This is a genomic window from Pantoea sp. JGM49 (assembly GCF_018257655.1).
Classification (GTDB): domain Bacteria; phylum Pseudomonadota; class Gammaproteobacteria; order Enterobacterales; family Enterobacteriaceae; genus Pantoea; species Pantoea communis.
In genome coordinates, this window is record NZ_JAERJM010000012.1 from 144,110 (window position 1) to 191,368 (window position 47,259).

The window sequence follows — 47,259 nt, forward strand, 5'->3', positions numbered from 1 at the left end:
CATCGGACGGCGGCGGTTGTTCACCAGACGCATACCGGAACCCAGCAGATAGCTGTTGCTGAAGACGCGAGTGTGATGCACCGACAGCCACACAGCAGGATCGGCGAGGCTAAAACCAAACAGGGAAGCCACCGCGCCGTCGCCCTGCGCCGTGATGCGCAGCAACTGGCCGCGCAGCACCTTAATCGACCCGACGCTGCCCGGTTCCACCGTGACCGACTGCGCCGGCGTGCGCTCAGCGGTCTCTTCATAACTTTCACGCATTAACAGCATGATTCATCTCCTCTGCGTGAAACACGTCACTCACCACGATATCAATCGGCGTGACCTGCAAACCGTTACCGGGAATGATGTCCTGCGGGCAGGACGATACCGAACAAATCAAATCGCACAGCGCTTCGAAGGTAATGCTGTCGCCCGCTTTGCTGTTGGGATCGGTCACTTCCATTCGGCCATCGGCGGTCACCGGACCGTTCTGGAACAGGTTGAACGGCTCAGGCAGCGAGAAGTACGTCACGCCAAAGGCTTTCATGCCCTCCAGCAGGTTGTCCACGCAGTTGCGATGGCCTTCAACGCCGAAATCGACGCTGAAGCGGGTACGATCGCAGGCTGGCACGTTGGCATCGTGGATGCCGATGCTGTCCGCCAGAATCCGCAGCATCGGACGGTTTTCACTCGACCACAGCGCATCGCCGGGCTTGAAAAACAGTGAGCGTAGATGCTGGCGGGTATGCACCGGCGACAGCTTTTCGTTTAAATCATTGGCGTTAACGGCGACGAAATCCGCCGCCTGCTGCCCTTCACTGTCAATCACGGTAATAAACTGGCCCTTACGCACGCGGAAGGTTTTGCCATGGCCCGCAGGCACCGTCAGGTTGCACTGGCACATAATTACTCCTGAGGAATGAAATCGCTGGCGGGCACGGTAAAGGTGGTGCCGAGATACTGCTGCTGCAGTTTGGTCAGCTCGCCATCTTTCTGCATTGCCAGAATGTGGTGGCTGATGGCTTTGTTCAGGCTGCCGTCTTCTTTACGTGTCGCCCAGCCCATCCATTGCGATGGACCGACTTCACCCACCTGCGCCACTTTTCCGGCGTATTTTTTCGCGATCGGGGCCAGCACGGAGATGTCGTCGTAAACGAAGTCAGCGCGTTTGGTCATCAAAGTGCTGACGGTCTGATCCAGCGAATCCACGTTGATGATGGTGATGGGTTTTTTACCCTCCTTTTTCAGCTGCTCGTTAAAGCCTTTCAGCAACTGCTCTGGCACGCTGGCGGTTTTTACCGCGCCACGCAGACCAGACAGGCTTTCCGGGCTGAGCGTTTTGCCGCTGAAGGTGCTGGCTTCACTTTCACGTACCAGCACGCCGTTTACGGTTTTGCTGTAAGGCACGGTGAACAGCACTTTCTTCGCGCGCTCGGCGGTGACGTTAAGAGAAGAACCTTCGGCGTTGAACGAGCCAGAGATCAGGCCCGGCAAAATGCCGCTGAAGGCGGTTTTCTGAAACTCCAGTTTCACACCGAGATCTTTGGCGAAGGATTGCATGATCGCCACGCTATAGCCGGTGATATCGCCTTTGTCGTCGGTGTATTCGTATGGAGGAAAGGTTGGATCGATACCAACGGTAATTTTGCCGCTGCTTTTGATGTCACTCAGGGTATCGGCTTGCGCCTGCGCCATGGTGCCAACGGTGAGAAGAGCGGCGATCAGCAGTGCTGTTTTTTTCATTGTGGTGTTTCCCTAGTGTTGGTGAAATGTCTTTTTCTACTGAGCATATTTTGTGCCAGTTTTTTCACCACCCAGCTAACACCTTTCGGGTAGAGAGGGTATTACTGAATAAAATCAGTGAGAAACATTTGTTTCTTTACTTTAATTTTAAGTTTCTGTGATTTCATTGGCGGGAAATCAGGCGGGGATAGCGGAGGAGTGAGTGCACTACTATGGGGCAATATCTGGCGCACTATGCGCCAGAACGGGGCGTTATTCCAGTTCGTCGAGGGATTGGTGCAAGGCTTCAACCTGCGCCAGATAATCATTGCTGGTTTTGCCCATTTGCCGGGCCACCAGTGAGCAGAGCAGATTGCATACGCCGGAGAGCGCGGCGGTGCTGTCGAACATCAGGCTGCTGTCGGTATGGCAGCGCACCACCCACTGCGCGTGACGCGCTGGTTTGCCGGAGAGCACATCGGCGATATACAACATCGGCACGTTGCGTTCTGCCAGCGCATTCATCGCCGCTTCCAGCGCAGGCATACGGCGACGCAATCCAACGCAGATCACCACATCCTGCTGATTCAGCGCCGCCAGATGCTCCGCAAGCGAATCGCCGGGACGCGGCAGCAAACGCACGTCAGGATGGATATGCACCAGATCGCGGTAAATCAGCTGGGCAATGGTCTGGCTGTGACGCCAGCCCATCACCACCACGCGGCGTGATTGGGCAATGGCGCTCACCGCCTGCTGCAGCTGTTCACTGTCGAGCGTGCGATAGCTGTTGACCAGATTAGCGATCTCTTTTTCCAGGTGCTGCTGCATGATGCTGGCCAGCGGTGATGCGGTTGGTACGGCCTGCAAATAGAGCGGTGAGCCGCTGCTCTGCATCTCACGCGCCTGCCGACGCGCGGCTTCATAGCTTTCGTAACCGAGATGACGGAAAAAACGCGTGGTGGTGGCTTTGGAAACGCCCGCGCTCTGTGCCAGTTCGGTGGCGGTATTCATCGCCAGCTGGCCGGGTGCCGCCAGCAGCACGTCAGCCAGTCTCTGCTCGTGGCTGGAGAGTTGATCCCAGTGCTGTTGAATCCGGCCCTCTAACGTTGCCGCTTTTGCACTCATGGTGATTCCCTGAAAATAAAAAAACTATCCTGCACAGAGCGTGCCGGGTTGTCATCAGGAATTTTGCCAGGGGAATAGAAATGAAAAAGGCCGCCATAATGGCGACCTCTAAGGCTTACGGCAAAGTGCGCGGATTTATGCGCACCGATTTGCCTTACTTGCTGGTTGGACGCAGTGCCGGGAACAGGATCACGTCGCGGATGGTATGGCTGTTGGTGAACAGCATTACCATACGGTCGATACCAATGCCGAGACCTGCTGTTGGCGGCAGGCCGTGCTCCAGTGCAGTGACGTAGTCTTCGTCATAGAACATCGCTTCGTCATCGCCTGCATCCTTAGCGTTAACCTGCTGCAGGAAACGCTCTGCCTGATCTTCTGCATCGTTCAGCTCGGAGAAGCCGTTACCGATTTCACGACCGCCGATGAAGAACTCAAAGCGGTCAGTGATTTCCGGGTTCTCGTCGTTACGACGTGCCAGCGGTGACACTTCAGCCGGGTATTCAGTGATGAAGGTTGGCTGAATCAGGTGTGCTTCTGCGGTCTCTTCGAAGATCTCAGTGACGACGCGGCCCAGACCCCAGCTCTTCTCTACTTTGATATGCAGCGATTTGGCAATCGCAACGGCTTTATCAAAGTCTTCCAGATCGTTCAGGTCGGTTTCCGGACGGTATTTCTTGATCGCTTCACGCATGGTGAGCTTCTCAAACGGTTTACCGAAATCGAAGGTGTGGTCACCATAAGGTACTTCAGTGGTGCCCAGCACATCCTGCGCCAGGGTGCGGAACAGGCTTTCGGTCAGCTCGATCAAATCTTTGTAATCCGCATACGCCATATAGAGTTCCATCATAGTGAACTCTGGATTATGACGTGGCGAAATACCTTCGTTACGGAAGTTACGGTTGATCTCGAACACGCGATCGAAGCCGCCTACCACCAGACGCTTCAGGTAAAGCTCTGGTGCAATACGCAGGTACATGTCGATGTCGAGCGCATTGTGATGGGTGATGAACGGACGGGCTGACGCGCCGCCAGGGATCACCTGCATCATTGGGGTTTCCACTTCCATAAAGTCGCGGTTAACCATGAACTGACGGATGCCGGCCATGATTTTAGAGCGCACTTTGAAAGTATTACGTGATTCATCGTTAGAGATCAGATCGAGATAACGCTGACGGTAACGGGTTTCCTGATCAGCCAGGCCGTGGAATTTATCCGGCAGTGGACGCAGCGCTTTGGTCAGCAGACGCAGTTCAGTGATGTGGATCGACAGCTCACCGGTTTTGGTCTTGAACAACTTACCGCGCGCGCCAAGGATATCGCCCAGATCCCATTTTTTGAACTGCTCGTTGTAGACGCCTTCTGGCAGATCGTCACGTGATACGTAGATCTGAATCTGGCCGCCAACGTCTTGCAGCGTAGCAAAAGAGGCTTTACCCATGATGCGGCGGGTCATCATACGACCAGCCACGCTCACTTCAACGCCGAGCGCTTCCAGCTCTTCGTTCTCTTTCGCGTCATAGCTGGCGTGCAGCACATCAGACGTGGTATCGCGACGGAAATCGTTAGGAAACGCGATGCCCTTTTCACGCAGCGCGCTGAGTTTTTCGCGACGCGCTTTCAGTTCGTTGTTTAACTCAAGGGCGGCATCAGCGCTCTGCGGTTGTTGTTCAGACATGTCGGTTCCTTATAACCCTGCTTTTAAACTTGCTTCAATGAAACGGTCGATGTCGCCATCCAGCACCGCTTGCGTGTTGCGCGTCTCTACGCCAGTGCGCAGATCTTTGATACGTGAATCGTCAAGTACGTATGAGCGAATCTGACTGCCCCAGCCAATGTCGGATTTGTTGTCTTCCGCGGCCTGCTTGTCAGCGTTTTTCTTCTGCATCTCATATTCGTACAGCTTCGCACGCAACTGCTTGAAAGCCTGATCTTTGTTTTTGTGCTGTGAACGGTCGTTCTGGCACTGCACCACAATGTTGGTCGGCAAGTGGGTAATACGCACCGCAGACTCGGTTTTGTTAACGTGCTGACCACCCGCACCCGAGGCGCGGTAAACGTCGATACGCAGATCGGCGGGATTGATGTCGATATCGATGTTGTCATCCACTTCCGGGTAGATAAACACCGAACTGAATGAGGTATGACGACGGCCGCCGGAGTCAAATGGACTCTTACGCACCAGGCGATGGACGCCAGTTTCGGTACGCAGCCAGCCAAACGCGTAGTCACCGATGATTTTAATGGTGGCGGATTTAGTACCGGCCACTTCACCGTCTGACTCTTCAATGATTTCGGTTTTATAACCTTTGGCTTCTGCCCAACGCAGGTACATGCGCAACAGCATACTGGCCCAGTCTTGCGCTTCAGTACCGCCAGAACCGGCCTGAATATCCATGTAGCAATCGGCGCTGTCATACTCGCCAGAGAACATGCGACGGAATTCGAGTTCGCCCAGCTTGGCTTCTAAACCATCCAGCTCGATAACGGCTTCGTTGAAGGTCTCTTCGTCGTCGGCTTCTACCGCCAGATCCAGCAAGCCCTGCACATCTTCCAGGCCCTGACGCATATGATCTAAGGTTTCTACCACCGCTTCCAGCGAAGCGCGTTCTTTACCCAGCGCCTGCGCGCGTTCAGGTTCGTTCCAGACGTCAGGCTGTTCCAGCTCGGCGTTTACTTCTTCGAGGCGTTCTTTCTTGGCATCATAGTCAAAGATACCCCCTAAGAACGTCGCTGCGCTCGGTGAGGTCTTGAATACGATTTTTGACCGGATTAATTTCAAACATGGCTTTTCAGTCTTTTTTGACGATTCGGTGAAAGGGGATAAAAAGTAACGCGCTAGTTTACCCGAAACTGCGCGTACTTTGTAGCATTGCAGGTATGCGAGATAGCGCAACAGTGCGCCCAAAGGGATTCGGTTACCCACCATGGCGAACCAGGGTCACTCGCTGCAGGTTACCGGGTGCGCTTTTAGACGCCCCCGAATGAATGATGCGGTTATAGCGGCCAGATATGGTCGATAATCAGTTGAACCGAGCGGTTGCCACGGTATTCGTTGATATCGAGTTTGTAGGCCAGTTTCACCTGGCGCACGCTGGTATCCGGCCACAAGGTCGTATCAACGTTAAACGCGATGCCATCCAATAGTGGGCCGCCGCCCAGAGGCTCAATCATCACCTTGAGGTGGCGCTCGCCCACCAGCTTTTGTTGCAGCAATTTGAACTGGCCGTCGAACACTGGCTCCGGAAAAGCCTGGCCCCAGGGACCGGCTTCACGCAGCATTTCAGCGGTGTGCAGCGTGAATTCCTGCGCATGCAGTTCGCCATCGGACCAAATCACACCCTGCAGCGCTTCACCATCTAACCACTCGTCGATCAGCGCGGCGAAGCGTTCGCGGAACAGATCATACTTCTCGGTTTCCAGCGACAGGCCCGCCGCCATGGCATGCCCACCAAACTTGATCATCAAGCCAGGATAGAGCGTATCAAGACGCTCCAGTGCATCACGTAAGTGCAGCCCCGCAATCGAGCGGCCCGAGCCTTTAAGCGTGCCGTCGCCCGCTGGCGCGAAGGCGATCACCGGGCGATGGAAACGCTCTTTCAGCCGTGAGGCCAGAATGCCGACCACGCCCTGATGCCATTCGGGATGATAGAAGGCCAGCCCCAGCGGCAAATCGGTGTGCTGGCGTTCCAGCTCATCACACAGCGCCAGCGCTTCGCTCTTCATGCCCTGCTCAATCTCTTTGCGCGTCTGGTTCAGCGCATCAAGCTCGTTGGCAAGCATGCGCGCCTGCGCAATGTCTTCGGTGAGCAGCAGTGCCACACCGACCGACATATCATCCAGTCGACCGGCTGCATTGAGGCGAGGCCCGACGGCAAAACCGAGATCGCTGGCCGCCAACTGACGCGCATCGCGGTTGGCGATCTCCAGCAGCGCGCGAATCCCCGCCCGGCATTTTCCAGCGCGGATGCGGCTCAAGCCCTGCCACACCAGAATGCGGTTATTGGCATCCAGCGGCACCACGTCAGCCACTGTACCTAGCGCCACCAGATCCAGCCACTCCGCCAGATTGGGCTCGTTTCGGCCATCACTAAACCAGTTCTGCAAACGCAGGTGTGCACGCAGCGCCAGCATCAGATAAAACGCCACGCCCACACCGGCCAACGACCGCGAAGGGAAGGCACTGTCATTGAGATTCGGGTTAACGATCGCTTCCGCTGCTGGCAACGTTTCGCCAGGCAAGTGGTGATCGGTGATCAGCACGGGAATACCGTGCTGATGGGCGGTTTCTACGCCTGCATGGGAAGAGATGCCGTTATCCACGGTGAGAATCATCTCCGCACCGCGCGCGCGCGCCTGCTCTACCACTTCAGGGCTCAGGCCGTAGCCATCTTCAAAGCGGTTCGGCACCAGATAATCGACATTGCCGCCCATGCTGCGCAGCGCTAAGACCGTTAACGCGGTGCTGGTTGCGCCATCGGCATCGAAATCACCGACCACCACAATACGGCGACCGGTTTCCAGCATCTGGTGCAACAACGCTACCGCTTGATCGATGCCACCCAGCGTTTGCCACGGCAGTAGGTTTTTGGCACCGCGCTCAAGTTCGGCGGCCTCTTTTACACCGCGTTGCAGGTACAGGCGGCGCAGTAGCGGCGGTAAGGTATCAGGTAAGCTGGCGTCGGCCTGAATTTCACGCCGACGCAGTTCGACAGAATGCATCACTGTGGATTAACCGCCTCGCTTCTGACCATCAAGAACCTGTTTCAGCTCCTGCGGGCCCTGATAGCCAGGGATCATCATGCCGGTATCGGTAAGAATGGCAGGCGTGCCCTGAATACCGTACAAGATGCCCAGCTGATAATGCTTATCCAGATTGATTTTGCAGGTTTCTGGCGCATCCATCTGCGGCGCATCGCCTTTCATCGCTGCATCAAAGGCTTTGTTGCGATCGGCGCTGCACCAGATGGCGCGCATGGCTTTTTCCACCTGACCGTGCAGACCTTCACGCGGGAAAGCGAGGTAACGCACGGTGATGCCCAGCGCGTTGTAGTCGGCCATCTGCTCATGCAGCTTACGGCAGTAGCCACAGGTGATGTCGGTAAACGCGGTAATCACGTGCTGCTCTTTTGGCGCTTTATAAACGATCATTTCCGGCGCCAGCGCGGTGATTTTTTTGTCCAGTAGCTGGTTGGTGACGTTTACCGGCTGCGCACCGCTAACATCGTATAGTGGGCCCTGAATCATGTGTTTGCCATCTTCAGAGACGTACAGCACGCCACTTTCGGTCAACACGGTTTTCATGCCTGGCAGCGGTGAAGACTGAATCTCTGTCTGCTGCAATCCGAGTTTTTTCAATGCTTGCTGAATGGCGCTGTCATCGGCATGAGCCAGACCGGCAAAGGCGCTGACCAGCAATGCCAGCATCGTTAACTGTTTTTTCATCTCAATTCCTTGTTGCCGCGGTTCAAGCACGCGGATGATGCTGTTGATGTAACTGACGCAGGCGCTCGGTAGCCACGTGCGTATAAATTTGGGTGGTGGAGAGGTCGCTGTGTCCCAACAACATCTGTACGACGCGCAAATCCGCACCGTGGTTCAGTAAATGTGTGGCAAATGCGTGACGTAGCACGTGTGGTGATAGCTTTTCGCTGTCGATACCGGCAAGGGTGGCATAGTGTTTGATGCGATGCCAGAAAGTCTGACGCGTCATTTGTTGCGCGCGGTTACTGGGGAACATCACATCCAGCGTTTGCCCATTCAGCAACCACGGCCGACCGTGCGCCATATAGTGCTCCAGCCAGTAAATCGCTTCTTCACCTAATGGCACAAGTCGCTCTTTGTTACCTTTGCCGATCACGCGCACCACGCCCTGACGCAAACTGATGTCGCTGAGGGTTAAACCCACCAGCTCCGACACACGTAAACCGGTGGCATACAGCAGTTCCAGCATCGCTTTGTCACGTAGCTCAAGCGGCACATCAATACTCGGTGCCTGCAGCAGACGTTCTACCTGGTTTTCACTCAGGTCTTTAGGCAATCGCTGCGGCAGTTTGGGCGCGGAGAGCAGTGCGCTGGGGTCGTCACTGCGCAGCTTTTCGCGATAGAGGTATTGAAACAGGCGACGCATCGCGCTGAGCGTGCGCGCAGAACTGGTGGCCTTGTAGCCGCCTTCGACGCGTTCGGCGAGAAACTGCTGAAGATCGAGCGCTTCCAGCGTCAGCAGCGTGCGTTCGTGGTGGTGTAGCCAGCCGGTGAGCGTTTGCAAATCCTGGCGATAAGACGCAAGGGTATTTTGCGCCAGGTTACGCTCAATCCAGAGCGCATCCAGAAATTGTTCAATCAGATCGCAATCCTGCACGGTTCCCCCCAAACACGTGTGAAATCGTGCTCATTATGCCTGAAAGTCACCTGCTTCTGGTACAATTGCGCCAAAGTGAGTTTCAGTCAGAGCATTAATTGCATGAATATCGGTCTGTTTTACGGTTCAAGTACCTGTTACACCGAGATGACGGCGGAGAAGATTCGCGATTTTATCGGTGATGAGTTAGTCACGCTGCACAACCTCAAAGATGAGGATCCCTCGCTGATGGAGCAGTACGATTTGCTGATCCTCGGCATTCCCACCTGGGATTTCGGTGAGTTGCAGGAGGACTGGGAAGCAGTGTGGCAGCAACTGCCTACGCTGAATTTGCAGGGTAAAATTGTCGCGCTGTACGGCATGGGCGATCAGGCCGAATATTCAGAATGGTTCCTGGATGCGCTGGGCATGCTGCATGAATTGCTGCAGCCGATGGGCGTGCAGTTTGTCGGTTACTGGCCGCTGGAAGGCTATGAGTTTGCCAGCAAAAAACCACTCACGGCTGACGGCACCCAGTTTGTCGGCCTGGCACTCGACGACGTGAATCAGTTCGAGCTGAGTGAAGATCGTGTCGAACAGTGGTGCGAACAGATTCTGACGGAAACGGCCGCACTGCTTTAACGCGACGCATCTCTGTCACGCAGAAAACAGCAGGCGCGCAGTGAGCGCCATGCATAGGGCGGCAGGTTATCCATCATCAACCACAGTCGCCAGCGCGTGCCCTGCTGGTTTTGCAACGTTAACAATACGCCGAAAGGCAACCAATCTGCCTGCCGCGCTAATTGCCAGCGCTTTCCATGCCAATGCCAGTCACCCTGTTCATCCAGCCCTAAGCGACCGGTGCGCTGCCTGAGCCGACGCTCATTGCGCCCGCACTCCAGCAGCATCAAAATCAGCAGCGGGGCTTTGCCCCACGCCCAGCCCTCGGGCCACTCAAGACTCAACAGCCAAACGGTGAACAGCACATACAGCGTCACGTTAAGCGCCCGAGCGCTGCGTGACTGCTGCACATCACATTGGAACCGGTCCGCGTTCACGGTTGCGTTGCTGAATCAGTTGCACCATGCGCTTGAACTCTGGATCAGCGGGCTCGCCGTGGTTCATCAACCAGTTAAACAGGTCAGGATCGTCACTCTTGAGCAGGGCGATAAACACCTGCTTATCGGTGTCAGTGAGCGAGTCATATTCGTATTTGAAGAACGGCATGATGGAGACATCCAGCTCCAGCATGCCGCGACGGCACGCCCACTGAACGCGAGCTTTATCATGAATTTCCATGTGTCTTTTTTCCATGGCTGAAAACAGTGGCGCTCAGTGTACCTGCTTTTTTCTCTGCCTGCAGGCGCAGCGCTGAATGCTGCGTGAAATTGCGCACAACAGTTCTACCCATTGCAGGGTTATCACGCGATTTGTGCGCCAGATGAGGTAAACAGGTTGCAAAGCAGCACTGCTCTTTTAACATTGGAAGCAATATTGTTATTAATCAGGACGCACCCATGCCGATTTTCACCCTTCCGCCACGCCAGCCTGCTGCGGCCTCACGCCTGCCATTAACCCTGATCTCCCTCGACGAGTGGGCGCTGGTGTCGGTGCAGGGCAAAGACAGTACGTCATATCTGCAAGGCCAGGTCACTTTAGATGTTGCTGCAATGGACGCCACCCAGCATCGTCCGGCAGCCCATTGTGATGCCAAAGGTAAAATGTGGAGTAATCTGCGTCTGTTTCATCGCGGTGAAGGTTACGCCTACATCGTCCGCCGCAATCTGCGTGAGCAGCAACTTAACGAACTGAAGAAATATGCGGTGTTCGCCAAAGTCACCATCGCTGCCGATGATGATGCAGTGCTGCTGGGTGTGGCCGGTTTTCAGGCACGCACGGCACTGGCTGATGTGTTTGCCACCCTGCCGGATGCAGAAACACCGGTGGTACAACAAGGCGAGAGCACGCTGCTGTGGTTTGAACACCCCGCCGAACGTTTCCTGCTGGTGACCACGCTGGCTCAGGCAGAAACGTTGAAAGAGAAGTTAGCCGGTGCTGCACGGTTCAATGACAGCACGCAGTGGCTGGCGCTGGATATTGAAGCGGGCATTCCGGTGATTGAAACCGCCACCAGCGCGCAGTTGATTCCGCAGGCAACCAACCTGCAGGCGCTGGATGCGATTAGCTTTAAGAAAGGCTGTTACACCGGTCAGGAGATGGTGGCGCGAGCTAAATTCCGCGGGGCCAACAAGCGTGCGCTTTACTGGCTGGCGGGCAGCGCCAGCAAAGTACCGCAGGCTGACGGATCGATGGAGCTGCAAATGGGCGACAAATGGCGTCGTACCGGCACCGTATTGAGCAGTGTGCAGCTGGATGACGGTAGCGTGTGGGTGCAGGTGGTGATGAACAACGACCTGGAGCCGGACAGTGTGCTGCGCGTGGAAGGTGATGAAGGCGGGAAACTGACGATTCAGCCACTGCCGTATTCATTGGTCGATTGATTTGCATTCCAGGTGCGCATGAATGCGCACCTTAAGTAACCCCGCATGTTTCCCCGTAAGGTCGCCATTTATGGCGACTTTGTCGAAAGTCACACCCGTGGTGGCACTTTTTATATCAACCGCTCAGTAAGCTCAGGCGACATAAAAATAGATCGCGCAGAAGTGCAACACGCTGCCACCCAGCACAAAGCCGTGCCAGATGGCGTGATTGTATGGAATACGCCGCGAGACATAGAAAATCACCCCTAGCGAGTAGACAATCCCGCCCGCAGCCAGCAACCACACACCTCCGGCTGACAGCCTGGTCGCCAACTGATAAATCACCACCAGCGACAGCCAACCCATACTGAGATAAGTGATCAGTGACAGTACTTTGAAACGGTGTGCAATCGTCAGTTTAAAGATGATGCCTGCCAGCGCCAGACTCCAGATCACCACCATCAACCCTTGCGCCAGCGGTGATTTCAGTCCCACCAGCAGGAAAGGCGTATAAGTGCCCGCGATCAGTAAATAGATCGCACAGTGGTCAAATTTCTTCAGCGAATATTTCGCCTTTTGGTGCGGAATGGCGTGATAGAGCGTTGAGGCGAGGAACAGTAAAATCATGCTGCCGCCATACAGACTGTAGCTGGTAATCGCAATGGTGTCGGCTCGCATTTCAACCGCTTGTGTTAGCAGCAACACCAATCCAACAATGCCGAATATGCAGCCAATTCCGTGGCTAATGCTGTTGGCGATCTCTTCGGCTACCGAGTAGCCCTGAGCAAGTATACGATTCTGTGCCATGCGCTAACATCCTGGAAAGAGGGTTAAGAACTGTGTTTTTTATCAACATCAGGGTAACCGGGAAAAATTTCAGAGTACACATGTACGCTAAAATAATTCTATGACAGGCGTGTGACAAATGGCCGATGGCCGCGCCGTTGATCACGCAGCCTCACTGTCGGATAGTCAATCAGAAGATTAGCGGCCACCTGCCGCATCAATAAAGGTGCCGGTGACGTAAGAAGCGGCATCACTTGCCAGCCAGATGATAGCTGCGGCGATCTCTTCGGCCTGACCGCCGCGCTGCATCGGTAGTGAGCTGGCAACACGATCAACTCTGCCTGGTTCCCCCCCATCCGCGTGCATCTCGGTATAGATTAAGCCCGGCCGCACGCTATTGACGCGAATGCCCTGCGCCGCCACTTCCAGTGATAAGCCTTTGGTCAGGGTATCCATAGCCCCTTTTGACGCCGCGTAATCAACATACTCGCCTGGTGCACCGAGACGCGCTGCCGCTGAGGAGACATTGATGATCGAACCGCCCTGCCCGCCGTGTGCGGTGCCCATGCGCTTGACCGCTTCACGACAGCAGATAAAGGTGCCCGTAACGTTGGTGGCGAACACGCGCTGAATACGTTCCGCATCGAGATCCTCTACGCGGCACTGCGTAAACAAAATCCCGGCATTATTGACCAGCACGCTTAGGTTGCCTGGCTGCTGATCAAGCTGTTGGAACATGCGCACGACCTGAGCTTCATCGGCGATATCCGCCTGCACGGCAAAGGCGCTGCCGCCCTGTGCTTCGATCTCAGTCACGACCTGCTGAGCTTCAGTGGCGCGCTTACGATAGTTAACTGCAACACGATAACCCGCCTGCGCCAGCATCAAGGCTGTTGCGCGTCCAATACCACGGCTACCGCCGGTGACTAATGCCAAATCCATGTTGCCTCCAAATAGAAAAAGGGCCGATTTCTCGGCCCTCAGAATAGGGATCAAAATGTGTTTAGCCAAAATAATTTGAGTTGCACAAGGCAGCAGGCCCCCCCTTCCCGCAAGCCCACATAAGTCCGTGAGCGGGGTGAATGAGTGCCGCCAATACAACGGCGGCCCTGAGCATAACGGCTAAATTATTGGTATTCGCTCATTGGAACACAGGAGCAGAACACGTTGCGGTCGCCAAACACATCATCCAGGCGCTTCACGGTTGGCCAGTACTTGTTGGCACTGCCAGCCGGGAACACCGCCAGTTCGCGGGTGTACGGATGCGCCCACTCGCCAACGATCTCCATCTGAGTATGAGGTGCATTTACCAGCGGGTTATCGTCAGCGGGCCATTCGCCATCGGCGACGCGGTCGATCTCCATGCGGATGGAGAGCATTGCATCGATAAAGCGATCCAGCTCGATTTTGCTTTCTGATTCCGTTGGCTCAACCATCAGTGTTCCGGCCACCGGGAAGGACATGGTTGGCGCGTGGAAGCCGTAATCGATCAGACGTTTGGCAATATCCAGCTCGCTGATACCGGTCTGTTCTTTCAGCGGACGGATATCGAGAATACATTCGTGCGCCACGCGACCATCGCGACCGGCATACAGGATTGGATAAGCCGATTGCAGACGGCTGGCAATGTAGTTGGCATTCAGAATGGCTACCGAACTCGCCTGCTTCAGACCTTCCGCGCCCATCATGCGGATGTACATCCAGCTGATTGGCAGAATCGAGGCACTACCGAATGGTGCGGCAGAGACTGCGCCTTGCTGCGTCAGCACACCATCAATTTGCACCACGCTGTGACCCGGTACAAACGGAGCCAGATGCGCTTTCACGCCGATTGGGCCCATGCCTGGACCGCCACCGCCGTGCGGAATGCAGAAGGTTTTATGCAGGTTAAGGTGCGAGACATCTGCGCCGATGTAACCTGGCGTGGTGATGCCCACCTGGGCGTTCATGTTGGCGCCATCCAGGTAAACCTGACCGCCATACTGATGCACGGTCTGGCACACTTCACGAATGGTTTCTTCGTACACGCCGTGGGTTGAAGGATAGGTCACCATGATGCAAGACAGCTCATCGCCAACCTGAGCGGCTTTCTCACGCAGATCGCCGAGATCGATGTTGCCTTGTTTATCACAGGCCACCACCACCACTGCCATGCCCGCCATCTGTGCGGAAGCCGGGTTAGTACCGTGCGCAGAACTTGGGATCAGGCAGACATTACGTCCACCTTCGTTGCGACTCTCGTGATAACGACGAATCGCCAGCAGACCAGCATATTCACCCTGCGCACCGGAGTTTGGCTGCATGCAGAGCGCATCGTAACCGGTGAGCTGTACCAGCCACTGTGACAGCTGGCCAATCATCTGCAGATAGCCTGAAGCCTGTTCTGCCGGGCAGAATGGATGCAGCTCGGCGAATTCTGGCCAGGTGATCGGGATCATTTCGGCTGCGGCGTTGAGTTTCATGGTGCACGAACCGAGCGGGATCATCGCCTGGTTCAGCGCCAGATCCTTTTTCTCCAGGCTGTGCATGTAACGCATCATCTCGGTTTCGCTGTGATGACGGTTAAACACTGGATGGGTCAGGAACTCGCTTTCACGCGACATGCCTGCCGGGATCGCGCTGTTTTCCGCGGCTACGCTGGTATCCAGAGCATCAATATCCTGACCGTGCGCATCACCCAGCAGAATGGCAAACAGCGTCTGCACATCTTCGCGTGAGGTGGTTTCATCCAGCGTGATACCCACGCCGTTGAGCACGTCACTGCGCAGGTTGACGCCAAAGCTCAGCGCGCGATTCAGCACATCGGCTTTATCGGCGACTTCAACCGTTAAGGTATCGAACCAGCTGTTATGACGCAGCTTCAGTCCACCGTTTTTCAGGCCAGCGGCCAGAATACTGGTCAGACGATGAATGCGCGAGGCGATGCGCTTCAGGCCCGCCGGACCATGATAAACCGCATACAGGCCGGCGATGTTCGCCAGCAGCACCTGTGACGTACAGATGTTGGAGTTGGCCTTCTCACGACGGATGTGCTGCTCACGGGTTTGCATCGCCATACGCAGTGCAGTGTTGCCAGCAGCATCACGTGAAACACCGATGATACGACCCGGCATTGAACGTTTGTGCTCATCGCGGCTGGCGAAGAACGCAGCGTGTGGACCGCCGTAACCCATCGGCACACCAAAGCGCTGAGCGGAACCAAAAACGATATCTGCGCCCTGCTTGCCCGGTGCTTCTAACTGCACCAGCGCCATGAAATCGGCGGCCACGCTCACCACCACTTTGCGGCTTTTCAGCTCGGCAATCAGTGAACGGTAGTCATGCACTTCACCGCTGGTGCCCACTTGCTGCAGCAGCACGCCAAACAGGTCGTCGTGATCCAGCGCTTTGCTGGCGCTGTCGATGATCAGTTCAAAACCAAAGGTTTCTGCACGCGTGCGCACCACATCCAGGGTTTGCGGATGGATGTCTTCGGCGATAAAGAATTTACCGGCATTTTTCAGTTTGCTGACGCGCTTCGCCATCGCCATCGCTTCGGCGGCGGCAGTGGCTTCATCAAGTAGTGAAGCAGAGGCGATATCCAGACCGGTTAAGTCCAGCGTCAGAGTCTGGAAGTTCAGCAGCGCTTCAAGGCGGCCCTGCGAAACTTCTGGCTGATATGGGGTGTACGCGGTGTACCAACCCGGGTTTTCCAGCATGTTTCGCAGGATAACCGGTGGGGTGATCACGGCACTGTAGCCCATGCCGATCCAGGATTTGTAGATTTGGTTCTGACTGGCAATGGCTTTCAGCTCTGCCAGCGCTTGCTGTTCGGTCGCGGCATCACCGACCGCAGGCGGGCCTGGCAATTGGATGTCGGCAGGCACGATGGCGCTGATCAGTGATTCCAGAGAGCTGGCACCAATCGCTTCCAGCATGGTGGCCTGCTGCGCGGGTGTAGGACCGATATGGCGCTCAATGAAGGCACCGTTGTGTTCAAGCTGGCTGAGAGTCTGGGTCATTTGCAGTAAATCCTGAATCGGGCTGGGTTACAAAAATGGCATTAAATCAGGCAGATAAAAAAGAAGGCGCTGCAATGCAGCACCTCCGATGACTACCGGTTACTCGTCGATAGCGCCTTTATAGGCATCGGCGTCGAGCATCGAATCAAGTTCTGAAACGTCGCTGGCTTTAATACGGAATAACCAGCCTGCGGCGTACGGTTCGCTGTTGACCAGCTCCGGTGCGTCGGCCAGCTCTTCGTTCACGGCAACGATTTCACCGCTCAGTGGGGCATAGATGTCTGAGGCGGCTTTCACCGACTCCGCGACGGCACAGTCATCACCGGCAGCGAAAGTGGCGCCCACATCAGGCAGATCCACAAACACCATATCGCCCAGCAGTTCCTGCGCGTGTTCGGTGATACCCACGGTGAAGGTGCCATCGGCTTCTTCACGCACCCACTCGTGACTATCGCGGTATTTCAATTCATTAGGCACATTGCTCATCGCCATTTCTCCTGAAAAATTACTGAGCGACCGGCTTGCCGGCGCGAACAAAAATCGGTTTGGTGACTTTCACCGGCATTTCACGATTGCGGATCTCTACAATCGCTTGCTCACCAATGCCCGCTGGCACACGTGCCAGCGCGATGCTGTAACCCAGCGTCGGGGAGAAGGAACCACTGGTAATAATACCCTGCTGTGGCTGACCTTGTTCATCGGTGAAACGCACCGGCAAGCCGTTTCGTAACACCCCTTTTTCGGTCATGATCAAACCCACCAGCTTTTCAGTGCCATGTTCACGTTGCGCTTCTAGCGCCTCGCGGCCGATGAAATCGCGATCGGCAGGTTCCCAGCTCACCGTCCAACCCATATTGGCCGCCAGCGGTGAAACGCCTTCATCCATTTCCTGACCGTAGAGATTCATCCCCGCTTCCAGACGCAGCGTGTCACGCGCCCCCAGGCCAGCCGGTTTGACGCCTGCCGCCAGCAGCTTCTGCCAGAAATCAGCCGCTTCACTGTTCGGCATCGCAATTTCATAGCCAGCTTCACCGGTGTAACCGGTGGTGGCGATGAACAGGTTTTCGCTTTGCACACCGAAGAACGGTTTCATGCCCGCTACAGCTTCACGCTGCGCCGCAGTAAACAACGTCTGTGCTTTCTGCTGCGCCTGCGGGCCTTGTACGGCAATCAGCGCCAGGTCGTCACGCTCGGTGAGTTCGACACCAAACGGCTGAGCGTGCTGTTTGATCCACGCCAAATCCTTCTCACGCGTCGCGGAGTTCACCACTAAGCGGAAAAAGTCTTCGGTCATAAAGTAAACAATCAAATCATCAATGACGCCAGCCGAGGCATTCAGCATGCCGGTGTAGAGGGCTTTGCCGGGTTGCGTCAGTTTGGCGACATCGTTGGCCAGCAGATAACGCAGGAATTCACGGGTGCGGACACCGTGCAGATCGACGATGGTCATGTGGGAAACATCAAACATACCGGCATCGTTGCGCACCACATGATGCTCATCCATTTGCGAGCCGTAATGCAGTGGCATCATCCAGCCATGGAAGTCCACCATGCGCGCACCGCATGCCTGATGCTGTTCGAATAGAGGCGTTTGCTGAGTCATAACCATCCTGTGAAAACAAGTGAGTGTGACGCGCCTGCGCCGCCTGTACAGGCTGACGCAAACGTTCTCTTTGTGCTGAAGTTACCACCGAATGCGGCGATTAACCATAAGGAAAACGAGGGCGAAACAGTATCACCCTTCAGCACGCACCAAACCCACCACAGCACAATTCACTGCATTTTTGTGATTAACCTCGCATAAAATACAATTAATAACGATAAACACAGCCTGATAATGGAACACACGCCTCAGTACGGGAAATAGGTCCGGCGAACCCGCGACACCTTCATTAGTTAAAGTAATGCGAATTGGCGAGTAAAATTAGAATAAATCAAACGAGGCGCAATTTGAGTGCAGAGGCGCACCAGAGCAGTGCAGAGGGGTTAAAAACAGTTTAAGTGCGGTTTTTTTACTGACCCGCAGTGTCCCAGCAATCACTACATGAGCAATATCAGGATGGGTTTCAGGTATGACGGCGCAGTGAATCAAGCAAAAAAATGGCGCCTGTATCGGCGCCATTTGAAGAGAGTTTAGCGAATCCAGCTGGGCATATCATTCAGCCCCATGGCCTGCTTCAGCATCATCGGTTTTACGCCCGGCAATGTGTCAGCCAGTTTCAATCCCACATCACGCAGTAGCTTTTTCGCCGGATGGGTGCCGGCAAACAGCTCACGGAATCCCTGCATACCCGCCAGCATCATTGCTGCACTGTGCTTGCGACTGCGCTCATAACGACGCAGATACAGGTGCTGTCCGATATCTTTGCCTTCCTGATGCAGGCGACGAATTTCACCGATCAGTTCTGCGGCATCCATGAAGCCAAGGTTAACGCCCTGTCCGGCCAGCGGATGAATGGTGTGCGCGGCATCGCCCACCAGTGCCAGGCGGTGCGCGGCAAAGTTACGGGCATAGCGCGCCATCAGTGGGAAGGTTTTGCGCTCGCTTTCAACATGGCACAAGCCGAGGCGCATATCGAAGGCGACCGACAAATGCTGGTTGAATAATGCTTCTGGCATCGACTGCACGCGGGCCGCTTCCTGCGGTGAGAGCGACCAGACGATAGAGCACAGGTGCGGGTCCTGCATAGGCAGGAACGCCAGAATGCCGTCGCCATGGAACACCTGACGCGCAATCGCATCGTGCGGCATATCGGTGCGGATATTGGCGACCAGCGCGTGATGATCGTAATCCCAGAAGGTAATCGGGATATCGGCTTTGTCGCGCAGCCACGAGTTTGCCCCATCCGCGGCAATCAGCAGGCGCGCACTCATCATGCTGCCGTCCTGCAAAGTGACGAACGCTTCGTTGTCGCCAAAGGCCACCTGCTGCAACTGCGCAGGGGCAAATAAGGTGATATCGCTGCACTGACTGGCGCGCTGCCACAGTGCGCTGTGAATCACTTCGTTTTCAATAATATGGCCGAGATGGGATAAGCCTTGCTGCTCATCATCAAAGCTGATGGAACCAAAGCTGTCTTGATCCCACACTTCCATGCCGTGATAGGCACTGGCGCGCAACGCCAGGATGCTGGACCAGACATCCAGCTTTTGCAGCAGACGTTCGCTGGCAGCATTGATCGCCGAGACGCGAATCGATGCGGCGCTCGATGGATCAAATTGTGGCTCAGGTGCTTTCTCCAGCACGGCAACACGCAGGCCGCTGCCCTGTAATCCGCAGGCGACGGCCAGACCTACCATACCGCCACCGGCAATAGCCACATCAAATGTTTGCATTGCTGCCCCTTAATTCATGCTCAACGCTTCACCCAGCCGAGCGTGCGCGCGGCAAGTGGGTTTCGCAGCCATGGCAGATGGTCCATTGCCACCAGCCCAAGATTTCTTCCCGCCACTAAGGGCGCATAACGATTGGCAAACAGCCGCACCAGGCCATCGGTCACGCCGATTGTCACGGCGCGATCCGGTTGACGGCGTGCAGCGAAGTGCTGCAAAACGCCATAGCCGCCAACATCCTGCTGCTGACGATGCGCGCCTGCCAGCGTTTCCGCCAGCGACATCACATCGCGCAAGCCCAGGTTAAAACCCTGGCCCGCAATAGGATGCAGCGTTTGCGCCGCGTTGCCTACCAACGCCAGGCGATGCGCCACCTGACGCTCTGCGGTTTGCAGCCCCAGCGGATACACTTCGCGCTGGCCGGCATGGGTGAAACGCCCTAAGCGCCAGCCAAACGCCAGCTGAAGCTCGCGCAGGAAAGTTGCATCATCCCACTGTTTCACCGTGGCTTCAGCCTCAACGGGGTGGCACCACACCAGCGACATGCGATTGCCAGACATCGGTAACAGCGCCAGCGGGCCGTACTCGGTAAAGCGTTCAAACGCGCGACCCTGATGCGGCTGCTGCGTGGTGACGTTGGCGATCACCGCCAGCTGCTGGTAATCGTCCCGCTGCCAGCTGATGCCACAGGACGCCGCAAGGGGCGAACGTGAGCCATCGGCTGCCACCAGCAACTCGCCCTGTAGCTGCTCGCCGCTGTTGAGTGTCACCGTGACAGATTCAGCTGATCGCACCACCGTCGTGACGTAATCCGGGCAGCGCAGCGTCACACCAGGTGCACTTTTCAGACGCTGGAACAGGCGCTGGCCCACATCAAACAGCTCAACCACCTGCCCCAGCGCTGGGACCTGATAATCATCCGCCTTGAGCTGCACAAAACCGGTGTGGCCACGGTCAGAGACGTGAATATCCGTGATCGGCGTGCCGCAATCTGCGAGCGAGCGCCATACATCGATATCCGCCAGCTGCTGACAGGTGCCCGCCGCTAACGCAATCGCCCGGCCATCAAAGCCCGGATGTTTGCGGCTATCCGGCAGACTGCGCTCAATGAGCGTGACGGGCAGTTGGCCTTGCGTCAGATGCGAAATCGCCAGCGCCAGGGTTGCCCCGGTCATGCCGCCGCCTGCAATCAAAATGCTCATGCGTGGCGTGCCGCTGCCATCAAGGCTTCAATTGCCTCGGCATCTTTTACTACGCTGTCGGTCAGGTTTTCGTTGCCGTCAGCGGTGATCACGATGTCATCTTCGATACGGATACCGATACCGCGATACTGCGGTGGGACTTTCGCATCCGGCGCAATGTACAGGCCAGGTTCAATGGTCAACACCATGCCCGGTTCGAGAATGCGGTCACGGCTTGGTGTACCGTAATGGCCGACGTCATGCACATCCAGCCCCAGCCAGTGACTCAAGCCGTGCATGAAGAACGGGCGGTGCGCCTGCTCTTCGAACAGCGTATCGATATTGCCTTCCAGAATGCCGAGATCGACCAGACCGGTGATCATGATGTGCACCACTTCGTCATTGACGTCGTGGATGCTGATGACAGGGCGGAACATCGACAGCGCTTTGTACAGCGAGGCCAGCACGATGTCGTAAATCTCGCGCTGAGGTTGCGTGAATTTGCCATTAACCGGGAAGGTGCGGGTGATGTCCCCGGCATAACCGTGGAATTCACAACCCGCATCAATCAGCACCAAATCACCATCGCGCATTTCACTTTCGTTTTCGGTGTAATGCAGGATGCAGCCGTTCTCACCCGATCCCACAATGGTGTTGTAAGAAGGGAAACGTGCGCCGTGGCGATTGAATTCATGGTGAATTTCGCCTTCGAGCTGATACTCAAACATCCCCGGACGGCAGGCTTGCATCGCACGAGTATGCGCTAGCGCACTGATTTTTCCCGCACGGCGCAGGATTTCAATCTCAGCTTCGCTTTTGAACAGGCGCATATCGTGCACCCACGGACGCCAGTCGGTGACAGTGGCAGGCGCGCTGAGATTCTGACGGAAGCCGCGCCGCAGTTTTTCCAACGCGCTGAACACCCGTTGGTCAGCTTCTGCGTACTCACCCTGAGCGTGATACACCACATCAAGCCCGTTGAGCAGCTGATGCAATTGCTCACCGATGTCATCCCACGGTAAAGCGCGGTCAACGCCAAGCTTAGCGGGTGCGGCATCTTGCCCGAGGCGGCGGCCAAACCAGATCTCAGCGGTAAGGTCGCGAACACGATTGAACAGCACGCTGTGGTTATGCTTGTCATCACTTTTGATCAGCACTAGCAGCGCCTGCGGTTCATTGAACCCGGTGAAATACCAGAAGTCGCTGTTTTGGCGGAAGTTGTATTCCGTGTCGTTGCTGCGGGTCACTTCAGGTGCAGCGAAAATCAAAGCGGCGCTGCCAGGTGCCATACGGGCAATCAGCGCCTGACGACGTTGCTGGAAAGTATCCAGTGTAATCATGTTTGCACTCCCTGTTGAAACGGGCACCACGCGCCCGTAATAACGCACTTAGTGTAACGTTGGCTTTTGCACTTCCGGCGCAGTTGGCGTGTGCTGACGAGTGAATGTGTCATGGCAAAGCAAAGCCGCCACGCGCACATACTCAATCACTTCTTCCAGCGACTGCTCCAGCTCTTCCTGATCTTCATCTTCGTCGTAACCGAGCTGCGCGATGGTGCGCAAATCATCAATCGCTTCGCCGGTTTCGCCAGTGACTTTATCCAGCTTCGGCTGCGTAACGCCTAAGCCGAGCAGGAAATGATTGACCCAGCCCGCGAGCGCATCCGCGCGATCGAAGACGGTGATGTCATCATCTTCCGGCAGCATCAGCTGGAACATGAAACCCTCGTCTTCCAGCGTATTGCTCAGATTTTCATGCAGCGCCTGCAGCGGCTGTGACAGGCTTTGTGAAAACGCCATGCCTTCGTTGGTGAGGTCATGGACCATGGTTTTCCAGCGGGTGTCTTTATTGCCACCACACAAAATGCCGGACAGCAATCCGTGCATTTCGGCTGGCGTCATGCCCACGCCCTGCTGAGAAAGGGCTGCGGCTAGCGCGTTGTAACCAGGAGTTTCGTTCTGTAAAGACATAGGCTTTGGTCGTCGTTGGCAGAATAAGTTCGTGTTATGCTACCACCAGGTGCCTCAGGGTTTCCAGAAAAGGGGTTGTAACTTATATCGCGGCTCTATATAGTTGCGCACCTCCCAACCCATTGACAGGTAAGGGAGATGCGAACAGAGTAATCAGTCAGGATGGTGGCATGTCTGCACAACCGGTAGATATTCAGATTTTTGGTCGTTCATTGAGAGTAAATTGTCCTCCCGAACAGCAAGATGCGCTGAATCTGGCTGCTGAGGATCTCAATCAACGGTTGCAAGATTTAAAAGTTCGCACTAGAGTCACCAATACAGAGCAACTGGTGTTCATCGCCGCCTTAAATATCTGCCACGAGCTGGCACAGGAAAAAGGCAAGACGCGCGACTATGCAGCAAACATGGAACAACGTATCCGCATGCTGCAGCAGACCATTGAACAAGCATTAGTTGAGCAAGGTCGCATAACTGATCGCCAGGGCCCTAAATTCGAATAACACTTCATGGTACTCGTGTTAGAGTGACGGTGAAGTCAATTTTCTCTGAGATGTTTGCAAGCGGGCCAGTCCCCTGAGCCGATATTTCATACCAACAGAATGTGACGCTCCGTAACCTGTGAGCATGCTCGGTCCGTCCGAGAAGCCTGATGGTTGCGACGGCATATTCACCTTGAACCAAGGGTTCAAGGGTTACAGCCTGCGGCGGCATCTCGGAGATCTCCTCTTTCGTCCCCTTCGCCAGAGACTCATGTTTCAGCAAGGCGGCAAGCAAATGAATCCCAATCAGCTTAACAAATTGAGTGATTGGGGTGCATGAGCGCAGTTAACCCCCTGTACCTGAAGTATGACGCGAATCTCCCGCTTCGCATGATATAGTTGGCCAAATAGCCGACTCTGCCGGGGGGCATCATGACCGCACCTTCCCTACTTGATCGCCAAAACATTCGTCAGCATGTGCGCCATCTGCGTCGCAACCTTACGCCTGAACAGCAGGAACAAGCTGCCGATCTGCTCGCCGAGCACGCTATCAACTTTGCGCCTATCGCTAATGCTCAACGCATCGCGCTGTTTTTATCTGTCGATGGCGAAATCAACACCCGCCCGCTGATTGCCAAGCTGTGGCAGCAGAAAAAGCAGGTTTATTTGCCGGTACTGCATCCTTTCGCTCCCGGCCATCTGCTGTTCCTGCGTTATACACCTGAGACCTCACTGACCCCGAACAAATTGCGCATCCCGGAACCGCCGCTGGATATCACGCAGATGGCCACACTCGATCAGTTGGATGTGATGCTGGTGCCGTTAGTGGCATTTGACCACCAGGGTCAGCGATTGGGCATGGGGGGAGGTTTTTACGATCGCACCCTGCAGCACTGGCAGCAGCATGGCTTTTTACCGATGGGCATTGCGCACGATTGCCAGCGTGTTGAGGCATTGCCAGTCGCGGCATGGGATGTCCCCTTGCCTGCTATTTTGACGCCGTCAAAGCTGTGGCAATGGGATAGCGCCGAACGATAAAACAAAGGGCGCCAAACGATGTGGCGCCCTGAGCAATCAGCAAGATGAACGGGCACACTCGGTGCCCTGAATCATCAGTACAGCAGACGGGCGCGAATGGTGCCCGGAATCGCTTTCATCAGCTGCAGCGCTTTTTCCGCCACATCTTCTTCTGCATCGATATCGATAACCACATAACCCATTACCGGCGAGGTCTGCAGATACTGAGCGGCGATGTTGATGCCCTGCTCGGCAAAGATCTGGTTAATCGCGGTCAGCACGCCAGGACGGTTCTCATGGATGTGCAGCAAGCGGCTGACGCTAGCAGCGTGCATCGGCAGAGACACTTCCGGGAAGTTAACCGCAGACAGCGTAGAACCGTTGTCAGAGTATTTCGCCAGCTTGCCCGACACTTCCAGGCCGATGTTTTCCTGCGCTTCCTGAGTCGAGCCCCCGATATGTGGCGTCAGGATCACGTTATCAAACTCGCACAGCGGTGAGTTGAACGGATCGCTATTGGTCGCTGGTTCAACCGGGAAGACGTCGATGGCCGCGCCGGACAGATGCTTATTCGCCAGGGCGTTGCACAGGGCTGGAATATCAATCACGGTGCCGCGTGCGGCGTTGATCAACAGTGCGCCCGGCTTCATCAGCGCCAGCTCTTCAGCGCCAATCATGTTTTGCGTTGAAGCATTTTCTGGTACGTGCAGGCTGACCACGTCGCTCATGTTCAGCAGATCGGACAGGTGGCGAACCTGAGTCGCATTACCCAGCGGCAGTTTGGTTTCGATATCGTAGAAGAACACGTGCATGCCCAGGCCTTCTGCCAGTACGCCCAGCTGCATGCCGATATGGCCGTAACCAATGATGCCCAGCTTCTTACCACGCGCTTCGAACGAGCCGTTAGCCACTTTGTTCCAGATACCACGGTGTGCTTTGGCGTTCGCTTCAGGAATCCCGCGCAGCATCAGCAGCATTTCACCAATTACCAGCTCAGCCACCGAACGGGTGTTAGAGAATGGCGCATTGAAGACCGGCACACCGCGTTTTGCGGCCGCATTCAGGTCAACCTGGTTGGTACCGATGCAGAAGCAGCCTACCGCGACCAGCTTCTCAGCCGCCGCAAAGATCTCTTCAGTCAGTTGGGTACGGGAACGGATACCAATGAAGTGCGCATCGCGGATGGAGGACTTCAGCGACTCCGCATCCAGTGCCCCTTTGTGGAATTCGATGTTGGTGTAACCTGCAGCACGCAGATTATCCAGTGCACTCTGGTGAACGCCTTCCACCAGCAGGAACTTAATCTTGTCTTTTTCCAGTGATACCTTTGCCATTTCCCGACCCTATTCAGAATTCAACGAGGACTACCATAAGGTAGCCTTCTGCCAAAATATCAAAAATTTCGAGCGCGGCAATACAAACGATTGCCTGACCGCCAGCACGCGCCCACGTTGAGGCAGCACAAAGCCGTACAAAATCGTGGGATGCGAGTGCGCCGAAGTACGAACCTGCTGTTGATGAATCTTTTGTGACATAAGTCACCAAATTTCACCCCAGCAAGAAAAGATGTTTTGCAGATGGAAATAAGCGGCGCAGCACTCGCGCCGGTGAATACGCTATCAGATCAATAAGTGATGGTTTTCACACCCTCTGCGGTGCCGATCAACGCCACATCAGCACCACGCGCAGCAAACAAGCCCACGGTAACCACGCCCGGCAGTGCATTGATGGTTTTTTCCAATGCAATCGGGTCGAGAATACGCAGATTATGCACGTCGAGAATAATGTTGCCGTTGTCGGTCACCACGTTCTGACGATACTCCGGCTGGCCCCCCAGCTTCACCAGTTCACGCGCGACAAATGCACGCGCCATCGGAATCACTTCCACCGGCAGCGGGAAGTTACCCAGGATATCCACCTCTTTGGAGGCATCCGCAATGCAGATGAACTTCTTCGCCACCGCTGCGACAATTTTCTCACGCGTCAGCGCTGCGCCGCCGCCTTTGATCATCTGCATCTGTGGATTGATTTCGTCGGCGCCATCAACGTACACCGACAGCTCATCCACATTATTCAAATCAAAAACCGGAATCCCCAGGGCTTTGAGTTTTTCCGTCGAGGCTTCCGAACTGGAGACCGCGCCTTCAATCTGATCTTTCATGGTGCCAAGCGCATCAATAAAATGCGCCGCTGTTGAACCGGTGCCAACGCCAACAATGGTGCCGGGTTGCACGTACTGCAGTGCTGCCCAACCAACCGCTTTTTTCAGTTCATCCTGGGTCATGGTATGTTTAAAACCTGTGCGACATCGAAGTGCGCGTAGTATAAAACAAGGCGTCGTGAAAATGCGCGGCTGTTAACGCATCGATTTAAGCCTTTGGAAGCCAGCCCGCAAAAAAGCGCCGCAGCACAATATGACAGTTTTGTGGCATAGTACTTTCCATCCTGAACGAGAGAGAACAACAATGAAACGCCCGGATTATCGAACGCTTCAGGCGCTGGATGCTGTGATTCGCGAGCGCGGTTTTGAGCGTGCGGCCCAAAAACTCTGCATCACGCAGTCTGCGGTGTCACAGCGCATTAAACAGCTGGAAAATTTATTTGGTCAGCCGCTGCTGGTGCGTACCGTGCCGCCGCGTCCGACCGAGCAAGGACAAAAACTGCTGGCACTGTTACATCAAGTCGAGTTGCTGGAAGAAGAGTGGCTGGGTGATGACAACGGCGGCACCACGCCATTGCTGCTGTCACTGGCGGTCAACGCCGACAGTCTGGCGACCTGGCTGCTGCCTGCGCTGAAAGATGTGCTGGCCGATTCACCGGTGCGCCTGAATCTGCAGGTCGAAGATGAAACCCGTACTCAGGAACGCCTGCGTCGTGGTGAAGTGGTTGGTGCTGTCAGTATTCAACCGCAGCCGCTGCCGAGCTGTCTGGTGGATCAATTGGGTGCACTGGATTATCTGTTCTGCGCCTCGCCGGATTTTGCTGCGCGCTACTTCCCGAATGGCGTCACGCGTTCGGCTTTGTTGAAAGCTCCCGCGGTGGCGTTTGACCATCTCGATGATATGCATCAGGCGTTTTTACAGCAGAACTTTGATCTGTCCCCGGGTAGCGTACCGTGCCACATTGTTAACTCGTCGGAAGCCTTCGTGCAGCTGGCGCGTCAGGGTTCGGTGTGCTGTATGATCCCGCACTTACAGATTGAGCGTGAACTGGCACAAGGGGATTTGGTGGATTTGACGCCGGGTCTTTATCAGCGTCGCATGCTTTACTGGCACCGCTTCGCGCCAGAGAGCCGCTTAATGCGCAGCGTGACGGATGCATTGATTGCACACGGTCATCGCGTATTGCGTCAGGATACGGCGACAGCCTAATCCCAATTACCGATGAGCATAGCGGCGCGGTATATCGCATGAATGAACAGCAGTATTGCTGCCGTTCAGCGCCATAAATCACGCCGCTATGATTCAACACATCAGATTACTGAGCTGTATTCGGCTTAATCTCGAACACCACATCCACCTGATCGTCAAAGTGAATGCTCTGCTGCTCATAGGTCTGCTGCGCGGTGGTATCCGCAGGGGCGGCAGCCGCTTTGTACATGCGCGCCATTGGCATTGGCTGATAGTTCGCCACGTGATAGCGGATGCTGTATACCGGGCCTAATTTCGCATTAAAGCCTTCTGCCAATGCGCCTGCCTGCTGAGTGGCGTTAGCAATCGCCGCTTTGCGTGCCTGATCTTTATAAGCATCGGCATTCGCCACGCCCAGCTCTACCGAACGGATTTCATTCAGGCCGGATTTCAGCGCGCCGTCCAGCAACTCATTCAGTTTATCCAGCTGACGTAAGGTCACCTGCACCTGACGCACCGCACGATAACCTTTCAGTACGGACTTCCCTTCTTTGGTGTAGTCATACTCGGGTTGCGTGCTCAGGTTTGCCGCATCAATATCTTTCTTTTCGATACCGCTCTTTTGCAGGAAATCGAAATATTGCGCCACGCGGTCATCAGCTTGTTTTTTCGCATCTGCCGCATCTTTCGAAGAAACATTCACCACGATGGAGAGTGTCGCGATATCCGGACGGGCATCAACGCTTGCCTGACCTGAGGTCACAACATGCGGGCCATTCGGGACTTCACCCGCTTGTACCATCGCTGACATTACGCCAGTGCTCATAACGGCGGCCAGCGCCAGTGCTTTCAGTTTCACGAAAGTCCTCCTTGAAGGTTCAATTTACAGGTCGCCACTATGGCTAAACCTAAAACACATTACTATGCGTGATGGTCTGAGTTTGAAATCACCAAAAAGTTCGGATAACGGCGTTTTTAACGTATCCGCGATCGCAAAACTATGCTGACAGATTCGCGGAAAGTTCGCCTTGATGTTTCTATTAAAGAAACAATTCTAACCTCCGGGAGAGTTGTATTATGACAGAGCAGCCCCTTAGCCACAGCGCCGATGCCGTACGCGCCGGACGGACCCGATTCCTGATGTTGGGACTGGTGTTTATCAACATCATCATCAACTACATGGATCGTACCAATCTCTCTGTGGCCGCCACGCAAATGGCCGGTGAACTGCGCTTTACGCCAATGGAGATGGGGTTGATCTTCTCAGCATTTGGCTGGATCTATGCGGCGCTGCAGATCCCCGGAGGCTTTCTTATCGATCGTCTCGGCGCGCGACTGGTGTATGGCGTAGGACTGTTTGCCTGGTCATTGATCACCGCTCTGCATGCGCTCGCCAACAGCTTCGGTGCGCTCTTCGGACTACGTCTGGGCGTTGGTGCTTTTGAAGCGCCGGTGATGCCTTCGAATAACCGCGTAATATCCAGCTGGTTCCCGGAACAGGAGCGTGCCAGCGCCATCGGCATTTACTCCTCGGCCCAGTTCGTTGGACTCGCCTGCATGACGCCACTTCTGTTTCACGTGCAGGATGCCTTTGGCTGGCGCGGACTGTTTCTGATCACCGGTGTGGCCGGGATGATCTGGGCGCTGGTGTGGTATCTGCTTTACCGTGAGCCACATGAGCATAAAGGCGTGTCAGAAGCCGAATTAAACTACCTGCGCAGCAACGGTGCCTTACTCGAGAGCCGTCAGCACACGCTGCAGCCGAAGGCCCGCTGGGCCGATCTGGCACAAATGTTCCGCAGCCGCAAACTGGTGGGTATCTATATCGGCCAGTTCACCATCTCCGCCACCTTTTGGTTCTTCCTCACCTGGTTCCCGACCTATCTGGTGGAGTATCGCCATATGGGCTTCATTAAAAGCGGCTATGTGGCTTCCGTGCCCTACTTCGCCGCTTTCTGTGGCGTACTGCTGGCAGGTTTCGCTTCGGATCGCATGATACGCCGAGGCGTGTCGCCCAGCGTGGCGCGTAAATTGCCGGTGATCCTTGGCCTGTTCCTGACGCTGTTTATTCTTGGCGCCAATTACACCGACGACGCCACGCTCATCGTGCTGTTTATGTCGCTGGCGTTTTTTGGCAACGGCCTCGCGACCATCACTTGGGTGTTTGTCACCGCACTGGCACCTCGCCATCTGATTGGCTTAGCGGGCGGCGTATTCAATTTCACCGGTGCGCTTTCCGCTATTGTGGTGCCGATTGCCATTGGCGCGTTGATCGATGGCGACAATTTCGCGCCAGCACTCGGCTTTATTGCCGTGCTGGCCGCGATAGGCATTTGCAGCTATCTGTTCGTGGTCGGGAAAATCGAGCATGTCAGCGCGCACTGATCAGCACTTTCGCCAGCGACTGCAACTGCGTCACCCGCTGCTGCAGATGCGCATCATCTGCCTGCCAGATTTTGGCAAACGCCAGCGCGGCGCGGTTATTATTGATTGGCTGCGCCATGCTGATTTCGCCGTCATTACGGTGCCAGATCAAGTGGTTTGCATCACGCTTGCGCGCCAGCAACGGCGCCATCTGCGCCCACTGTTCGTCGGTAAATCTTGGACGCAACTGCTCATCACTCTCTGTCGCCAGCAGCGACACACCAATCACCGACTGCCACGCCGGCAGCATGCGGAAACCGGCCAGCGCCTGGCTGGCACTGGTGCGCTCACCCGGTTCGGAGTGCCAGATGTAAATCACCTGGTCCTCCCACAACACGCCCAGCGCCACCACGATATCGCGTGGCGCGTGTGCTTCCAGTTGCGGCAGCGCCTGGGCAAACAGCGAGGAGCCGCGAATCGCCTGCGCCGCCAGAGCATGAATCCCCGGGCCGGGCAAATAGCGGCGATGTTCGTCCTGAATCGTCAGGCCAATCGAGGCCATGGTCATCAGCAGGCGGTTAACGCGTGTGCTGTTCATGTCCATCTGTCGCGCCAGTTCACGGCAGCCCACGGCTTTATCGCTGGAAACCAAATACTGCAAGCAGCGAATCCCATCAATCAGGCTTTGGTTGGGTTGAGAAGACATAGTTCACCCTGTGGCGCTCAAAACACCAATCTTAGCTTCAGCATGACAGGAAGCAAATGATGCAGACTTTCTCTTCGCAAAATGCGCGTCACTTCCCAGAGCAAAAATTACAGGCCGATTTGTTGGTGGCGGGCGGTGGGCTCGCGGGCGTGTGTGCCGCACTGGCCGCCGCGCGTGACGGATTACAGGTGGTGTTGGTTCAGGATCGCCCGGTGCTGGGTGGCAACGCATCGAGTGAAGTGCGCTTGTGGGCCAACGGGGCGACATCGCATATGGGCAACAACAACCGCTGGGCGCGCGAAGGCGGCATCATGGGCGAGATCATGGAGGAAAACCTGTGGCGCAACAAAGAGGGCAATCCGGTGCTGTTCGATATGGTGCTGCTGGATTTGGTGCAGTCGCAGCCCGGATTAACCCTGTTGCTCAATACCGTGGTCACCGATATCGAGAAATCAGACCGTCATTTGCAATCGGTGCAGGCCTTCAACGCCATCAATCAGACCCGCTATCACGTTAAGGCCAGCCAGTTTATTGATGCCAGCGGCGATGGCGTGCTGGGATATCTGGCGGGCGCAGCGCATCGCGTGGGTGCGGAAACCGTTGAAGAGTTTGGCGAAAAGATGGCGCCAGGCGAACATTTTGGCCACAAACTCGGCCACTCAATCTACTTCTACACCAAACGTACTTCGCAGCCGGTTCGCTTTGTCCCGCCCTCTTTTGCGCTTAAAGAGATTACCGCCATTCCGCGTTACAAACGCCTGACCTCCGATCTTAACGGCTGTGATTTGTGGTGGCTGGAATGGGGCGGACGGCTCGATACGGTGCACGAAAGCGAAACCATCAAATGGGAGCTGTGGAAAATCGTCTGGGGCGTTTGGGATTACATTAAAAACTCCGGCGAGTTCCCGGATGCCGATAACCTGACCATTGAGTGGGTAGGATTAATTCCCGGCAAACGCGAGAGTCGTCGCTTCCTTGGCGACACCCTGCTCTGCCAGCAGGACATCATCGAACAGCGCGATCACTACGACGCCGTCGCCTACGGCGGCTGGTCGATTGACCTGCATCCGGCCGATGGCGTCTACAGCGAACACGATGGCTGTCGCCAGTTTCACAGCAAAGGCACCTATACCATTCCATTCCGTGCGCTATACAGTCAGTCGCTGAATAATCTGCTGCTCACCGGTCGCTTAATTTCAGCCACCCACGTGGCCTTTGGCAGCGCGCGCGTGATGTGCACCTGCGGCGTACTGGGTGAAGTGGTGGGACGTGCGGCGGCAATCTGTCAGCAGCAGCAACTCACGCCAGCACAGTTAGCCCAGCCTGCTCACGTAACGCAGCTGCAGCAACGCCTGCTGCGCGAAGGGGCATACATCCCACGCCAGCAGCTTGCAAACCCGGTCAGCGATGCGCATATTGCGGTCAGCAGCACCCTGCAACTTAGCGCCCTGCCTGCCGATGCCGGTTGGCAGCCGCTGCACTCTCGCTGCGCTCTGCTACTGCCGTTAAAAGCCGGTGAACGTTTACCCGCGATAACCGTTCAACTGCGCGCTAAACAGACGCAGAAGCTGCAGGTTTCGCTGCTCACCAGTGACAATCCGGCCAACACCTGCGGCGATCAGCACATCGCCAACCAGACAATCACGGTTAACGACCAGGGCAGCTACCGCCTGAGTTTTGATTACCGTGCGGATGTCGATCGTTATTTGTTTATCGCCTTCGAAGAGCAGCCAGAGATTGAAGTGGCACTTACCCGCCAGCGCTTGCCAGGCGTGATGATGGTGTTCAACAGCCTCAATCCGCGCGTCGCCAAACGCACAAGGCAGCTCAATGACGGCGATTACGGCGTGGACGAGTTTGATTTCTGGCTGCCGCGCCGTGCGCCACATCAGGTGCTGCTGGCGTTCGCGCTGGAGACGCCGTTAAAACTCTGGCATCGCGATTATTTACTCAACGGCAAATTGCGCCCGGAACAGCACACCAACTGTTGGGTGCCAGCACTGGATGATGCCCAGCCAGCTGCCACCTGGCGATGGGAACAGCAGCAACACGCACGCCAAATCACCCTGCTGTTTGATAACGACTTTGACCACGCGATGGAGACGGTGCAGATGGGCCATGCTCAAGCGGTGACACCGCACTGCACCACGCATTATCGGTTATGGCTGGATGAGATGTTACTGGTAGAAGTGCGGGAGAATCATCACTCGCTGTGCCACCACGCTGTGCCGCAGGATGTCAGTTTCCGGCAGATACGCTTAGAGCTGATTGCCAGTGCGGGCGCGCTACCCGCACTGTACGGTTTACATCTGCATCAGAACGCGGCAATGCCCTGACGCGCTAACTGGATGGCGATAAACCACATCACGCCGCCCACCAGCAGATTGATGATGCGCTGGGCGCGCACTGTGCGCAGACGCGGTGACAGCCATGCGGCTAACAGCGCCAGACCAAAGAACCAGATAATTGACGCGCTCACTGTGCCCAACGCGAACCACTGGCGTGCGGCGGTAGAAGGCAGCTGACTGCCCAGGCTACCGAGCACCACGAAAGTATCGAGGTAGACATGCGGATTGAGCCAGGTCACCGCCACGATGGTAGCAATAATGCGCCAGCGGCCTTGCTTCATCACCACATCATCGGCCAGCGTCACATCACCCTGCCATGCGCTGCGCAGTGCGCCCCAGCCGTACCACAGCAGAAACGCCACGCCGGCCCAGGTAATTAGCATCAGCATAATGGGGGATTGATTTAGCAGCGCACTGCCGCCGAAGATGCCGCCGCAAATCAGCACGATATCGCTCAGGGTGCACAATCCTGCAGTCATCAAATGGTAGTGGCGTTTAATGCCCTGGTTCATCACGAATGCGTTTTGCGGGCCCAATGGCAGAATGAGTGCAGCCCCAAGAGCAAGCCCTTGTAAATAAACAGATAACACGTTGATAGTCCTGAATAACGAGGTAATGCGATGCAGTATAGTGACGCGAGGATATTAGTGGAAATTGAAAGATTTAATCAGGCATTAGAGAAAATAATAAGGTCGCCATAAATGACGACCTTTATACGATGTTGTGCAGTTTACCGTTCAAAACACAAGGCTACTGAGTGATTACTCGGCTTGTGCAGCTTGCTGCTCACTTTTCACCTGGTGCAGATGCACATCCATCTGCGGATACGGAATGCCAATACCCTTCGCGTCCAGTGCACGTTTGAAGTTCTTCAGCAGATCCCAGTACACGTTTTGCAGGTCACCGCTTTTGCTCCAGCAGCGCACCACAAAGTTCAGTGAAGAGGCGGCCAGTTCGTTCAGTCCGATCTGAATCCCCATCTCTTTCAGCACACGCTCATCGGCTTCGACGACTTCACGTAATAGCTCGATCACCTGATCAACGTCCGCATCATAGGCCACGCCGATAATAAACTCGTTACGACGAATCGGCTCACGCGAGAAGTTAACGATGTTGGCGGCGATGATTTTACCGTTCGGGATCACCACGATTTTGCCATCCACGGTTTTCAGCGTGGTAGAGAAAATCTGCACGTTTTGCACTGTACCCATCACGCCCAAATCAACGAACTCACCGGTTTTGAACGGACGGAAGGTCACCAGCAGCACGCCCGCTGCAAGGTTGGACAGAGACCCTTGCAGTGCCAGACCCACGGCCAAGCCAGCGGCACCCAGTACGGCAATCACCGAGGCGGTTTGCACGCCCACGCGACCCAGCGCCGCAATTAAGGTGAAAGCGATAATGCCGTAGCGCACCAGGGCAGAGAGGAAGTCTGCAACGGTAGCGTCGATATGACGCGCCTGCAGCACGCGATTAATCGTATTTGAAACGATACGCGCAATGAACATACCAATAATGATGGTGATGATCGCCGCAACGATATTCACCGCATAGCTCAGAATCAGTGCCTGATTACGTACCAGCCAGCCGCCGGCACTATTAATGCCATCGACGACATTTAAGTCTTCCATTTGTTAGCCCTGTTGTTGAGTTTCCCGCAGGAAAATGCAAAAACGGCCAGATCAGCTCCGGCACTCCCGTGTACAAGGGTAAACAAAAATGGCATGAAGCGCCAAAGATGGGCTGAATTTACTCATTATTCCGAATCGAATGCATAAAAAAAGGCCCTTTCGGGCCTTTTTTGTACTGTAAGGAAAAATTACAGCACGTCGACAGCGTTCAGCTCTTTGAAAGCCTGCTCTAAACGCACAACCATTGAAGCCTGTGCAGAGCGCAGCCATACGCGTGGGTCGTAATATTTCTTGTTCGGGCTATCCACGCCATTTGGGTTACCCAGCTGGCCTTGCAGATAGTCTTCGTTCTTTTTGTAGTACTGCAGGATGCCGTCCCAGGTCGCCCATTGGGTATCGGTATCGATGTTCATCTTGATTACGCCGTAACCAATTGACTCTTCGATTTCTGCAGCAGAAGAACCTGAACCACCGTGGAATACGAAATCCAGCGCGTTGTGCGGCAGATTGTGTTTCTTGGTCACGTATTCCTGAGAATCACGCAGGATGGTTGGAGTCAGTTTCACGTTGCCTGGCTTGTACACGCCGTGCACGTTACCGAATGAAGCGGCGATGGTGAAACGCGGGCTGATTTTGCTCAGCTCGGTGTACGCGTAATCAACGTCTTCTGGCTGGGTGTACAGGGCAGAAGCGTCCATGTGGCTGTTGTCCACGCCGTCTTCTTCACCACCGGTGCAACCCAGTTCGATTTCCAGGGTCATGTCGATTTTCGCCATGCGCGCCAGGTATTTAGAAGAGATCTCGATGTTCTCTTCCAGTGACTCTTCTGACAGATCAATCATGTGAGAAGAGAACAGTGGCTTACCGGTTTTCTTGAAGTGCTCTTCACCGGCATCCAGCAGACCGTCGATCCATGGCAGCAGTTTCTTAGCACAGTGGTCGGTGTGCAGAATGACTGGCACGCCGTACTGTTCAGCCATCAGATGCACATGGTGCGCACCGGCGATAGCGCCGAAGATTGCTGCGCCCTGTGGCTTGTCGGTTTTGAAACCTTTACCGGCGATGAAGGCAGCACCACCATTGGAGAACTGAACGATGACCGGCGCTTTAACTTTGGCCGCAGCTTCCAGTACCGCGTTGATGGAGTCCGTGCCGACGCAGTTAACTGCAGGCAGAGCGAATTTGTTTTCTTTCGCTACTTGGAAAACTTTCTGAACGTCATCACCAGTGACAACGCCGGGTTTTACGAAATCAAAAATTTTAGACATGGTTGTGTCCTGTTTCGTTACCGTTCATCCCACAAAGGGACGTCGATTTTTTGCCCAGGATGGGCAAGCCTTCAGACGGCGCCGAAGCGCCGCCCCCAAAAATTACTGCTTAGCGCGCTCTTCCAGCATTGCTACAGCGGGCAGTTTTTTACCTTCTACGAACTCGAGGAATGCGCCACCGCCGGTAGAGATGTAGGAGATCTTGTCTTCGATACCGAACAGATCAATCGCTGCCAGGGTATCGCCGCCGCCCGCTACAGAGAACGCGTCGCTGTCTGCAATCGCGTTCGCCACGATTTCGGTGCCTTTGCGGAAGTTCGGGAATTCGAACACGCCAACCGGACCGTTCCACAGGATGGTTTTTGCCTCTCTCAGCAGTTTTGCCATCGCCTGTGCGGTTTCGTCACCGAAGTCCATAATCTCTTCGTTATCCGCCACTTCGGAAACCTTTTTCACGGTTGCCGGGGCAGTTTCAGAGAATTCCGTTCCGACGCGTGAGTCGGTTGGAACCGGAATACCGTGCTCGTCACGCAGCTTTTTCGCCGCTTCAACGAAGTCTGGTTCGTACAGTGATTTACCGACGTTGTTGTCGATAGCCACGAAGGTGTTAGCGATACCGCCACCAACGATCACGGTGTCAGCGATTTTCACCAGAGACTGCAGCACGTCGAATTTGGTCGACACTTTAGAACCACCAACAACCGCCACCAGCGGACGCTGTGGGTTGCTCATTACTTTACCCAGCGCTTCCAGCTCAGCAGAGAGCAGCGGGCCAGCACAAGCGATAGGGGCGAACTTGCCCACACCGTGGGTTGAAGCCTGCGCACGGTGCGCAGTACCGAAGGCATCCATCACGAACACGTCGCACAGGGCGGCATATTTCTTCGACAGCGTCTCTTCGTCTTTCTTCTCGCCTTTGTTAAAGCGCACGTTTTCCAGCACCACCAGTTCACCCGCGCCGACTTCAACGCCGTCGAGGTAGTCTTTCGCCAGGGTCACGTTAGTGCCGTTCAGTTTGTCTTTCAGGTAGTTAACAACCGGCAGGAGCGAGAACTCTTCGTTGTATTCACCTTCGGTCGGACGACCCAGGTGAGAGGTAACCATCACTTTCGCGCCCTGTTTCAACGCCGCTTCGATGGTAGGCAGAGAAGCACGGATACGTGCATCTGACGTCACTTTCCCTTCTTTCACTGGCACGTTGAGATCGGCACGGATCAGAACGCGTTTACCAGTAAGATCCAGATCGGTCATCTTAATTACAGACATGGTGAACCCTCTCGTTGATTCTCATAAGTTTTGCCAGACGCAGTCCGCGTCTTACCTGAAACCGCTTGCGGCCATTGCTAACGTGGTGTCGATCATGCGGTTAGCAAAGCCCCATTCGTTGTCACACCAAACCAAGGTCTTGATCAGGTGATGACCACTGACCCGCGTTTGCGTGCCATCGACTATGGCACTGTGCGGATCATGGTTAAAATCTACTGAGACTAACGGTAATTCCGTATAGTCAACTATACCACGAAACGCCCCTTCTGACGCGTTTTGCAGCAACGCATTGACCTCACACGCCTTCACGGCTTCGCGTACCGAAACGCTCAAATCAATGGCTGTCACGTTGATCGTGGGCACGCGCACAGCGATGGCTTCGAAGCGGTCATTAAATTTCGGAAAAATACGGGTAATGCCCGCAGCAAGACGCGTATCCACCGGAATGATCGATTGGCTGGCGGCACGGGTACGACGCAGATCGCTGTGATAGGCGTCAATCACCTGTTGGTCGTGCATTGCCGAGTGAATAGTGGTCACGGTGCCCGATTCAATGCCGAAGGCGTCATCCAGCAACTTGATCACCGGAATAATACAGTTGGTGGTGCAGGATGCGTTGGAGACAATGCGGTCAGTTTGTTTAAGAGCTTGTTCGTTAACGCCGAACACCACGGTGGCATCCAGGTCATTACCGCCCGGGTGCGAGAACAACACCTTCTTCGCGCCCGCTTGCAGATGTGCTTCGCCATCTGCGCGGCTGCCATACACGCCGGTGCAATCCAATACGATATCGACGTTCAGTTCCTGCCATGGCAGTGCATCGATATCGGCCAGGTGCAGAATGCGGATGGTGTCGTCGCCCACGAACAGCTGATCGCGCTCCTGGCGCACATCCCAGGCAAAGCGGCCATGGCTGGTGTCATACTTCAGCAAATGCGCCATGCCGGTGGCTTCAGCCAGTTCGTTGATCGCCACCACGGTAATTTCAGCGCGGCGGCCGGTTTCATACAACGCACGCAGCACATTGCGTCCGATACGACCAAAACCATTAATTGCTATGCGAACGGTCATCTCACTTCCTGCAACAACAGCCAAAAAAACGTGCCAAATACCTTGAGCGTTTCGCTGCGTTTTGTACAGGGAATTATTGCCCGCTTAACGTTGCAAAATGATGCCGCTCAATTGCAACTGAAACGGTTCAGCTAGAATAAAGCATGCGCGGAATAACAGGAATGATTGCGATCAATTGCGCTGCTGATTATTGGATCTACGTCACATATTTCGCATGTAAAAATTATTACTGCAGGAATAATTGAAGCGTTTCAGGTTGAAGGCGGGTTCTGAAATGAAAAAAGGTGCGCATAAAGCGCACCTTCGTTAGCGATCATCTAACCTGTCGGGCCGCCCTTGATGGCGACCGCTGATTACAGAATAGATTTTGCGATGTTCACCACGTTCTCAACGGTGAAGCCGAACTCTTTGAACAGCAGCTCTGCCGGAGCAGACTCACCGAAGGTGGTCATACCGACGATAGCGCCATTCAGGCCGGTGTATTTGAACCAGTAATCGGCGATACCCGCTTCGATAGCCACACGTGCAGCAACTGCTTTCGGCAGTACAGATTCACGGTAAGCCGCGTCCTGCTTGTCGAAAGCGTCGGTTGAAGGCATAGAGACCACGCGCACTTTGCGGCCTTCGCTGGTCAGCTTGTCATAAGCGGCAACGGCCAGTTCCACTTCTGAACCGGTAGCGATCAGAATCAGCTCTGGCGTACCTTCGCTGTCTTTCAGCACATAACCACCGCGTGCCACGTTTGCCAGCTGCTCAGCGGTACGATCCTGCTGCGCCAGGTTCTGACGAGAGAAGATCAGGGCTGATGGGCCGTCTACGCGCTCGATAGCGTATTTCCAGGCAACCGCAGACTCAACCTGGTCACATGGACGCCACAGGCTCATGTTTGGTGTTACGCGCAGGCTGGCCATCTGCTCAACCGGCTGGTGCGTTGGACCATCTTCACCCAGACCGATTGAGTCATGGGTATAAACCATGATCTGACGAATCTTCATCAGTGCAGCCATACGTGCCGCGTTACGCGCGTATTCTACGAACATCAGGAAGGTTGCGGTGTACGGCAGGAAACCACCGTGCAGCGCGATACCGTTGGCGATCGCGGTCATACCGAATTCGCGCACACCATAATGGATGTAGTTACCGGCTGCATCTTCGTTGATTGGCTTAGAACCAGACCACATAGTCAGGTTGCTTGGCGCCAGGTCAGCCGATCCACCCATATATTCCGGCAGGATCTTACCGAAGGCTTCAATCGCGTTCTGGGAAGCTTTACGGCTGGCGATTTTAGCTGGGTTAGCCTGCAGCTGTTCAATGAACTTCTGCGACTCAGTTTCCCAGTTAGCTGGCAGCTCGTTGTTGGTACGACGCGTGAACTCAGCAGCCAGTTCAGGATGAGCAGCAGCATAAGCAGCAAACTTCTGATCCCATGCGGACTCTTTCGCCTGACCAGCTTCTTTCGCATCCCACTGCGCGTAGATGTCTGAAGGAATTTCAAACGGCGCGTGGTTCCAGCCCAGTTGCTTACGGGTCAGTGCGATTTCGTCGTCGCCCAGCGGTGCGCCGTGTGAATCGTGGGTACCGGCTTTGTTCGGAGAACCGAAACCGATGATGGTTTTGCACATCAGCAGTGAAGGTTTGTCTGAAACCGCTTTGGCTTCTTCTACTGCTTTCTTGATGGCGTCAGCATCGTGACCGTCTACGCCACGCACTACGTGCCAGCCGTAAGCTTCGAAGCGAGCGGCGGTATCGTCAGTGAACCAGCCATCAACGTGACCATCGATAGAAATGCCGTTGTCATCATAGAAGGCAACCAGTTTACCCAGTTTCAGGGTACCGGCGATTGAGCACACTTCGTGTGAGATGCCTTCCATCATGCAGCCGTCGCCCATGAACACGTAGGTGTTGTGGTCAACGATGTCATGGCCTGGGCGGTTGAACTGTGCCGCTAAAGTGCGCTCAGCGATGGCGAAGCCGACTGCGTTAGCGATACCCTGGCCCAGTGGACCGGTAGTGGTTTCAACGCCAGCGGTATAACCGTATTCTGGGTGGCCTGGAGTTTTAGAGTGCAGCTGACGGAAGTTCTGCAGCTCGCTCATCGGCAGGTCGTAACCGGTGAGGTGCAGCAGGCTATAAATCAGCATGGAGCCGTGACCGTTAGACAGCACGAAGCGGTCACGATCTGCCCACAGCGGGTTAGTCGGATTGTGGTTCAGGAAGTCACGCCACAGCACTTCGGCGATGTCCGCCATGCCCATCGGGGCACCAGGATGTCCCGATTTGGCTTTTTGTACTGCATCCATACTTAACGCGCGAATGGCGTTGGCAAGCTCTTTACGAGAGGGCATCTTCTACTCCAGGTCGGATTAATGCTCCGCCGCGATTAACGTATTGTAATTAATCAGTTATCAGGCGAAGCGAGAAAAAAGTCGCACATCAATGTACATGAAAATCGGGGCAAAAGTACATGCGTCGACGTGCTAAATAGCGGGTAAACGGTTGCAATTCGGGGCTTGTCTGCTAGCCAGTGAACAGGATGCGAGCTATAAACAAAGCGTTTGAACACCGATCTCAATTTCAGGTGTTTGTTTTCTCTACCTTGTTACGCAAAGGACCTCTAAATGAAAATCCGCGCCACAATTATTGCTGTGGGAATCGCTTCGCTGCTGAGCGGTTGCGAAGGAATGGACAACAACGCGCTGCTGCAATCCGGCGCGCAGGCCTATCAGGCTTATACGTTGAATGATTCACAAGTGAAGCAGCTGAGCGATCAGTCTTGTGCCCAGATGGACAAAGACAACCAGCTCGCGCCTGCCAATAGTGAATATCAGCAGCGCCTGAACAAAATCGCCGCTGCGCTGGGCGATAACATCAATGGCGTGCCGGCCAACTACAAAGTCTATCTGACCAAAGATGTGAATGCGTGGGCGATGGCCAACGGCTGCATCCGCGTTTATAGCGGCTTAATGGATATGATGACGGACAACGAAGTGGAAGGTGTGCTCGGCCACGAGATGGGCCACGTTGCGCTCGGCCATACGCGCAAAGCGATGCAGGTTGCCTACGCCACCACGGCGGCACGCACTGCTGCGGCCTCGGTGGGCGGCGTGATTGGTCAGCTTTCGCAGTCACAGCTGGGCGATCTGAGTGAGAAGCTGGTCAATGCGCAGTTCTCGCAAACACAGGAGTCGCAGGCGGATGATTACTCTTATGATCTGCTGAAAAAGCGCGGTGTTAATCCACTCGGCTTAGCCACCAGTTTTGAGAAGCTGGCAAAAATGCAGCAAGGCCAAACGAGTTCGATGTTCGATTCGCACCCGGATTCCGCAGCACGTGCACAGCACATCCGCGATCGTATTGCGGCAGATGGCAAATAATCGGCCATAAAAAGGAGCGCCATGTGCGCTCCTGTTCTCAGCTTCAACAGCTAGCGCTTAAACAGATCATCCACCATCGAACCTAAATCCATTTGGTTGTTGTGCAGACTCTGCTCATCAAGTTGACCTTGCGGTGACATCTTATCGATCAACTGTGGCAACAGCGCCGCCAGCGTGCCGGAAGCGCCATTCACATCGGTGCCCAGCTTATCGGCCAGCGACTGCAACTCCTCCTGACCGAAAGCATTCTGAATCTCACCGCCGCCGACCTGTTGATTGCCGCCAGTACCGATCCACGACCCCAGCACCTCGCCAAGCCCGCCTTGTTGAAACTTCTGCAGCAGCACTTCGATTCCGCCCTGCTCCTGCACCCAATTCCAGATCGCCTGCAACTGACCCAACTGATTGCCTTGCCCGTTGCTGTTCCCCAGCGAACCCACTAATTCATCCAGAAAGCCCATGGTGACCTCCGAAGATTCTCAAACCGTGATTAACGAAGCGATAAATAACGCTACGCCCAAAAGTATAGCTACAGGGTGCCGATAACGAATTGTCACCGTTAAGTTGTTGAGCCGTTGATGCGAGAAGCGTGACAATGGTCTGAACTCGCCACACGAGGCCATGTCATAGTGAGTATGGTCTACACTGACCGTTTGTTTTCAGGCGATATCAGAGAGAGTCACCGGAGCACCACATACTATGTTGACCATTCTGATTATTCTCGCCGTCGTTATTGCGATTGTGCTGATTGGCGCGTATCTGGTGATACGTTCAGCAGCCAAAGATGTGAATGACGATTATTAGGAACCGGGGACGTCGAGGGCAATGGATCGCCCCATCAGCTATCACCCTTTCTTAATCACTCTGCGCCGCTCAAAACAAATCCCAACCCACTTCACAGATTGACATCATTGCTATCAATGCGCGTTGAGAAAGGACGATAAACATCAGTAGACGAATTCGCGTGGAGAATGAGAAAGCAGAAACGTGATGATGGCGAGACTTCACCGGTATTGAATATGGCAAATTGAGAAAGTCAGAGAAAGATTACATCTTGCGTGCGTGGCTCTAGGAGCCGAGGAGCGTCGAATGCTGGCAATTCAAATCGTTACCGCTGTCGCGTTAGTTGCAGGTGCTGGGCGTCATTTTTTACGTTCGACCATGAACGATATAAATGATGACTATTAGGAATTGCCAACAGGAGGGCAAGGCATGGGGCCCTGCCCTCCGAGTAATTAGCCTTTATTAGCTGCCTGTACGTGCAGCATATCCAGCGCCAGTGTAGCCGCCGCCAGTGAAGTCAGATCAGCGTGGTCATAACCCGGCGCCACTTCCACCAGATCCATCCCGACGATGTTCATACCCTGCAAGCCACGAATCAGCTTGGTAGCTTTATCGCTGGTCAGTCCGCCGATCACTGGCGTGCCGGTGCCCGGTGCATGTGCCGGATCCAGACAGTCGATATCAAAGGTCAGATACACCGGCAGATCACCCACGGTGCGTTTCACTTCCGCCAGAATGTCATCGACGCTGCGATCGTTAACCTGCGCTGCATCCAGCACGTTAAAGCCAAGGCTCTTGTCGAACTCAGTGCGGATACCAATCTGCACAGAGTGTTTCGGATCGATCAGACCTTCTTTCGGCGCGGTGAAGAACATGGTGCCGTGGTCGAAGGTTGGACCGTTGGAGTAGGTGTCTGTGTGTGCATCAAAGTGCACCAATGCCATCTTACCGAAGTGCTTAGCGTGGGCACGCAGCAGTGGCAGCGTGACATAGTGATCGCCCCCGAAGGTCAGCATACGCTTACCGTTTGCCAACAGCTTCTCAGCGTGCGCCTGCAGTTTGTCAGAGAGATCCTGTGAATCACCGAATGCATAAACCAGATCACCACAATCCACCACGTTTAGGCGCTGACGCAGATCGAAGTCCCACGGCCAGCGGCAACCTTCCCATGCGAGGTTAGTAGAGATCTGGCGAATCGCACCCGGCCCTAAACGGCTGCCCGGACGACCTGAAGTTGCGGCATCGAAAGGTACACCAGTGATCACCCACTCAGCATCGCTGTCGTAAGGCTGGAAGTTCACCGGGAAGCGCATGAAACCGAAGGCGTTAGAAACCAGGGAGTTATCGTACTGATTGCCCAGGGTGTTATACATAACTTGTCCTCTTTAGATCCGTGAGTCGGTTAGCCACTAAGGTATAGATGAAAAAAATCCCCTCCGCGTCGTTAGGCCCGACGAGGAAGGGATTTGTTGTACGTGATTATCGCGAAGAATCAGGCGACCTGCAATCGTCGCCTTTCAAATGTAACAACTACTACTTTTTGTAAAATTCAGTGGATTGTCTCGTGAATGAATTGATTAGCAGTGTTGATTTCACGATGCGGAGCAAGGTTAAAAGCAGAAACGAAAAAATAAATTAAATTCAATACATTCAATCTGTTGTCATAAATCGGATGTATGGATTAGTTCAATAGGCCTTACAGATAATTTGCAAAATATTAATAGACGAAAACGTTTAGGATTATTTCGACATGATCTGTAACTTAAGCCGTCAAAATTAGGGAAAACTCTTACAGACAAGCAGGGACTAGCTGTTCAAGTGGATGGATTCATATCAACTCTAAACCATCTGATTGTGCTAAATGGCATCACGTCTATCGCGTATTCATCAGCTCTAATCTTTTGAATTTACGTAAAATATGCTGATTGTTTCAGCACCCTCGTCTGAAAAACTATAAACCTCCCCCCTACACCGCCCTTATTGCGTACAGTGCATTGGTAGCTGTTAAGCCAGGGGCGGTAGCGTGTAAAAATCCCACCCAATTCAAATGAGTTAAATCAATGGCCAGAAGTGGATTTGAAGTCCAGCAAGCTGCCGTAAAGGCATTATTCCTGCGTGAAATACGAACACGATTTGGTAAATATCGATTGGGTTATTTTTGGGCAATATTGGAACCAGCTGCGCATTTATTAGTTTTACTGGGTATTTTCGGTTTCATCATGCACCGAACCATGCCAGACATATCGTTTCCGGTATTTTTGTTAAATGGTATTATTCCTTATTTTATTTTCAGTAATATTAGCAATCGTTCAGTTGGTGCTATTGAAGCGAATCAGGGGTTATTTAATTATCGTCCAGTAAAACCAATCGACACTATCATTTCCCGTGCTCTACTCGAAACATTGATTTATATAGCGGTCTATATATTGTTAATGGTCGTTGTTTGGTTAGCTGGTGAGTACTTTGAAATTGTTAACTTATTACAGCTTGTTGCCACATGGTCATTGTTAGTAATTTTCTCATGTGGAATAGGATTAACATTTATGGTTGTTGGTAAAATGCTGCCTGAAACTCAAAAGTTCTTACCAATTTTACTCAAACCACTTTACTTCATTTCCTGCATAATGTTTCCATTACACACCATCCCGAAAGAATATTGGTCCTATTTGTTGTGGAATCCAATTGTGCATGCTGTCGAACTTAGTAGAGAAGCTGTAATGCCGGGCTACATTAGTGAAGGCGTAAGCCTTGAGTACCTTTTTATTTCCTCATTATCAATATTCTTTATTGGTCTAGCATTATATCGAACTCGCGAGGGAGCAATGCTAACATCATGATAAAAATAGATAACCTAACGAAATCTTATCGTACCCCTTCTGGCCGTCATTATGTTTTTAAGAATTTAAACATTGAGTTACCGCCAGGTAAAAGTGTCGCATTGATTGGCCGAAATGGTGCTGGAAAATCAACTTTATTGCGAATGATAGGTGGCATTGACCGTCCTGATATTGGGCGTATTATCACTGAAAACTCCATTTCATGGCCGGTTGGCCTCTCAGGAGGATTTCAAGGCAGTTTAACCGGGCGTGAAAATGTAAAATTTGTTGCACGTCTTTATGCCAATAAAGGTGAGTTAACTGAGAAAGTGGAATTTGTTGAAAAATTTTCTGAATTAGGGAAGTACTTTGACATGCCAATTAAAACTTACTCCTCTGGTATGAAATCTCGCCTTGGGTTTGGATTGAGCATGGCATTTAAATTTGATTATTACCTTGTCGATGAAGTAACAGCTGTAGGAGATGAAAAATTCAAACAGAAATGCTCAGAACTATTTAGATCTAGGCATAGCGAATCAAACTTCATAATGGTATCTCATAGCCTTAATTCTTTAAAGGAATTTTGCGACATTGCTATATATGTTGGAAAGAATAACATTGTGAGCCTGCACGATAATGTAAGTGACGCCATAGAAATTTATAAAAAAAATGAGTTAAATTGACACCGACGAACTACTTTATAAATCCTAGCGCTTTTTAGATCTTTAGAAATTTTATATAGAGGCAGTTATGATTGTTAACCATGTAATGTCATCAGATGTTCACAGTGGGATTTTTACGGATTTATTAGAATACTACAGAAATTTTTGTGATGAAGATATACAAATTATTGACTCCGTTAATCCTATTGAAGACGCTGATATTTATCATTATCACCGACCTCATCTTGAGGAAAATCTAAAAAATAATTCAGTTGTTACGGTTCATCACGACATAAATGATACCGATGATTGGCTGAATTACGATAAATTTCATGACCGATACAATGAAGCCAAGTTAATACTATGCCTAAACAAAACTCAAGAAAGCATACTATCTAGACATGGTTTGAAACATACAAGGATTATTCCTCATGGCTTCAATAACAGTATTTTTACATATGCAAAAAACATAAAAAAAATATCTGAAAAGGTTAACATTGGAATTATATCAAAAAGATATGGCAGAAAAGTTAAAGGTGAAGCATATCTTTTTGAGCTAATGAAAAGATTAGATAGGGAAAAATTCAAATTCATCTTCGTCGGAGTAGATCGTAGCATTTCTTCTTTGAAAGCCGAATCGATGGGGTTTGAAAGCGTTTGTTATGAAAGATTGCCTTACTATTGCTTTGGGGATTTATATGATAAATTAAATTATTTGTTAGTGACTAGCTTGTTTGAGGGTGGCCCAGCGAATATTCCAGAAGCCGTAGCATCTTCAACACCAATCATTTCCACTCCTATTGGCATGTCGAATGATTATATTAAACATTGTGACAATGGTTTAATTCTTAGTGGGAATATTGAAGAAGATGCAGAGTTAATTGAGCATTATTCTCATAAAGAGAACTATGAAAAAATCTCAACGTCTGCTTTTAATCAGAAGCAAGCGGCACTCTCTTGGCAAGAAGTAATGAGGTTAACATCTGATTGCTATAAAGAATTAATAGGAAAGTAGAAATGAAAGATATCAGCATATTATTCCCAGAAAGCATAAACTTCCATGATAGAAATTTCAAAAGCCTTTTTGATTTCATTTCTCGACATAAATTAAGACATACGTTCTTAAAAGACAGAAACAATTGGATTTCTGCATATGGAAATTATGGTTCTTTAGAGGATGAATTAACCATATATGTTTATCAAC

44 protein-coding genes, 1 other RNA gene and 1 pseudogene (1 of these 46 running past the window's edge) are annotated in these 47,259 nt (G+C 53.7%); 13 read left to right on the forward strand and 33 right to left on the reverse strand.

What is annotated here, in order from left to right; all coding sequences use genetic code 11:
• The 9 genes from JK231_RS19650 to xerD form a co-directional block, all read right to left on the reverse strand.
• On the reverse strand, window positions 1–273 hold the 5' portion of the coding sequence (locus tag JK231_RS19650; protein WP_211729290.1) for an urea carboxylase-associated family protein. 375 nt of this gene lie to the left of the window's left edge; 273 of the gene's 648 nt are visible here — the first part of the coding sequence; its start codon is at window positions 271–273; its stop codon lies beyond the left edge, outside the window.
• Window positions 257–889 carry an urea carboxylase-associated family protein gene (locus JK231_RS19655; protein WP_211729291.1) on the reverse strand — a complete coding sequence of 211 codons (633 nt, stop codon included), beginning with the start codon at window positions 887–889 and terminating at the stop codon, window positions 257–259. The genes JK231_RS19650 and JK231_RS19655 overlap by 17 nt, the downstream gene beginning before the upstream one ends.
• Before the next feature lie 2 nt (window positions 890–891).
• Entirely contained in the window at window positions 892–1,728 is an 837-nt protein-coding gene (locus JK231_RS19660; RefSeq protein WP_211729292.1) for a transporter substrate-binding domain-containing protein, read from the reverse strand.
• Window positions 1,729–1,980: 252 nt separating this feature from the next.
• Entirely contained in the window at window positions 1,981–2,832 is an 852-nt protein-coding gene (locus tag JK231_RS19665; protein WP_097118017.1) for a MurR/RpiR family transcriptional regulator, read from the reverse strand.
• A 154-nt stretch (window positions 2,833–2,986) separates the two neighbouring features.
• Window positions 2,987–4,507, reverse strand: coding sequence for a lysine--tRNA ligase (lysS, locus tag JK231_RS19670; RefSeq protein WP_034823176.1), 1,521 nt, complete (start codon window positions 4,505–4,507; stop codon window positions 2,987–2,989).
• A 9-nt stretch (window positions 4,508–4,516) separates the two neighbouring features.
• Window positions 4,517–5,615, reverse strand: a protein-coding gene (gene prfB / locus JK231_RS19675; RefSeq protein ID WP_097118019.1) for a peptide chain release factor 2 whose coding sequence is annotated in 2 segments (ribosomal slippage) — window positions 4,517–5,539 and window positions 5,541–5,615 — 1,098 coding nt in all. Because the reading frame shifts where the segments join, the coding sequence is not laid out codon by codon here.
• 211 nt (window positions 5,616–5,826) lie between these two features.
• Window positions 5,827–7,551, reverse strand: coding sequence for a single-stranded-DNA-specific exonuclease RecJ (gene recJ, locus JK231_RS19680; protein WP_211729293.1), 1,725 nt, complete (start codon window positions 7,549–7,551; stop codon window positions 5,827–5,829).
• A 9-nt stretch (window positions 7,552–7,560) separates the two neighbouring features.
• A complete protein-coding gene (dsbC, locus tag JK231_RS19685) occupies window positions 7,561–8,274 on the reverse strand; it encodes a bifunctional protein-disulfide isomerase/oxidoreductase DsbC (protein WP_211729294.1) in 714 nt (237 codons plus the stop codon).
• 22 nt (window positions 8,275–8,296) lie between these two features.
• Complete coding sequence (xerD, locus tag JK231_RS19690) at window positions 8,297–9,190, reverse strand: site-specific tyrosine recombinase XerD (RefSeq protein WP_097118021.1); 894 nt, start codon at window positions 9,188–9,190, stop codon at window positions 8,297–8,299.
• 102 nt (window positions 9,191–9,292) lie between these two features.
• Between xerD and fldB the strand changes: the two genes are divergently transcribed.
• Window positions 9,293–9,811, forward strand: coding sequence for a flavodoxin FldB (fldB, locus tag JK231_RS19695; protein WP_211729295.1), 519 nt, complete (start codon window positions 9,293–9,295; stop codon window positions 9,809–9,811).
• Here fldB and JK231_RS19700 read toward each other — a convergent pair.
• Window positions 9,808–10,227, reverse strand: a complete 420-nt coding sequence (locus JK231_RS19700) for a protein YgfX (RefSeq protein WP_211729296.1) — start codon at window positions 10,225–10,227, stop codon at window positions 9,808–9,810. The two genes, fldB and JK231_RS19700, sit on opposite strands and share 4 nt — an antisense overlap.
• On the reverse strand, window positions 10,202–10,468 hold the full coding sequence (gene sdhE / locus JK231_RS19705) for an FAD assembly factor SdhE (protein ID WP_038645011.1): 267 nt from the start codon (window positions 10,466–10,468) through the stop codon (window positions 10,202–10,204). Before sdhE ends, JK231_RS19700 begins: the two co-directional genes overlap by 26 nt.
• Window positions 10,469–10,686: 218 nt before the next feature.
• On the opposite strand from sdhE, the gene ygfZ reads away from it, so the two are divergent.
• Entirely contained in the window at window positions 10,687–11,670 is a 984-nt protein-coding gene (gene ygfZ / locus JK231_RS19710; protein WP_211729297.1) for a tRNA-modifying protein YgfZ, read from the forward strand.
• 132 nt (window positions 11,671–11,802) lie between these two features.
• Here the strand turns inward: ygfZ and JK231_RS19715 are convergent, their stop codons facing one another.
• The 9 genes from JK231_RS19715 to JK231_RS19755 form a co-directional block, all read right to left on the reverse strand.
• Window positions 11,803–12,456, reverse strand: a complete 654-nt coding sequence (locus JK231_RS19715) for a hemolysin III family protein (RefSeq protein WP_211729298.1) — start codon at window positions 12,454–12,456, stop codon at window positions 11,803–11,805.
• Between the two features lie 177 nt (window positions 12,457–12,633).
• Window positions 12,634–13,377: an SDR family oxidoreductase gene (locus tag JK231_RS19720; protein WP_211729299.1), complete on the reverse strand. Its 744-nt coding sequence runs from the start codon at window positions 13,375–13,377 to the stop codon at window positions 12,634–12,636.
• Between the two features lie 185 nt (window positions 13,378–13,562).
• Window positions 13,563–16,436: an aminomethyl-transferring glycine dehydrogenase gene (gene gcvP / locus JK231_RS19725; protein WP_211729300.1), complete on the reverse strand. Its 2,874-nt coding sequence runs from the start codon at window positions 16,434–16,436 to the stop codon at window positions 13,563–13,565.
• Between the two features lie 99 nt (window positions 16,437–16,535).
• Complete coding sequence (gene gcvH / locus JK231_RS19730) at window positions 16,536–16,922, reverse strand: glycine cleavage system protein GcvH (protein ID WP_160833075.1); 387 nt, start codon at window positions 16,920–16,922, stop codon at window positions 16,536–16,538.
• A 19-nt stretch (window positions 16,923–16,941) separates the two neighbouring features.
• Entirely contained in the window at window positions 16,942–18,039 is a 1,098-nt protein-coding gene (gcvT, locus tag JK231_RS19735; RefSeq protein ID WP_160833074.1) for a glycine cleavage system aminomethyltransferase GcvT, read from the reverse strand.
• Window positions 18,040–18,569: 530 nt separating this feature from the next.
• On the reverse strand, window positions 18,570–19,772 hold the full coding sequence (ubiI, locus tag JK231_RS19740; RefSeq protein WP_097118029.1) for an FAD-dependent 2-octaprenylphenol hydroxylase: 1,203 nt from the start codon (window positions 19,770–19,772) through the stop codon (window positions 18,570–18,572).
• A 20-nt stretch (window positions 19,773–19,792) separates the two neighbouring features.
• Window positions 19,793–20,971, reverse strand: a complete 1,179-nt coding sequence (gene ubiH, locus JK231_RS19745) for a 2-octaprenyl-6-methoxyphenyl hydroxylase (RefSeq protein ID WP_211729301.1) — start codon at window positions 20,969–20,971, stop codon at window positions 19,793–19,795.
• Window positions 20,968–22,290, reverse strand: coding sequence for a Xaa-Pro aminopeptidase (gene pepP / locus JK231_RS19750; protein WP_211729302.1), 1,323 nt, complete (start codon window positions 22,288–22,290; stop codon window positions 20,968–20,970). Before pepP ends, ubiH begins: the two co-directional genes overlap by 4 nt.
• Window positions 22,291–22,338: 48 nt before the next feature.
• A complete protein-coding gene (locus tag JK231_RS19755) occupies window positions 22,339–22,920 on the reverse strand; it encodes a YecA family protein (protein ID WP_034823202.1) in 582 nt (193 codons plus the stop codon).
• Between the two features lie 170 nt (window positions 22,921–23,090).
• Between JK231_RS19755 and zapA the strand changes: the two genes are divergently transcribed.
• The 3 genes from zapA (at window position 23,091) to JK231_RS19770 (ending at window position 24,437) form a co-directional block, all read left to right on the forward strand.
• Complete coding sequence (gene zapA / locus JK231_RS19760) at window positions 23,091–23,420, forward strand: cell division protein ZapA (protein WP_034823204.1); 330 nt, start codon at window positions 23,091–23,093, stop codon at window positions 23,418–23,420.
• A 39-nt stretch (window positions 23,421–23,459) separates the two neighbouring features.
• A non-coding RNA gene (gene ssrS, locus JK231_RS19765) (6S RNA) lies at window positions 23,460–23,643 on the forward strand.
• Between the two features lie 188 nt (window positions 23,644–23,831).
• On the forward strand, window positions 23,832–24,437 hold the full coding sequence (locus JK231_RS19770; protein ID WP_211729303.1) for a 5-formyltetrahydrofolate cyclo-ligase: 606 nt from the start codon (window positions 23,832–23,834) through the stop codon (window positions 24,435–24,437).
• A 74-nt stretch (window positions 24,438–24,511) separates the two neighbouring features.
• On the opposite strand, the gene serA is transcribed toward JK231_RS19770, so the two are convergent.
• From serA to rpiA, 3 genes are all read right to left on the reverse strand, one after another.
• Window positions 24,512–25,750 (reverse strand): phosphoglycerate dehydrogenase, encoded by a 1,239-nt coding sequence (gene serA, locus JK231_RS19775; RefSeq protein ID WP_160868292.1) that lies wholly within the window; start codon window positions 25,748–25,750, stop codon window positions 24,512–24,514.
• Window positions 25,751–25,763: 13 nt separating this feature from the next.
• Window positions 25,764–25,958 carry a hypothetical protein gene (locus JK231_RS19780; protein ID WP_155287966.1) on the reverse strand — a complete coding sequence of 65 codons (195 nt, stop codon included), beginning with the start codon at window positions 25,956–25,958 and terminating at the stop codon, window positions 25,764–25,766.
• 82 nt (window positions 25,959–26,040) lie between these two features.
• A complete protein-coding gene (gene rpiA / locus JK231_RS19785; protein ID WP_058961895.1) occupies window positions 26,041–26,700 on the reverse strand; it encodes a ribose-5-phosphate isomerase RpiA in 660 nt (219 codons plus the stop codon).
• A 181-nt stretch (window positions 26,701–26,881) separates the two neighbouring features.
• Between rpiA and JK231_RS19790 the strand changes: the two genes are divergently transcribed.
• Entirely contained in the window at window positions 26,882–27,787 is a 906-nt protein-coding gene (locus JK231_RS19790; protein WP_034823211.1) for a LysR family transcriptional regulator ArgP, read from the forward strand.
• Between the two features lie 106 nt (window positions 27,788–27,893).
• Here JK231_RS19790 and JK231_RS19795 read toward each other — a convergent pair whose 3' ends face one another.
• Complete coding sequence (locus tag JK231_RS19795; protein WP_097118033.1) at window positions 27,894–28,625, reverse strand: oxidative stress defense protein; 732 nt, start codon at window positions 28,623–28,625, stop codon at window positions 27,894–27,896.
• A 218-nt stretch (window positions 28,626–28,843) separates the two neighbouring features.
• Between JK231_RS19795 and JK231_RS19800 the strand changes: the two genes are divergently transcribed.
• The gene (locus JK231_RS19800) at window positions 28,844–30,151 is read left to right on the forward strand and encodes an MFS transporter (RefSeq protein ID WP_211729304.1); all 1,308 of its coding nucleotides are present in this window, start codon (window positions 28,844–28,846) and stop codon (window positions 30,149–30,151) included.
• Here JK231_RS19800 and JK231_RS19805 read toward each other — a convergent pair.
• Entirely contained in the window at window positions 30,138–30,836 is a 699-nt protein-coding gene (locus JK231_RS19805) for an IclR family transcriptional regulator (RefSeq protein WP_211729305.1), read from the reverse strand. The genes JK231_RS19800 and JK231_RS19805 overlap by 14 nt on opposite strands.
• A 56-nt stretch (window positions 30,837–30,892) precedes the next feature.
• Between JK231_RS19805 and JK231_RS19810 the strand changes: the two genes are divergently transcribed.
• Complete coding sequence (locus tag JK231_RS19810; protein ID WP_211729306.1) at window positions 30,893–33,172, forward strand: FAD-dependent oxidoreductase; 2,280 nt, start codon at window positions 30,893–30,895, stop codon at window positions 33,170–33,172.
• Here JK231_RS19810 and argO read toward each other — a convergent pair.
• The 6 genes from argO to tkt form a co-directional block, all read right to left on the reverse strand.
• On the reverse strand, window positions 33,151–33,774 hold the full coding sequence (argO, locus tag JK231_RS19815; RefSeq protein ID WP_097118037.1) for an arginine exporter ArgO: 624 nt from the start codon (window positions 33,772–33,774) through the stop codon (window positions 33,151–33,153). The two genes, JK231_RS19810 and argO, sit on opposite strands and share 22 nt — an antisense overlap.
• Before the next feature lie 171 nt (window positions 33,775–33,945).
• A complete protein-coding gene (mscS, locus tag JK231_RS19820; protein WP_097118038.1) occupies window positions 33,946–34,815 on the reverse strand; it encodes a small-conductance mechanosensitive channel MscS in 870 nt (289 codons plus the stop codon).
• Window positions 34,816–35,003: 188 nt separating this feature from the next.
• Window positions 35,004–36,083 carry a class II fructose-bisphosphate aldolase gene (gene fbaA / locus JK231_RS19825; protein ID WP_034823221.1) on the reverse strand — a complete coding sequence of 360 codons (1,080 nt, stop codon included), beginning with the start codon at window positions 36,081–36,083 and terminating at the stop codon, window positions 35,004–35,006.
• A gap of 102 nt (window positions 36,084–36,185) precedes the next feature.
• On the reverse strand, window positions 36,186–37,349 hold the full coding sequence (gene pgk, locus JK231_RS19830) for a phosphoglycerate kinase (RefSeq protein ID WP_211729307.1): 1,164 nt from the start codon (window positions 37,347–37,349) through the stop codon (window positions 36,186–36,188).
• A 51-nt stretch (window positions 37,350–37,400) separates the two neighbouring features.
• Entirely contained in the window at window positions 37,401–38,420 is a 1,020-nt protein-coding gene (gene epd, locus JK231_RS19835) for an erythrose-4-phosphate dehydrogenase (protein WP_034823224.1), read from the reverse strand.
• A 353-nt stretch (window positions 38,421–38,773) separates the two neighbouring features.
• Window positions 38,774–40,765, reverse strand: a complete 1,992-nt coding sequence (gene tkt, locus JK231_RS19840; RefSeq protein WP_160833067.1) for a transketolase — start codon at window positions 40,763–40,765, stop codon at window positions 38,774–38,776.
• A gap of 273 nt (window positions 40,766–41,038) precedes the next feature.
• On the opposite strand from tkt, the gene JK231_RS19845 reads away from it, so the two are divergent.
• Window positions 41,039–41,794: a M48 family metallopeptidase gene (locus JK231_RS19845; RefSeq protein ID WP_211729308.1), complete on the forward strand. Its 756-nt coding sequence runs from the start codon at window positions 41,039–41,041 to the stop codon at window positions 41,792–41,794.
• A 50-nt stretch (window positions 41,795–41,844) separates the two neighbouring features.
• Here the strand turns inward: JK231_RS19845 and JK231_RS19850 are convergent, their stop codons facing one another.
• Both JK231_RS19850 and speB read right to left on the reverse strand, forming a co-directional pair.
• Window positions 41,845–42,255 carry a YidB family protein gene (locus JK231_RS19850; RefSeq protein WP_211729309.1) on the reverse strand — a complete coding sequence of 137 codons (411 nt, stop codon included), beginning with the start codon at window positions 42,253–42,255 and terminating at the stop codon, window positions 41,845–41,847.
• A gap of 774 nt (window positions 42,256–43,029) precedes the next feature.
• Window positions 43,030–43,950 carry an agmatinase gene (gene speB / locus JK231_RS19855; protein ID WP_160833064.1) on the reverse strand — a complete coding sequence of 307 codons (921 nt, stop codon included), beginning with the start codon at window positions 43,948–43,950 and terminating at the stop codon, window positions 43,030–43,032.
• Window positions 43,951–44,637: 687 nt separating this feature from the next.
• On the opposite strand from speB, the gene JK231_RS19860 reads away from it, so the two are divergent.
• The 4 genes and pseudogenes from JK231_RS19860 to JK231_RS19875 all read left to right on the forward strand — a co-directional run.
• Window positions 44,638–45,414 (forward strand): ABC transporter permease, encoded by a 777-nt coding sequence (locus JK231_RS19860; protein ID WP_211729310.1) that lies wholly within the window; start codon window positions 44,638–44,640, stop codon window positions 45,412–45,414.
• On the forward strand, window positions 45,411–46,076 hold the full coding sequence (locus JK231_RS19865; RefSeq protein ID WP_211729311.1) for an ABC transporter ATP-binding protein: 666 nt from the start codon (window positions 45,411–45,413) through the stop codon (window positions 46,074–46,076). Before JK231_RS19860 ends, JK231_RS19865 begins: the two co-directional genes overlap by 4 nt.
• Before the next feature lie 67 nt (window positions 46,077–46,143).
• A complete protein-coding gene (locus JK231_RS19870; protein WP_249221764.1) occupies window positions 46,144–47,070 on the forward strand; it encodes a glycosyltransferase in 927 nt (308 codons plus the stop codon).
• A 2-nt stretch (window positions 47,071–47,072) separates the two neighbouring features.
• Window positions 47,073–47,259, forward strand: a pseudogene (locus JK231_RS19875) (capsular biosynthesis protein); the annotation flags it as partial.

What these genes read in the sequence shown, in the direction of transcription:
- JK231_RS19660 (WP_211729292.1), bottom strand. Translation starts at nt 1,728, where the DNA reads ATGAAAAAAACAGCACTGCTGATCGCCGCTCTTCTCACCGTTGGCACC.
- dsbC (WP_211729294.1), bottom strand. Translation starts at nt 8,274, where the DNA reads ATGAAAAAACAGTTAACGATGCTGGCATTGCTGGTCAGCGCCTTTGCC.
- JK231_RS19800 (WP_211729304.1), top strand. Translation starts at nt 28,844, where the DNA reads ATGACAGAGCAGCCCCTTAGCCACAGCGCCGATGCCGTACGCGCCGGA.
- tkt (WP_160833067.1), bottom strand. Translation starts at nt 40,765, where the DNA reads ATGCCCTCTCGTAAAGAGCTTGCCAACGCCATTCGCGCGTTAAGTATG.
- JK231_RS19850 (WP_211729309.1), bottom strand. Translation starts at nt 42,255, where the DNA reads ATGGGCTTTCTGGATGAATTAGTGGGTTCGCTGGGGAACAGCAACGGG.
- lysS (WP_034823176.1), bottom strand. Translation starts at nt 4,507, where the DNA reads ATGTCTGAACAACAACCGCAGAGCGCTGATGCCGCCCTTGAGTTAAAC.
- mscS (WP_097118038.1), bottom strand. Translation starts at nt 34,815, where the DNA reads ATGGAAGACTTAAATGTCGTCGATGGCATTAATAGTGCCGGCGGCTGG.
- speB (WP_160833064.1), bottom strand. Translation starts at nt 43,950, where the DNA reads ATGTATAACACCCTGGGCAATCAGTACGATAACTCCCTGGTTTCTAAC.
- ubiI (WP_097118029.1), bottom strand. Translation starts at nt 19,772, where the DNA reads ATGCAAACATTTGATGTGGCTATTGCCGGTGGCGGTATGGTAGGTCTG.
- JK231_RS19810 (WP_211729306.1), top strand. Translation starts at nt 30,893, where the DNA reads ATGATGCAGACTTTCTCTTCGCAAAATGCGCGTCACTTCCCAGAGCAA.
- JK231_RS19870 (WP_249221764.1), top strand. Translation starts at nt 46,144, where the DNA reads ATGATTGTTAACCATGTAATGTCATCAGATGTTCACAGTGGGATTTTT.
- fldB (WP_211729295.1), top strand. Translation starts at nt 9,293, where the DNA reads ATGAATATCGGTCTGTTTTACGGTTCAAGTACCTGTTACACCGAGATG.
- pgk (WP_211729307.1), bottom strand. Translation starts at nt 37,349, where the DNA reads ATGTCTGTAATTAAGATGACCGATCTGGATCTTACTGGTAAACGCGTT.
- JK231_RS19860 (WP_211729310.1), top strand. Translation starts at nt 44,638, where the DNA reads ATGGCCAGAAGTGGATTTGAAGTCCAGCAAGCTGCCGTAAAGGCATTA.
- JK231_RS19790 (WP_034823211.1), top strand. Translation starts at nt 26,882, where the DNA reads ATGAAACGCCCGGATTATCGAACGCTTCAGGCGCTGGATGCTGTGATT.
- ubiH (WP_211729301.1), bottom strand. Translation starts at nt 20,971, where the DNA reads ATGAGCATTTTGATTGCAGGCGGCGGCATGACCGGGGCAACCCTGGCG.
- ygfZ (WP_211729297.1), top strand. Translation starts at nt 10,687, where the DNA reads ATGCCGATTTTCACCCTTCCGCCACGCCAGCCTGCTGCGGCCTCACGC.
- JK231_RS19845 (WP_211729308.1), top strand. Translation starts at nt 41,039, where the DNA reads ATGAAAATCCGCGCCACAATTATTGCTGTGGGAATCGCTTCGCTGCTG.
- zapA (WP_034823204.1), top strand. Translation starts at nt 23,091, where the DNA reads ATGTCTGCACAACCGGTAGATATTCAGATTTTTGGTCGTTCATTGAGA.
- epd (WP_034823224.1), bottom strand. Translation starts at nt 38,420, where the DNA reads ATGACCGTTCGCATAGCAATTAATGGTTTTGGTCGTATCGGACGCAAT.
- rpiA (WP_058961895.1), bottom strand. Translation starts at nt 26,700, where the DNA reads ATGACCCAGGATGAACTGAAAAAAGCGGTTGGTTGGGCAGCACTGCAG.
- sdhE (WP_038645011.1), bottom strand. Translation starts at nt 10,468, where the DNA reads ATGGAAATTCATGATAAAGCTCGCGTTCAGTGGGCGTGCCGTCGCGGC.
- recJ (WP_211729293.1), bottom strand. Translation starts at nt 7,551, where the DNA reads ATGCATTCTGTCGAACTGCGTCGGCGTGAAATTCAGGCCGACGCCAGC.
- fbaA (WP_034823221.1), bottom strand. Translation starts at nt 36,083, where the DNA reads ATGTCTAAAATTTTTGATTTCGTAAAACCCGGCGTTGTCACTGGTGAT.
- gcvT (WP_160833074.1), bottom strand. Translation starts at nt 18,039, where the DNA reads ATGACTCAGCAAACGCCTCTATTCGAACAGCATCAGGCATGCGGTGCG.
- JK231_RS19865 (WP_211729311.1), top strand. Translation starts at nt 45,411, where the DNA reads ATGATAAAAATAGATAACCTAACGAAATCTTATCGTACCCCTTCTGGC.
- JK231_RS19665 (WP_097118017.1), bottom strand. Translation starts at nt 2,832, where the DNA reads ATGAGTGCAAAAGCGGCAACGTTAGAGGGCCGGATTCAACAGCACTGG.
- JK231_RS19770 (WP_211729303.1), top strand. Translation starts at nt 23,832, where the DNA reads ATGACCGCACCTTCCCTACTTGATCGCCAAAACATTCGTCAGCATGTG.
- gcvP (WP_211729300.1), bottom strand. Translation starts at nt 16,436, where the DNA reads ATGACCCAGACTCTCAGCCAGCTTGAACACAACGGTGCCTTCATTGAG.
- serA (WP_160868292.1), bottom strand. Translation starts at nt 25,750, where the DNA reads ATGGCAAAGGTATCACTGGAAAAAGACAAGATTAAGTTCCTGCTGGTG.
- JK231_RS19755 (WP_034823202.1), bottom strand. Translation starts at nt 22,920, where the DNA reads ATGTCTTTACAGAACGAAACTCCTGGTTACAACGCGCTAGCCGCAGCC.
- gcvH (WP_160833075.1), bottom strand. Translation starts at nt 16,922, where the DNA reads ATGAGCAATGTGCCTAATGAATTGAAATACCGCGATAGTCACGAGTGG.
- JK231_RS19720 (WP_211729299.1), bottom strand. Translation starts at nt 13,377, where the DNA reads ATGGATTTGGCATTAGTCACCGGCGGTAGCCGTGGTATTGGACGCGCA.
- pepP (WP_211729302.1), bottom strand. Translation starts at nt 22,290, where the DNA reads ATGATTACACTGGATACTTTCCAGCAACGTCGTCAGGCGCTGATTGCC.
- JK231_RS19655 (WP_211729291.1), bottom strand. Translation starts at nt 889, where the DNA reads ATGTGCCAGTGCAACCTGACGGTGCCTGCGGGCCATGGCAAAACCTTC.
- JK231_RS19715 (WP_211729298.1), bottom strand. Translation starts at nt 12,456, where the DNA reads ATGGCACAGAATCGTATACTTGCTCAGGGCTACTCGGTAGCCGAAGAG.
- JK231_RS19805 (WP_211729305.1), bottom strand. Translation starts at nt 30,836, where the DNA reads ATGTCTTCTCAACCCAACCAAAGCCTGATTGATGGGATTCGCTGCTTG.